General features: G+C 65.7%; 41 protein-coding genes (1 of these 41 running past the window's edge). 27 read left to right on the forward strand and 14 right to left on the reverse strand.

All coding sequences use genetic code 11. From position 1 onward, the window contains the following. On the reverse strand, positions 1 to 165 hold the 5' portion of the coding sequence (secB, locus tag VGN46_RS07450) for a protein-export chaperone SecB (protein ID WP_331642272.1). Its footprint begins 327 nt before the window's first position; only the first 165 of its 492 coding nucleotides appear in the window; it begins with the start codon at positions 163 to 165; the stop codon falls past the left edge of the window. A gap of 311 nt (positions 166 to 476) precedes the next feature. Between secB and rpmB the strand changes: the two genes are divergently transcribed. Together rpmB and rpmG are read left to right on the forward strand one after the other, a co-directional pair. Further along, positions 477 to 713, forward strand: a complete 237-nt coding sequence (gene rpmB / locus VGN46_RS07455) for a 50S ribosomal protein L28 (RefSeq protein ID WP_216156715.1) — start codon at positions 477 to 479, stop codon at positions 711 to 713. Between the two features lie 11 nt (positions 714 to 724). Beyond that, complete coding sequence (gene rpmG / locus VGN46_RS07460) at positions 725 to 889, forward strand: 50S ribosomal protein L33 (protein ID WP_331642276.1); 165 nt, start codon at positions 725 to 727, stop codon at positions 887 to 889. A gap of 206 nt (positions 890 to 1,095) precedes the next feature. Here rpmG and VGN46_RS07465 read toward each other — a convergent pair whose 3' ends face one another. Beyond that, positions 1,096 to 2,289: a DesA family fatty acid desaturase gene (locus VGN46_RS07465; RefSeq protein ID WP_331642278.1), complete on the reverse strand. Its 1,194-nt coding sequence runs from the start codon at positions 2,287 to 2,289 to the stop codon at positions 1,096 to 1,098. Between the two features lie 236 nt (positions 2,290 to 2,525). On the opposite strand from VGN46_RS07465, the gene VGN46_RS07470 reads away from it, so the two are divergent. The 6 genes from VGN46_RS07470 (at position 2,526) to VGN46_RS07495 (ending at position 8,020) form a co-directional block, all read left to right on the forward strand. Further along, positions 2,526 to 3,257 carry an ABC transporter ATP-binding protein gene (locus VGN46_RS07470; protein ID WP_331642280.1) on the forward strand — a complete coding sequence of 244 codons (732 nt, stop codon included), beginning with the start codon at positions 2,526 to 2,528 and terminating at the stop codon, positions 3,255 to 3,257. After that, on the forward strand, positions 3,254 to 4,009 hold the full coding sequence (locus VGN46_RS07475) for an ABC transporter permease (RefSeq protein ID WP_331642282.1): 756 nt from the start codon (positions 3,254 to 3,256) through the stop codon (positions 4,007 to 4,009). The genes VGN46_RS07470 and VGN46_RS07475 overlap by 4 nt, the downstream gene beginning before the upstream one ends. Then, a complete protein-coding gene (locus VGN46_RS07480) occupies positions 4,009 to 5,355 on the forward strand; it encodes a GldG family protein (protein WP_331642284.1) in 1,347 nt (448 codons plus the stop codon). The genes VGN46_RS07475 and VGN46_RS07480 overlap by 1 nt, the downstream gene beginning before the upstream one ends. Positions 5,356 to 5,357: 2 nt before the next feature. After that, positions 5,358 to 5,828: a hypothetical protein gene (locus VGN46_RS07485; RefSeq protein ID WP_331642286.1), complete on the forward strand. Its 471-nt coding sequence runs from the start codon at positions 5,358 to 5,360 to the stop codon at positions 5,826 to 5,828. A 63-nt stretch (positions 5,829 to 5,891) separates the two neighbouring features. Then, positions 5,892 to 6,704 (forward strand): bifunctional DNA-formamidopyrimidine glycosylase/DNA-(apurinic or apyrimidinic site) lyase, encoded by an 813-nt coding sequence (gene mutM, locus VGN46_RS07490; RefSeq protein WP_331642287.1) that lies wholly within the window; start codon positions 5,892 to 5,894, stop codon positions 6,702 to 6,704. A gap of 89 nt (positions 6,705 to 6,793) precedes the next feature. Further along, positions 6,794 to 8,020 carry a hypothetical protein gene (locus VGN46_RS07495; protein WP_331642289.1) on the forward strand — a complete coding sequence of 409 codons (1,227 nt, stop codon included), beginning with the start codon at positions 6,794 to 6,796 and terminating at the stop codon, positions 8,018 to 8,020. An 83-nt stretch (positions 8,021 to 8,103) separates the two neighbouring features. On the opposite strand, the gene VGN46_RS07500 is transcribed toward VGN46_RS07495, so the two are convergent. Next, positions 8,104 to 8,877: a hypothetical protein gene (locus tag VGN46_RS07500; RefSeq protein ID WP_331642291.1), complete on the reverse strand. Its 774-nt coding sequence runs from the start codon at positions 8,875 to 8,877 to the stop codon at positions 8,104 to 8,106. Further along, positions 8,874 to 9,527, reverse strand: a complete 654-nt coding sequence (locus VGN46_RS07505; protein ID WP_331642293.1) for a thymidine kinase — start codon at positions 9,525 to 9,527, stop codon at positions 8,874 to 8,876. The genes VGN46_RS07500 and VGN46_RS07505 overlap by 4 nt, the downstream gene beginning before the upstream one ends. A gap of 133 nt (positions 9,528 to 9,660) precedes the next feature. Between VGN46_RS07505 and VGN46_RS07510 the strand changes: the two genes are divergently transcribed. Beyond that, positions 9,661 to 11,655, forward strand: a complete 1,995-nt coding sequence (locus VGN46_RS07510) for a UvrD-helicase domain-containing protein (RefSeq protein WP_331642295.1) — start codon at positions 9,661 to 9,663, stop codon at positions 11,653 to 11,655. 101 nt (positions 11,656 to 11,756) lie between these two features. Here the strand turns inward: VGN46_RS07510 and VGN46_RS07515 are convergent, their stop codons facing one another. Beyond that, a complete protein-coding gene (locus tag VGN46_RS07515) occupies positions 11,757 to 12,776 on the reverse strand; it encodes a hypothetical protein (RefSeq protein ID WP_331642297.1) in 1,020 nt (339 codons plus the stop codon). A 51-nt stretch (positions 12,777 to 12,827) separates the two neighbouring features. After that, positions 12,828 to 13,844, reverse strand: a complete 1,017-nt coding sequence (locus tag VGN46_RS07520) for a hypothetical protein (RefSeq protein ID WP_331642299.1) — start codon at positions 13,842 to 13,844, stop codon at positions 12,828 to 12,830. 143 nt (positions 13,845 to 13,987) lie between these two features. Here VGN46_RS07520 and VGN46_RS07525 point away from each other — a divergent pair, with 143 nt between their 5' ends. From VGN46_RS07525 to VGN46_RS07565, 9 genes are all read left to right on the forward strand, one after another. Beyond that, entirely contained in the window at positions 13,988 to 14,905 is a 918-nt protein-coding gene (locus tag VGN46_RS07525) for a 5'-nucleotidase, lipoprotein e(P4) family (RefSeq protein WP_331642300.1), read from the forward strand. Between the two features lie 242 nt (positions 14,906 to 15,147). Then, a complete protein-coding gene (locus VGN46_RS07530) occupies positions 15,148 to 16,116 on the forward strand; it encodes a hypothetical protein (RefSeq protein WP_331642302.1) in 969 nt (322 codons plus the stop codon). A 17-nt stretch (positions 16,117 to 16,133) separates the two neighbouring features. Beyond that, positions 16,134 to 18,743, forward strand: coding sequence for a glycerol-3-phosphate 1-O-acyltransferase PlsB (gene plsB, locus VGN46_RS07535; protein ID WP_331642304.1), 2,610 nt, complete (start codon positions 16,134 to 16,136; stop codon positions 18,741 to 18,743). 109 nt (positions 18,744 to 18,852) lie between these two features. Beyond that, positions 18,853 to 22,086: a dermonecrotic toxin domain-containing protein gene (locus VGN46_RS07540; protein ID WP_331642306.1), complete on the forward strand. Its 3,234-nt coding sequence runs from the start codon at positions 18,853 to 18,855 to the stop codon at positions 22,084 to 22,086. A gap of 50 nt (positions 22,087 to 22,136) precedes the next feature. Then, positions 22,137 to 22,886: a bifunctional demethylmenaquinone methyltransferase/2-methoxy-6-polyprenyl-1,4-benzoquinol methylase UbiE gene (gene ubiE / locus VGN46_RS07545; protein WP_331642308.1), complete on the forward strand. Its 750-nt coding sequence runs from the start codon at positions 22,137 to 22,139 to the stop codon at positions 22,884 to 22,886. Between the two features lie 115 nt (positions 22,887 to 23,001). Further along, a complete protein-coding gene (locus VGN46_RS07550; protein WP_331642310.1) occupies positions 23,002 to 25,857 on the forward strand; it encodes a hypothetical protein in 2,856 nt (951 codons plus the stop codon). A 62-nt stretch (positions 25,858 to 25,919) separates the two neighbouring features. Further along, positions 25,920 to 29,411 (forward strand): hypothetical protein, encoded by a 3,492-nt coding sequence (locus tag VGN46_RS07555; protein ID WP_331642312.1) that lies wholly within the window; start codon positions 25,920 to 25,922, stop codon positions 29,409 to 29,411. Positions 29,412 to 29,486: 75 nt separating this feature from the next. Further along, positions 29,487 to 31,334 (forward strand): M1 family metallopeptidase, encoded by a 1,848-nt coding sequence (locus tag VGN46_RS07560; protein ID WP_331642314.1) that lies wholly within the window; start codon positions 29,487 to 29,489, stop codon positions 31,332 to 31,334. Position 31,335: 1 nt separating this feature from the next. Next, positions 31,336 to 32,337: an alpha/beta fold hydrolase gene (locus VGN46_RS07565; protein ID WP_331642316.1), complete on the forward strand. Its 1,002-nt coding sequence runs from the start codon at positions 31,336 to 31,338 to the stop codon at positions 32,335 to 32,337. Between the two features lie 76 nt (positions 32,338 to 32,413). Here the strand turns inward: VGN46_RS07565 and VGN46_RS07570 are convergent, their stop codons facing one another. The 4 genes from VGN46_RS07570 to ttcA all read right to left on the reverse strand — a co-directional run bounded on the left by VGN46_RS07570 (position 32,414) and on the right by ttcA (position 36,330). Then, positions 32,414 to 33,181, reverse strand: a complete 768-nt coding sequence (locus VGN46_RS07570) for a M48 family metallopeptidase (RefSeq protein WP_331642318.1) — start codon at positions 33,179 to 33,181, stop codon at positions 32,414 to 32,416. A 72-nt stretch (positions 33,182 to 33,253) separates the two neighbouring features. Continuing rightward, complete coding sequence (locus tag VGN46_RS07575) at positions 33,254 to 34,162, reverse strand: recombination-associated protein RdgC (RefSeq protein ID WP_331642320.1); 909 nt, start codon at positions 34,160 to 34,162, stop codon at positions 33,254 to 33,256. 76 nt (positions 34,163 to 34,238) lie between these two features. Further along, positions 34,239 to 35,426, reverse strand: coding sequence for an amino acid aminotransferase (locus VGN46_RS07580; protein ID WP_331642322.1), 1,188 nt, complete (start codon positions 35,424 to 35,426; stop codon positions 34,239 to 34,241). A 34-nt stretch (positions 35,427 to 35,460) separates the two neighbouring features. Then, positions 35,461 to 36,330, reverse strand: a complete 870-nt coding sequence (gene ttcA, locus VGN46_RS07585) for a tRNA 2-thiocytidine(32) synthetase TtcA (RefSeq protein WP_331642324.1) — start codon at positions 36,328 to 36,330, stop codon at positions 35,461 to 35,463. A gap of 101 nt (positions 36,331 to 36,431) precedes the next feature. On the opposite strand from ttcA, the gene VGN46_RS07590 reads away from it, so the two are divergent. After that, on the forward strand, positions 36,432 to 36,638 hold the full coding sequence (locus tag VGN46_RS07590) for a YdcH family protein (protein WP_331642326.1): 207 nt from the start codon (positions 36,432 to 36,434) through the stop codon (positions 36,636 to 36,638). Between the two features lie 11 nt (positions 36,639 to 36,649). Then, positions 36,650 to 37,234: a GNAT family protein gene (locus tag VGN46_RS07595; protein ID WP_331642328.1), complete on the forward strand. Its 585-nt coding sequence runs from the start codon at positions 36,650 to 36,652 to the stop codon at positions 37,232 to 37,234. A gap of 78 nt (positions 37,235 to 37,312) precedes the next feature. Here the strand turns inward: VGN46_RS07595 and VGN46_RS07600 are convergent, their stop codons facing one another. Genes VGN46_RS07600 through VGN46_RS07615 form a run of 4 tightly spaced genes read right to left on the reverse strand, consistent with a single transcriptional unit; the run spans position 37,313 to position 41,152 of the window. Next, positions 37,313 to 38,323 carry an HlyD family secretion protein gene (locus tag VGN46_RS07600; protein ID WP_331642330.1) on the reverse strand — a complete coding sequence of 337 codons (1,011 nt, stop codon included), beginning with the start codon at positions 38,321 to 38,323 and terminating at the stop codon, positions 37,313 to 37,315. Between the two features lie 11 nt (positions 38,324 to 38,334). Further along, positions 38,335 to 38,532 (reverse strand): DUF1656 domain-containing protein, encoded by a 198-nt coding sequence (locus VGN46_RS07605; protein WP_331642332.1) that lies wholly within the window; start codon positions 38,530 to 38,532, stop codon positions 38,335 to 38,337. Further along, positions 38,522 to 40,648 (reverse strand): FUSC family protein, encoded by a 2,127-nt coding sequence (locus VGN46_RS07610; protein ID WP_331642334.1) that lies wholly within the window; start codon positions 40,646 to 40,648, stop codon positions 38,522 to 38,524. Before VGN46_RS07610 ends, VGN46_RS07605 begins: the two co-directional genes overlap by 11 nt. A 12-nt stretch (positions 40,649 to 40,660) precedes the next feature. Continuing rightward, entirely contained in the window at positions 40,661 to 41,152 is a 492-nt protein-coding gene (locus VGN46_RS07615) for a MarR family winged helix-turn-helix transcriptional regulator (protein ID WP_331642336.1), read from the reverse strand. 115 nt (positions 41,153 to 41,267) lie between these two features. Here VGN46_RS07615 and VGN46_RS07620 point away from each other — a divergent pair, with 115 nt between their 5' ends. From VGN46_RS07620 to VGN46_RS07650, 7 genes are all read left to right on the forward strand, one after another. Then, positions 41,268 to 41,630: a metalloregulator ArsR/SmtB family transcription factor gene (locus tag VGN46_RS07620; RefSeq protein WP_331642338.1), complete on the forward strand. Its 363-nt coding sequence runs from the start codon at positions 41,268 to 41,270 to the stop codon at positions 41,628 to 41,630. Beyond that, positions 41,608 to 42,108, forward strand: coding sequence for an SRPBCC family protein (locus VGN46_RS07625; protein WP_331642340.1), 501 nt, complete (start codon positions 41,608 to 41,610; stop codon positions 42,106 to 42,108). The genes VGN46_RS07620 and VGN46_RS07625 overlap by 23 nt, the downstream gene beginning before the upstream one ends. 40 nt (positions 42,109 to 42,148) lie before the next feature. After that, on the forward strand, positions 42,149 to 43,033 hold the full coding sequence (locus tag VGN46_RS07630) for an alpha/beta hydrolase (protein WP_331642342.1): 885 nt from the start codon (positions 42,149 to 42,151) through the stop codon (positions 43,031 to 43,033). Positions 43,034 to 43,123: 90 nt separating this feature from the next. After that, positions 43,124 to 44,845, forward strand: a complete 1,722-nt coding sequence (locus tag VGN46_RS07635) for a hypothetical protein (RefSeq protein WP_331642344.1) — start codon at positions 43,124 to 43,126, stop codon at positions 44,843 to 44,845. Between the two features lie 80 nt (positions 44,846 to 44,925). Further along, positions 44,926 to 46,458 carry a DUF4118 domain-containing protein gene (locus VGN46_RS07640; RefSeq protein ID WP_331642346.1) on the forward strand — a complete coding sequence of 511 codons (1,533 nt, stop codon included), beginning with the start codon at positions 44,926 to 44,928 and terminating at the stop codon, positions 46,456 to 46,458. Continuing rightward, positions 46,455 to 47,153, forward strand: a complete 699-nt coding sequence (locus VGN46_RS07645) for a response regulator (protein ID WP_331642348.1) — start codon at positions 46,455 to 46,457, stop codon at positions 47,151 to 47,153. The genes VGN46_RS07640 and VGN46_RS07645 overlap by 4 nt, the downstream gene beginning before the upstream one ends. 96 nt (positions 47,154 to 47,249) lie before the next feature. Beyond that, the gene (locus VGN46_RS07650; RefSeq protein ID WP_414675235.1) at positions 47,250 to 48,053 is read left to right on the forward strand and encodes a transporter; all 804 of its coding nucleotides are present in this window, start codon (positions 47,250 to 47,252) and stop codon (positions 48,051 to 48,053) included. Positions 48,054 to 48,142 lie beyond the last annotated feature (89 nt).

The following is a 48,142-nucleotide window of genomic DNA, read 5'->3' on the forward strand; positions in this document are numbered from 1 at the left end:
CTTGTGGCCCAGATTCAGCTGGACCTGCGGCTGGGCTTCGGTCTCACCCATCTCCTGGAAGATCTGCGGGGCGTTCGGGGCTTCGAAGGAAGCATCCTTCACGTAGATCTTCTGCAGCACGAGCTGGGGCTGGCCGGCCTGGCCGTTGGCGGTGATGTCTGCCATGGTCTGTTCCTCGAAAATGGGCGTCGTTGGGTAGGGCTTCACGCCAGCGGCGCGAAAGCCGGGATTGTTTCACACAACCCGGGTAAGCGCACATACGGCTTGCGTGAAGGGGTCGTGTTCTGGGAGAATGCCCGGCTCCCCTATACCAACCCGCATTGTCGGGCAGGTCCATCACGCGATGTGGGCCTCGAACTGGCGGGAATGTTCCAACTCCAGCCATCGCGTGGCGCTCCTGTATCCACGGGTCGCGCTGCTGGGCCGTTGCCTCCCTGGCCAAAGGGTGGTCAAACCGAATCTATCAGGAGGCCCACATGGCCCGTAGATGCCAAGTCACCAATAAGGGTGTGCAGACCGGTAACAACGTCTCGCATGCGAACAACAAGACCCGTCGCCGCTGGTTGCCGAACCTGCACGAGCGCCGCTTCTGGGTCGCCAGCGAGAACCGTTGGGTCAAGCTGCGCGTTTCTAACCACGCCCTGCGCACCATCGACAAGAACGGCATCGAAGCCGTGCTGGCCGACCTCCGTGCCCGTGGCGAGAAGATCTAAGGAGTCCGACAATGGCTGGCAAGCGCGACAAGATTCGCCTGATCTCCTCTGCGGGTACCGGGCACTTCTACACCACGGACAAGAACAAGAAGAACACGCCGGAAAAGATGGAGATCAAGAAGTACGATCCCGTCATCCGTAAGCACGTGATCTACAAGGAAGGCAAGATCAAGTAATTGATCTTAAGAAAAACCCGCCGAAAGGCGGGTTTTTTTTCGCCCATCGAAATTGCCCCTGTAGGAGCGCGCTTGCGCGCGATAAGCCGACGGAGCGGTAATGGAGGGATCCTTTCGCGAGCACCCATCGCGCGCAAGCGCGCTCCTACGAGAGCACAAAAAAGCCCGCCGGATGGCGGGCTTTTTTTGTCGCCGTCGTGGAGGAGTTAAGCGCCGACGGCGGAGTAACCCTTCAACCGCTGTGCGAACTGCTGCAGCGAACGAATGCCGCTTTCCTCGGCTTCGTGGATCCACTGCTGGAGCGCGCTGAGCGCCTTGTCGGCACCGCGCTCTTCCATCAGCGCGACCAGGCGGGCGCGGAAGTCACACACGGTCTGCAGCGCCGGGCGGTTGGCCAGGGCGGCATGCATGCGCTCGCGCGCATCGTTATCAAGCCAGCGGCCACCATCGGCCAGGGCGCGACGCAGGCGACGCGGCACGGCCTTCATGCGATCGCCCGCCTGCTCCACTTCTTCGCGCATCGTCGGGAGGATGACGTTGCGGTAGTAGTCGGTGGTCGCCTGGAAGCGCAGGGTCAGCACGCCCTTGAGCGTCTCGGCGTCCGGCAGGTGCACGTTCGGGCGGATGTTCAGCGTCGGAGCGACGCGAAGCACCTTGGCGAGGCGGAACGTGCGTAGTGTGCAGATCGCCGCCCAGCCGATATCGAACTCCCACTTGCGCAGGGCGAATTTCGCCGAGCTCGGGAAGGCGTGGTGGTTGTTGTGCAGCTCTTCACCGCCGATCCAGAAGCCCCACGGCGAGATGTTCGTGGCCGTGTCGCTGCTCTCGAAGTTGCGGTAGCCCCACCAGTGGCCGATGCCATTGACGAAGCCGGCAGCCCAGAACGGGATCCACAGCATCTGCACCGCCCACAGAGCCATGCCGATCACGCCGAACAGCGAGAAATCGATGACCGCCATGAGCACGGGGCCCCAGTACGGGTGCTTGCCGAACAGGTGGCGCTCGAACCAGTCATCCGGCGTGCCGCGGCCGTACTTCTCCATGTCGGCCTTGTTGTAGCTGGCCTCACGGTAGAGCGACACACCATCGAGGAAGACCTTCTTGATACCGAAGATCTGCGGGCTATGCGGATCCTCTTCCGTCTCGACCTTGGCGTGGTGCTTGCGGTGGATAGCCACCCATTCCTTCACGACCATGCCCGTCGTGAGCCAGCCCCAGAAGCGGAAGAAGCCGTTGAGCGTCCAGTGGAAATCGACGCCGCGGTGGGTAGCGCTACGGTGGTAGTACAGCGTCACCGTAAAGATGGTGAGCTGGGTGACCACGAGCATATAGACCACGATCTCGCCCCACGAAGCGCGGGTGAGGCCATTGGCCAGGAAGTCGAGCACCGTGTCGAACATCGAGTCGTTACCGCCAGGGCAGTGAAGGGAATGTACAGTTGTGCAGTCTATATGGGCGCTCCCGTACCCACCAGCACGGAACGCGGCAAATTGTGAAGCCCATGGTTGTGGGAAATGCCGGGGTTTCCGCACAATCGGCGGATGACCGTGACCCGCTCTGTTCAGCCATGTGAAGACCGCCGGGCGCGTTGCCCGCAGGTTCCTGCGCGTTGCGCGATGTTTGGTGATGTAGCCGCATGATCGAGACCGGTTTGCTGAATGTCGCCCGCGTTTCCCGGCGCCGGGCGGGGCGTGCCGCCGTGAGCGAGGTGAGCTTTTCGCTGAACCGTGGCGAAGTGCTTGGCCTGCTGGGCGTCAATGGCGCCGGTAAATCGACCACCTTGCAGATGCTGGCTGGGGCACTCAAGCCCGATGTCGGCACCATCCGCCTCGACGGGCACGACTTCGTGGCGCAGCCCGCGATCGCCCGCCAGCTGATTGGCTGGCTGCCCGAGAGCGCGCCGCTCTGGGCCGAGCTCACGGTGGAAGAGCACCTGCAGGCGTTCGCCGCACTGCGTGGCGCCTCGCGGGCCACGGCCCGGAAGGCGGCGGGCGCGATCATCGACCGCCTGCAGCTGGGCGACCTGCGGCGCCGGCTGGCCGGGGTCCTTTCGCAAGGCCAGCGGCAGCGGCTGGGCCTGGCCTGTGCGCTGGTCCACGAGCCCGCGCTGCTCATCCTCGATGAACCCGCCAACGCGCTGGACCCGGTCCAGGTCGGTGAACTGCGCAAGCTGATCCGCGAGCGCGCCACCGCGGGTAGCGCCGTGATCCTCTCCACCCATGTGCTCGCCGAGGTGGTCGCCGTGTGCGATCGCGTCGCTATCTTGCATGAGGGCAGGCTGCGCCATGACGCACCGCTGGCTGGCGTGGAAGGCGGCAAGGCGCTCGAAACCACGTTCTTCTCCATCGCCACGGGAGCGGCCGCATGAGCCTCGCCGCTGTCACCCGCCTGGAGCTCCGCCGCCTGGCCGTGCGCCCGCTTGCCTGGGCGCTCGCCGCACTGACCATCGCCTGGCTGGCCTGGACCTTTGTCCTCGGGCTCGGCCAGTTCCTGGGTATGCAGGTCAAACTGGCCGCGGTCGCCGATGCGCCAGGCTTCACCGATCTCGTCGCCATCCCGCTGCTGGCCGAACTGGTCAAGCTCTCCTTCCTCGTCGTGCCCCTGATGACCATGTCGTTGATCGCCGGCGAACGGCGCACTGGCACGCTCGCCCTGCTCGCCTCCACGGGCCTGCCGGCATGGCGCATCGTGATCGGCAAATACCTTGCCGTGCTGGCCTGGCTGGCCCTGTGGCTACTCGCCACCCTGGCCATGCCGCTGATCGTGGGCGCCAGCGGTAGCGCCGACTGGGGCAAGCTCGCCGCGGCGACACTGGGTACGGCCCTGGTGCTGGCGACGCTTGCGGCGATCGGCCTTGCCTGTTCCGCGGCAACGGCCTTCCCCGCCATTGCCGCGGCGATGGCACTGATCATCACCCTTGCGTTGTGGACGATCGACCGAGGCGCCCAGGCGGCCGGCATCAACGGCGGCTTCCTCGACTGGCTCACGATGGCGACGCACCTGCAGAACCTGCTGCGCGGACTGGTGACATCGGTCGACGTGCTCTGGTTCGTCCTCGTCATTGCGCTTTCGCTCACCCTCGCCATCCGCCGTCTCGGCACCGACCGGGAGCGCCAGTGATGCGTCGCCTTGATCGCTGGCTCGTCGTCATCGGGCTTTTTATCGCCACGGGATGCCTCGGCTTCCTGAGTTCGCGCCACGTCTGGACATCCGACTGGACTCGTGGAGCGCGCGCCAGCCTCGCGCCCGAAAGTGTCGCGGTGCTGTCCAGGCTGCCGGGCACGGTGGATGTCGTCGGCTACCTGTCGCCGACCGGTCCGCTACGCGAGCAGACCGCGGCCGTCATCGAACGCTACAGCCGGGAGAAGCACGACCTGAAGCTGTCGTTCGTCGATCCGGACCTCGACCCGGCGGCGTCACGCCAGCTCGGCATCAGTGGCAACGGTGCACTGCTTATCCGCTACAAGGGGCGCGAAGAGCGCGTCGAGAGCCCGATCAACGAGCGCAACCTGTCGAATGCGCTCGAACGGCTCGCCCGCGGTGGTGAGCGCATCGTGGCCTTCGTGACCGGCGACGGTGAACGGCAGGCCGACGGCGTAGCCAACGCCGACCTCGGCACCTTCATGCAACAGATGGAGCGTCGCGGCATGCGTGCCGTGCCGCTGAACTTCGGCCAGACCCAGGGCGTGCCCGAACACACCGATCTGGTCGTTCTGGCGAGCCCCGCGGCGGCGCTGACGCCGCAGGCAGCCGGTGCGCTGGTGGATTACGTGCATGGCGGTGGCAACCTGCTGTGGCTTACCGAGCCGGGCAACGCGGACCTCGGCACCGGTGCATTGGCCGACGTGCTCGGCGTGCGCGTGCTACCGGGCGTCCTCGTCGATGGCCAGGGCAGCACGCTCAACGTGAAAGACCCGCGGATCATCGTCGCATCGGACTACCCGTTCCACGCGATCACCCGCGCGTTCCGCGACACGACCCTGTTCCCGCAGACCTCCGCGCTCGCGCAGGTCTCCGACCATGATTGGGCCGTGGTGCCGTTCTTGCGTTCGAGCGACCGCAGCTGGACCGCGTTCGGTGGCATCGACAACGACAAGCCATCGACGATCGCCTTCCACCCCGAAACCGGGGAGCTGAAGGGGCCACTTGATTTCGGCTTCGCCCTGAACCGGCTTTCACCCAGCCCGGACAAGAGCGAGCAGCGCGCAATCATCATCGGCGACGGCGATTTCCTGTCAAACACCTACGTCGGCAACGGCGGCAACCGTGCCCTTGGCGAACGCATCTTCAACTGGCTGCTCGGCGACGACGTGCTCGTGGACCTGCCCGCGCGCGGTGCACCCGACCGGGTCATTACAGTGTCGCAGGATGGCCTGAACGCGCTGACGTTTGGCTTCCTTGTCGCCCTGCCCGTGCTGTTGATCGCCTGCGGTGGGTTCATCGCCTGGCGCCGAAGGAGACGCTGAGCATGCGTGCGCGAATCCTCGGCATCGTGATCTTGCTGACGCTCATCGGTGCCGTGGCGTGGCAGCTGCATTCCGATGACGCCGACGTGCTCGCGCACACACTGACGTCGCTGGATCCGGCAGCGGTGCAGCGCATCGACATCACCATGAAGGGCTTGCCCGCCCAGAACTTCGAACGCGAGGGTGACCATTGGAGCGGCGCCGACCAGGGGCGTCCCACCGATCTCACGGAGCTGGCCACCACACCGGTCGCCGAGTGGAAGCCGGCTAGCGACTTCGTGGCGGCAAACATCGGCCTCGCCCCGCCGCTCGCCGTCCTGACCCTCGACGGCACCCGTATCGAATACGGCGACCTCGCCGCCCTGGGCCGCCAGCGCTACGCCCGCATCGGCGACCGCATCGCGCTCATCCCCGCCCAGGCCATGCCCCGCCCGCCCCGCACCCAGGCCCTGCCAACCAAGCCCATGCTTTGACGCGGTCGAGGGCCCTGTAGGAGCGCGCTTGCGCGCGATCCCGCCAAACCCCACATTCAACGCATGCCCGAATTACCCGAAGTCGAAACCACCCGCCGCGGCATCGCCCCGCACATCGAGGGGCGCCGTGTCACGGGCGTGATCCTGCGCCGCCCGGACCTGCGCTGGCCGATCCCGCCCGAGGTATCGTCGCTGCTGCCCGGCCAGGTCGTGGAGAGCGTCGACCGCCGGGCGAAATACCTGTTGCTGGAAACCAGCGCGGGCACCGCGCTGCTGCACCTGGGCATGTCGGGCATGTTGCGGGTGCTTCCGGCCGACACGCCAATCGCGAAGCACGACCACGTCGATATCGCGTTCGATACCGGCAAGGTCCTGCGCTTCACCGATCCGCGGCGCTTCGGCGCCCTGCTCTGGCAGAACCCCGGCGAGACCCACGAGCTGCTCGAAGGTATCGGCCCGGAACCGCTGACGGACGCGTTCGACGGCGAGCGCTTGTTCGAGCTTTCACGCGGCCGCAATGCCGCGGTAAAGACCTTCATCATGGATAACGCCGTGGTCGTCGGCGTGGGAAACATCTACGCCAGCGAAGCCTTGTTCGCCGCGGGCATCGACCCACGGCGCGCGGCAGGGAAGGTCTCGTACGAACGCTATGTCCGCCTCGCCGCGGAGATCAAGCGGATCCTTGCGTATGCGATCACCCGCGGCGGCACGACGCTGCGTGACTTCCTGGCGCCCGATGGCGCGCCCGGATATTTCTTCCAGGAGCTTTTCGTGTATGGCCGCGCCGGCGAGCCATGCAAGGTGTGCGGGACGCCTGTTCGCGTCGTCACGCTCGGGCAGCGCGCGTCGTTCTGGTGCTCGTCTTGCCAGAGGTGAATTCCTACATCGATGTCGTCCTTCCCCCGATAGCGGGAAGCGCGCCTGTCTCCGTAGGCTAGCCCCTCCCCACCCACGCAAGGATGCGTATGAAGAAGCTCATGCTGGCGGCCCTCGCCGCCGTTACCGCGCCCGCGATACACGCCCAGATCGCCCAGGACCGGCCATTCAACGAGTACACCTGGCTGACGGCCCATAACGCCTTCGCGAACACGCTGGTTCCGAGCCAGACGCTCTCCCTCGGCGCGCAACTCCAGCGAGGCGTACGCGGCCTGATGCTGGATATCCACGAGAGCAACGGACGCGTGCGCCTGTGCCATGGCGGCTGCCTTGGCACCGAGCCAACGCTCGCCGATGCGCTGAACAACCACGTCCTGCCCTTTATGCAGCAGGTGCCGCAGGCCATCGTCACACTACACCTCGAGGACTACACGAGCCGCGCCGCGCTGGCCGCTGAGCTGACGTTGGCGCCAGGAGCCGCATCGCTGTCGTTTACGCCGGAACAGTGGACGCTTGAGCGCTGGCCCACACCGCGCGAGATGGCAGACGCGGGCCAGCGACTGGTCATCTTCACGCAGCGACGAGAGAACGCGGGCGCCCTGTTAACCGCGGGAGGACCGACCCACGTCCTCCATGACCGCGCCTATACCTCGGAGAACCACTGGGAGCTCGGCCGGACCATCTTCGAGCACGATGCCTCTTGCACCAGTCGCTGGGATACACCCGGTCTTTCAAACGGATCCACTTGGGGCCCGCGCGAGTGGCCGCGCCTCTTCGTGATGAACCACTTCCACGGCGCACCGCTCGGTAATCACAGCGCGACAGACAACAGCTACGACGCTCTGCGCTCGCGCATTGACGACCATTGTCGCCCCGCGGCGGGCCGAAAGCCGAACTACGTGGCGGTTGATTTCGTGGAAGCCGGACAGGCGGCAAGCCTGGTCGCCGCGTTGAACGCCGGCGTGATCGAGTTCTTCGACGAACCCGCGGGCAAGGGTGAGCGCATCTGCGCCGTGGCAGCCGGTGCGCGGCGCACGGTGATGCTGGAGGAATATGCGGGCGACCGCTGCCCACCCGATCGCCTGCGCTCGGCGGTGGTGCGTGATGTAGCGGCCGGCACCCGCATCGAACTGGCCGAAGCGGCGACTCACGATTCGGCGCGAACCATCATCACGGTGAAGCACGACCTGGACGGTGAACGTGTGCTGGTGCACGACCTCCGCGCCGCGCAGGAGGATGAACACCTCAAGGTGAGTTCATCCGCCAGCGGTTTCGCGAAGGGCGTGCTGCAGGTAGCGTTCTCGGCCGCCCGCTAAACCTAGGAGCGCGCTTGCGAGCGATGGGGCTTATCGCGAGCACCCATCGCGCGCAAGCGCGCTCCTACAAGGGCAGTAGCCGCTCAGCGCGGCCAGCGCATCTCGGCGTGGGAGTTGTTGAAGCGGGGGTCGCTTTCGTCGCCGTGCAGTGCCACGGTGAGATCGACGGGGAGGCCCGCCACTTCGACGGCCTGGCCGTCCTGGAATCGCGCGCCGAGCGCGCCAAGATCGACGAGGCTTTCCGCCAGCGCGCCCACGCGATCGATCTCGTTATCCGGCACGCTGGTGAAGCTGAAGTCGGGCCGGCCAAACTTGCGCATGCCACGCGTACGGATCCACGACCGGCCCTTCGTTTCTTCCGGGCTGCAGAGGATAAGCACGTGGTGACGGGTCGGTGCGCCGCCCTGGATCAGGTAGTGGTCGCGCCAGGCCTCGGCGCTGAACAGGGAAAGGATCTGTGGGTCGACGACGACCTTGCCACCGACGTCGGTCAGCGCGGCGACCACGCCAAGGGTATCGCGCAGGTAGCCGAGGTCGTCGCGATCCGGGAAGCGGCCGCGGATCACCATGACGTGCGGGGCATCCTTCGCGACCTTGAACGCCTCGGGGTTGTCCTCGGCCAGGAGTTCACCCAGCGCGCCGGCGAGCGGGTAACCCTCCCATCGCGCCAGCACGCTGTTCTGCATGCGCTGCATCTCGATGCCTTCGGGCAACCCCGGGCTGCCGTATTTCATGGCGGGGATGGCGACGTCTTCGGCGAAACCGCCGAACACGAAAAACAGCAGCACGCCCTGCTCATCGCTGGGCTGCCAGTAAGGGCGCGGCCATTCGGCGGCAGTGTTCGTCGTCTCGGTCACGCGTCGTGTCCTTCATCAGGTTCGCTTTCGCCAAGCGGCAGCACCGGCGGCTGCAGCTCGATACGGCCTTCGCCCGCGGTGATGCTCTTGAATTCCGCGCGGCTCACGGAGACATAGCGGTCGTTGCCGCCGATCTCAACCTGGGGCCCCTGGGTGACGGCCCGGCCGTGTTCATCGACGCGGACCACCATGGTGGCTTTCTTGCCCGAGTGGCAGATGGTCTTGATCTCATCCAGGTTGTCGGCCCAGGCCAGCAGGTAGCGGCTACCCTCGAACAGCTCGCCGCGAAAATCGGTACGCAGGCCGTAGGCCAGCACCGGGATGCCCAGGCGGTCGACCACGTCGGTGAGCTGCCAGACCTGGTTCTTCGTCAGGAACTGGGCCTCGTCCACCAGTACGCAGTTCAGCGGGCCGCGCTGGGCGATGTCCTTCTCCACGATGGCGAAGATGTCCTCCTCGCCCGCGAAGCGCATGGCGCGGGCCTGCAGGCCGATCCGCGAGGCCACGATGCCCTCCCCGTAGCGGTTATCCAGCGCCGGGGTGAGGATCAGCGTCCGCATACCGCGCTCATGGTAGTTATGCGCGCTCTGCAGCAGGGTCGTGGTCTTGCCGGCGTTCATCGCCGAATAATAGAAATACAGCTTGGCCATGCGCTTTCCTGGTCTCGACCGGGCATTTTAGCGAATCTGGCCGGGCCGGGGGCCGGGTACACGGCCGGGCGTGCCCGCGACGGTCCTGCTACCATCGCCCCCTCGTTCGCCCGCCCTATCCCGGCCGATCCCGATGCTGAATCCGCAACAACACGCGGCTGTCGAGTACTGCGACGGCCCCCTCCTTGTGCTCGCTGGCGCCGGCTCCGGCAAGACCCGCGTCATCACGGAGAAAATTTCCCACCTCATCTCCCGGCGCCATCTGGCGGCGGAGAAGATCGCCGCGATCACCTTCACCAACAAGGCGGCGAAGGAAATGCGTGAGCGCGTGGGCAAGCTGATCTCGGATGAGTCGGCGCGCGCGCTCACCGTGTGCACCTTCCACGCGCTGGGCCTTAAGTTCCTGCAGATCGAGCATGCGCGCGCCAAACTGCGCCGCGGCTTCTCGGTACTGGATGCCGACGACAGCGCAAACATGATCAAGGAGCTCTCGCCCAAGGGCGTGAAGCCCGAAGTGATCCAGGGCATCCGCAATCTGGTGGGCAAAGCGAAAAACACCGGCCTCACGCCGGATGAGGCTATGGCTGCCGCGCGCACCGCGCGCGAGATGGAGGCCGCGACCATCTACGACCTGTACCAGCAGCGCCTCGCCGCATTCAATGCGGTGGATTTCGATGACCTCATCCGCCTGCCGCTCAGCATCCTGGAAAGCGACGATGAAGCGCGCGCGATCTGGCAGGAGCGCCTGCGCTACCTGCTGGTCGACGAATACCAGGACACCAACGACGCGCAGTACCGCCTGCTGAAAGCGATCGCCGGGCCCAAGGCGCGTTTTACTTGCGTGGGCGATGACGACCAGAGCATCTACGCGTGGCGTGGCGCGAACCCCGAGAACATCGACCAGCTCGGCCGCGACTACCCGCAGTTGCAGGTGATCAAGCTGGAGCAGAACTACCGCTGCGCCAAGCGGATCCTGCGAGCGGCGAACAAGCTCATCGCGAATAACCCGCACGTGCACGAGAAGCGACTCTGGAGCGACCACATCGAAGGGCCGCCCATCCGCGTGATCGAGTGCAAGGACAACGACCACGAGGCGGAGAAGATCGCCGCGATCGCCTCGAGCCTGCACGAGCGCTACAAGGACAAGGGCTGCCGCTGGGATGATTTCTGCATCCTGTACCGCGGCAACTTCCAGGCGCGGCCGATCGAAAAGGCCTTGCGCCTGGCGCGTGTGCCTTATCACCTGAGCGGTGCGCTTTCATTCCTCGATCGCGCGGAAGTGAAGGACATCCTGAGCTATTTGCGTCTGCTCACGAACCCGACCGATGACGCGGCCTTCCTGCGCATCGTCAACACGCCGAAGCGCGAGATCGGTTCTACGTCGCTAGAGAAGCTCGGCGAGATGGCGCAGACACGTAACGCCTCGCTACTCGATGCCGCGCGCAGCGATAGCGCGCTGAAGAACATCGCGCCGCGCCCTGCCTCGGCGCTGGCCGGCTTCGCCCGGCTCATGGATGAACTCCGCAGCCACGCCGTGCACGAAAGCGCGGCCGACCTGGTCACCACGGTCATCGAGAAAACCGGCTATGCCGCGCATGTGGCGGCAAGCACGACGGATGAAGTGCTACGCGAACGGCGCATGGGCAACCTGCGCGAGCTTATCGACTGGTTCCGCGCGATGGGCCGCGATGGCGGCCGCACGGGCGATATAGCCCAGCAGCTCGCCCTGCTCAGTCATGCCGACCGCGATGATCCGGGCAACGCGCTGCGCATGATGACCTTGCACTCCGCCAAGGGACTTGAGTTCCGTTTTGTCTTCATCGTCGGTTGCGAGGACGGCACCTTGCCGCACGAAGGCGCGATCGATGAGGGACGCCTGGATGAAGAACGCCGTTTGATGTACGTGGGTATTACACGGGCGAAGGAAATGCTGACGCTGTCGTTCTCGGCACGCACACGCAAATATGGCGAAGTGCTCAACAACGATCCGAGCCGTTTCCTTGATGAACTGCCCGACGCGGACTTGCATTGGGACGGCCAGGACCCGGAAGCCGACGCGGAAGTGAAGAAAGAAACCGCCGAATCGCACATGGCCCGGATCAAGGCAATGCTAGCCGGCAACGGCTAAAAACCGTGTAGGAGCGCGCTTGCGCGCGATCATTGCTTGCCGCAAGCCCCATCGCGCGCAAGCGCGCTCCTACACGGTTCAAGCGGGCCGTAGGCCCACGATCAGATGAGGTTCTCGGCCTCGAGTTCGCTTTTCAGGTAGGCGTAGTAGATCGGCCCGGCCACCAGGCCACCGATACCAAACGCAGCCTCGAACACCAGCATCGCCACCAACAATTCCCACGTACGCGCGCGGATCTGTCCGCCGACGATGCGCGCGTTGAGGAAATACTCGAGCTTGTGCACCACGATCAGGAAGCCGAGCGCCGCCACGCCGACCCAGAGGCCAGCGGACAACGCGGCGATCGTCACCAGCGTATTCGAGATGAGGTTGCCGACCACCGGCAACAGGCCGACCACGAAGGTCACGATCACCAGGGTCTTGGCGAGCGGTATATGCACGCCAAGAATCGGCATGACGATGAGCAGGAAAATCGCGGCTAGCGTGGTATTGATCGCGGAAATCTTAAGCTGCGCAAAGATGATGTTATGGAAGGCCTCGGCCAGGCGCGTGGCACGCACCGAGAGCTCGAAGGACAATGGTCGCGACGGCCGCCCGCCACTGCCGTGCGAAACGGCGACGATCGCACCGAGCACGAGGCCAATCAGGATATGCGCAAAGACGCGCGCCGCCGTCGTGCCCATCAGGCGCAGGTCGCCAGAGTGCTCGTGGGCCCAGCCCACGCCCTGTGAACGGAAATCGGCGAAGCTATCCGGGAGGTTGGAGGTGATCCACGCCGGGAGTTGCTCGTGCGCCTTGTCGAGCAAGGGCAGGAGCTTCTCGTCCCACAACTGCTGGGGGTCGCCGAGGTCATGGCGATAGAAGCTGAGGCCGGAGACGACGAGCAGCACGATGACACCGACGACCACGACGGTGACGACACCCACGGCGATCAATCGCGCCCGCTCGCCAGGAATGGCGCGGCGGATCAGCGGCGTCATGGCTTCCACCACCTCGTACACCAGCAGCCCGGCCAGCAGGGCCGAGATCAGGTGAAGCATGAGGACCCCCCACAGCGCGAGCGCGGCGAGGCCATACGTGGCCAGGCGGATGGCGCGGGAATCCCCGGGAACGCGAACCATGCTGAAACTCCTTGGTGACGTGGCGGGATTCCAGCAGCCGGGCGATGAACGCTAGATCAAGCGCTCGGCTTCCAGTTCAGCCTTGATGTAGGCGTAGAAGATGGGGGCCGCCACCAGGCCAGGCAAGCCGAACGCCGCTTCGAACACCAGCATGGCGACCAGCAGCTCCCACGCGCGGGCCCGGATCTGGCCGCCGACGATGCGCGCATTAAGAAAGTACTCGAGCTTGTGGATCAGGATGAGGAAGGCCAGTGCGCCAAGGCCCACGTAAAGCCCGACCGACAGGCCGACGATCGTAATGGCTGTATTCGAAAGCAGGTTACCGATGACCGGCAACAGGCCAACGATGAAGGTGATGACGATCAGCGTCTTGGTCAGCGGGAGGTGCTGGCCGAACAGGGGCAGGACTACGACGAGGAAGATGGCCGTGAACGCGGTGTTGACCAGCGAGATCTTGATCTGCGCGAACACGATGTTGTGGAAGGCGTCGGCAAGCCGGGCGCAACGCAGGCCAAGCTCTGAGGCGAACGGGCCGATCTGGTGCGTGGGCCGGGCGCGGCTCAGGGCGACGAACGCACCGAGGATCAGCCCCAGCAGGATATGCACCAGGACGCGCGCTGCTTCCTTGCCAGCGAGCTGCAAGCCCACCGCATGCGTACGCACCCAGTCCAGGGCCGAGATACGCAGCGCATCCACGCTATCCGGCAACATCCCTACGATCGTCGGCGGCAGCTGCTGGCGGGCGCGCTCGACCATCGGCATGAGCTTGTTCTGCCACAGGTCGGCCGGGTTGCCGATCTCGGTGCGGAAGAAGCTGATGGCACCCAGGATCAACAGGGTGAGCAGGCCGACGACGACGACACCTACGAGGGCCACCGCCAGGATACGCGCACGCTCACCCGACAGCCGGCGGCCCATGAGCGGTGCGACGGAGACCACGACCTCGTACACCAGCAGCCCGGCGAGCAGTGCGGGAAGCAGGCGGAGGAACATCACCAGCAACAGGGCGACACCCGCGAGGATGTAACTGGCGATGCGCACGGCGCGGGTGCGGGTTTCGGCGTCCATGGCAGGCTCGTCGTGGATGAGGGCGCAGTCTGTCAGGACACAGGGTGCGTGCGCCATAGGTGTGCCCCCGTCGTCACCCTGTCGTAAACTGCCGCCACAATCGCCGGCCCTCGGGCATTGGCGCCCGACTTTCAGGGGATCCCATGATGAAGTTCGCCCCGGCCGCGCTTGCGGCCGCTCTCGTCCTCGCCGGTTGCGCATCGGCACCGCATGCACCGTCCGCCGCCACGCCCACGCCGGAAGCCGCTGCGGCCGCCACGCCAGCGCCTGCCGCGAAAGGCCCGGCCGCCGACGACAATCTGAACGCCGTGCTGTGGTCGCAGACGTCGAACGAGCACGACTTCATCTACATCCAGGCGTATCGGAACGCGCAGGAGAAACTCCTCAAGGCAAAGGCCGACCCGAACTGGGATGCGCTCGCCAAGGACGACCGTGCCGCGCATCCTTCGCTCAAGGGCCTGAAGCCTGCCGTGGTGCTCGACGTAGATGAAACCGCGCTGGACAACTCGCCTTACCAGGCGCGCCTGATCCGCTCCGGCGGCGAGTACAACGAAGCCGAATGGGCCGCCTGGTGCCAGGAAGAAAAGGCGAAGCCGATGGCCGGCGCCGTCGCTTTCACCCAGTTCGCTGCAGCCCACGGGATCGAGGTGCTTTACATCTCGAACCGTGCGAAGGACCTTAACGACGCGACGCTGGATAACCTGCGCAAGGCCGGCTTCCCGGTGGCGGGCAAGGCGTCCTTCCTCGGCCTCGGTACGTTCGTCGAAGGCTGTGAGCAGGCCGGCACCGAGAAGGGTTGCCGCCGCCAGTTGATCGCCGGCAAGTACCGCGTGCTCATGCAGTTCGGCGACCAGATTGGCGATTTCGCCAACGTGTACGGCAATACCGCCGAGGGCCGAGCCAAGGCCATGGCGCCCTACACGGCCTGGATCGGCGAGCGCTGGTTCGTGCTGCCGAACGCGACTTACGGCAGCTGGGAACCCGCGCTGTTCGATAACGACTACACTCTGCCTCGCGAAGAGCGGCGCCAGAAAAAGATCGATGCGCTGCGAATCAACTAAATCAATCACTTAGGCATAGTTTCCTGACGTATTGCTTTAGCAATGTCAGGCAACTATCATGTGCCTCGCCGAAACCTGCGGTGCGGAAAGCAAAGCAGGCAAGGCCATTTCCCTTACCGGCTTCGGGCCGGATAACCCCGTGAGACGGTTCGTCTTCGGGGTTTTTCTTTATCCGGCGCCACTTGCCGCCCGGCCGCGCCCCTCGTAACCTCGCCATCCCCCGACGTATGGACGACGTAGCCATGAAGCGCTTTCACCCCACGGCCTGGGTGCTGGTGTTGGTACTGGCGCTGCTCGCCGGCTGCAACAGGCACAAGGAAGCCCCCGGCACGCCCGGCGGCGGTTCGCCCGAAGACGCGATGCGCGATTCGCTGGAACTGATCCGCGAAGGCAAGTTCGGCATGTTCTGGCAGCACGCGCTGCCCCCGGCAGATTTCGCCGCCCTCAAGGCGGACTGGCCGCGCCGCAATGTCGCGGCCGAGCCGGTCAACGACGACGACCGCGCAAAGTTCGAGAACGGCGTGAAGCGGCTGACCGAGCCCGATGCCGAGAAAAAGCTTTATGCCGACCTGCGCCCGACCCTGCTTCGCTTCGACAAGGAGTACAAGGACCAGATGCCGCTGCTCACCGGCGTGGCCCAGTCGATGGCGCTCACCGCCATCGACCAGACGAACGACCTTACGATCCCGCAGAAGCGGCAGTTGCGCGAAGCGGTGAACGTTATCGCGCCGTGGGCGCAAACCGTCGGCTGGGGCGACCAGGGCAAGGCGAAGCAATCCATCGCGATCCTCGTGGACACGGCGCGCAAGGCGCGGCTCACCACGCCGGAAGCACTGCATACCATGGACTTCGACCAGTCCATGGCCGCTTATTCCACGATGTGGCTAGGCTTCAAGAACCTGTTCAACGTGTACGGGCTCTCGCTGGACAAGAGTTTCGACTCGGTAAGCATCGATACGCTGGAGAACACTGGCGGTACGGCACACGTCAAGATCACCTACACGATCCTCGACAAGCCGATCCAGACCGATGCCACGCTCGTCCTCCTCGACGGACGCTGGTACGACAGCGACCTGCTCCAGAGCGTCCGCAACCAGCACGTGAAGCTGAACCCGCCCCCGCCTCCGCCTGCCAGCGCCCCGGCACCCGCGGCGAGCGCGGCACCGCCCCACGACCCGTCCGCCCCCGTGGCGGCCGCGAAGACCCGCTAAGGCCGTACAATCCCACGATGTCCGAATTACCGATGAGTGCGGATCCGCACGTCCGCGTCGCCCGCTCCCCCTGGTGGTTCAAGCTGCTGGGGCGCGTCCTCGAGCCGTGGGTTCGCATCAAGCGTGACCCAGCGGAGCCCGCGGGGCTGCTGAAGAGCGGTGCCGCCGTGTGCTACGCCATCGAGCGCGACGGCACCTCGGATGCCCTGATCCTGGAGCGAGCCTGCCGCGAGGCTGGGTTGCCCAGCCCCATGCAGTTGCTGGACCTCCCCGGCCGTCGACGCCGCTCGGTGTTCTCGCTGAGCCGTCAGCGTGGCTGGCTGTTTGGCCGCACGGACACCCATGGGCCGAAGGAGCCGATCGGCCAGCTCATCCGCGCGATCGAGGAAGATCCGGCGCGCGATATCCAGGTCATTCCCGTATCGATCTACGTAGGCCGCGCGCCCAACCGCGAGAGCGGCTGGTTCAGCGTGCTCTTCGCGGAAAACTGGCTGGTTGTCGGCCGCTTCCGCCGCATGCTCGCGCTGTTGTTGAATGGCCGCGACACCGTGGTGCATTTTTCAGAGCCGGTGTCGCTGCGCAATGTGTTGTCGGAATCGCAGGGCCTGACCAACGAGCGCCTGACCCGCAAGATCGCCCGCGTGCTGCGCACGCATTTCCGCCGGATCCGCGCGGCGGTGATCGGGCCCGACCTGTCGCACCGCCGTACGGTGGTCGACTCGGTACTGACCGCGCAGCCGGTACGTGACGCGATCGCCGCAACGGCCAGCAAGGAAAACATCAGCCACGCGAAGGCTGAGCGCCGCGCGCGCGATTTCGCGCTCGAGATTTCCGCCGACTATTCGCATCCGGTGGTGCGCTCCACCTCGTTCCTGCTATCCAACTTCTGGAACAAGCTCTACGACGGCATCGCGATGCACCACTTCGACAAGGCGCGCGCCGCGGCGCCTGGCCATGAAGTGGTCTACGTACCCTGCCACCGCAGCCATACCGATTACCTCCTGCTCTCGTACCAGCTGCATCATTCAGGCGTGGTGCCGCCGCACATCGCGGCCGGCGTGAACCTCAACCTGCCCGTCGTCGGCCCGATCCTTCGCCGTGGCGGCGCCTTCTTCCTGCGCCGCAGCTTCAAGGGCAATGCGCTGTATTCCGTGGTGTTCAACGAATACCTGGCGCAGCTGGTCGATCGCGGCGTACCGCTGGAGTACTTCATCGAAGGCGGCCGCTCGCGCACGGGTCGCCTGCTCGCGCCGCGTGCCGGCATGCTGGTGATGACCGTGCGCGCGTTCCTCCGCGCGCCGCGCCGCCCGGTGCTGTTCCAGCCCGTGTACATCGGCTACGAGAAGCTGATGGAAGGCAAGTCGTATGTCGGCGAGCTCTCCGGCAAGCCGAAGGAAAAGGAATCGCTGCTCGGCCTCATCCGCGGCCTGAAGGTCCTTCGCCAGCGCTACGGCCACGTCACGCTCAATTTCGGCGAACCGATCCAGCTGACGCCGATGCTGGATGGCGTGGCACCCGACTGGCGCGAGACCACCGCCGATCCGGACAACAAGCCGGACTGGCTCAACAGCGTGGTGGATGACCTCGCCGAAAAGATCCAGATCAACATCAACCGCGCCGCGGACGTGAACCCGATCAACCTGCTCGCGCTGGCGCTGCTGGCCACGCCAAAGCACGCCATGGCGGAGAACGACCTGCTGGCGCAGCTCGAGCTCACCAAAGCCCTGTTCCAGGAGCTGCCATACTCCGATCGCGTCACGATCACCGCGATGAACCCGCAGGGCATCATCGCGTATGGCGAGCAGATGGGCTGGATCCGCCGCGTCCGGCACCCGCTCGGCGACGTGCTGGTCACCGAGGGCGAACAGGCCGTCCTGCTTTCCTACTTCCGCAACAACGTGCTGCACCTCAATGCCGCCGCGGCATGGGTGGCGGCGTGCTTCCTCAACAACCGGCGGATGTCGCGCTCGTCGGTGGCCCGGCTTGGCCGGATCATCTACCCGTTCATCCAGGGCGAGCTGTTCCTGCCGTGGGATGACGAAGGCTTTGCGAAGCAGGTGCAGGACACGATCGATTTCTTCGTCCGCCGCGGGATCCTCGAAGCCTCGTCCGAAGGGCGCGTGCTCGAGCGCGGGCCGGGCCAGGACGATGGCGCATACCAGCTGCGCGTCATCGCACGCAGCATGCTGCAGGCGTTCGAACGCTATTACATCGCCATCGCCGCGCTGGTGAAGAACGGCCCGCACACCATGTCGGCGGGGGAACTCGAAACCGCCTGCACCCTCACTGCGCAGCGTCTTGGCATGCTCAACGAGCTTTCCGCGCCCGAGTTCTTCGACAAGGCGCTGTTCCGCGGTTTCATCCAGAAGCTGCGCGCGGCCCGCGTCGTGTGGACCGATGAGAATGGCAAGCTCGATTTCAGCGATGCGCTGGAAGACATGGTGCGCGATGCGCGCGTCATCCTTGCACGTGAAGTGCGCCACTCCATCCTGAAGATCACGCCAGGTGGGGACAACGATCGCGACCTCGATGCGCGCCCGCCCAGTGACCCCGGCGAAACCACGGCGGAGTCACTGCATGATCGCCACGTCGCGAACGAGCACGAACGTCACCATGGTCAGCACTGACGTCCGATAGAGGGTTTCGCCTACACGGCGTAGGCGTCTTGCCGGGCAGACCGGTGCGTTAGCCCTACCTAACCTTTGCGAACCACCACGCAAAGGAACGTCAATGGACATGACGCCACCGCAGGCACCGCCTGCGCAGAACCAACCCGCCCACCAGGCCGCCGCCGCCGCGTTCGACGATCTCGTCGCGGCGCACGCGGCACTTACCGCCGATATCGCCAGCCTCCCCACCATGCCGGAGGAACCCGCTGACACCCAGGGCCTGCTGGGGGCCCTCGACGGATTCTGGTCCCCAGATCGCCGGCGGGCGGCTGTTGAGCAGGTACGCCGTGTGGCTTCAAGCCTCGCCATCCTGCGCGAGGCCGACGAGACACTGGACGGCGAGGCGGTCGGCATGATCCGTTCGCTCGTATCACACCGCGGAGACACACCAGCGCCCGGCATCGCCGCGCGCTGCCCTACGTTTGCCGGCAGGTCGCTCGCTGGGAGCATGATTGTTTCGCGCGCGGGCGGCGACGGCACGGCGCTGCTTTTCACCGCCGATGGCGGCTGGGAGCGCTACGCAAGCGTCGATGCGCTCCACGACGCGCTTGGCCAACGCCTCCGTCAGCAACTGGCGGATCACGGCGAACTTCCCGGCCTCGCGGGGCGTGCGCTGGCCGCCGGGGCGTTGCCGTCGGTGGCGTCCGCGCCCTGCGTCGGTAACGCATTTTCAGCCTATGTCGACACGGCCATTGCCGTGAAACGCGAAAAGGTGACGGAGGCCCTGGTGGGCTGGTCATTGACCGCCAGCGATCCGCTCCGCGACAGCTTGCTTGGTGATGCCATCACCGCCGAACTCACGCGGCCCGTCGTCGACGTGGAGGCCTTGCTGGCTCAGCGTCATGCGCGCCTGGTCGACTCGGTGAACGAGGCTCGCCTGGCGCAAGTCCCAGCCGAGGTCGCCAACGGATGGCGCGATGCCGCCGCTCACTACGCAGAGTTGCAGGCGGCACACGAGGCGACGGATGCGGACATTGAAACGCTCACGAGCTTCGCTTTGCAGGAGACAGCGACGCGACTGGCCGCCATCGGCGTCACGGCATCGCCCAGGGATATCTTCGTCAAGGCGGACTACTGGCGGGATCCGGCGGTCCGCGCGCAATCGCTTACAGCCCTGTTCGAGGGCACCAGCCCGGCGCGTATCGGCCTTCTCGATCTCGTCTACCAGAACATTGCTTCGTTCGACCCCGTCCAGCTGAGCGCTGTCGACGCATCGGGCCAGCCGCTACCCGCATTGACGGACGCAGCCATCCGCTCGCTCGTCCGCGATATGGATTTCGCCACGCGTTACCGCGACTACCTGGACGCCGCCTACCGCGGCGGAGAAGCGGCCGGGCAGCGCCGCATGGCCAGCACCGCGCTACTCCTTGCGCGCATGCGCATGCAGGCGGCCGAGGCGCGTCTCTCTTACTACCTGCCCGGCGAACCACGCTCGTTCCGGCCCGACCATGCCGAGCGCGGATTCCGCTGGGTCGACGCCGTGCTGGGTAGCCCCTCGCCGACGGGACGCGCACGCGTGGACCGGCATGAGATCGTGGCCCGGCAGGTGACCTACCGGGGCACGCCGCTAAAGGGTGTGCTGGAAATCGGCGTGCGCCAGACCGAGGCCGTCCCGAGCGTGGTGCTCTATACACCCGACGCACCCGATGGCGTGGTGTTTCGCGAGTTCGACGACCGCGCCGATGCCGCGCGACGCTTCTTCCATCACCCGGCGTTCCGCGAATACCTGCTCGATCGCTTGCCTAACGAATACGCCACCCCCCAGCCGAACGGCGCCAGCCGGGAATTTGCCGGTGACCATCTCGCGCATTGGGTGCTGGGTGCGCCAGGCAATGCCGCCTATACGAAGACGGCAGCGCCCTTCGCGCAACGCATCGTCGAGGGGGATATCCTCGATGCGATGTACGACGCCGGCGTACAGCAGGCGCTGCGCAACGTGGCGCATTTCAGCCGCAGCGCCGAAGAAGCGAGTTGGGTGTGGCTGACCGACTGGCCGCGACGCCTGCTGTTCGACAACCTGGTTGCCAATGCCGTGAAAGGTATCGTCAACGCGCCAGTGCATGCCGCACAGGCCTCCTGGCGGCTGTACGACAGTCTGAAGGAGGGTGACCATGCCCGTGCCTTCGTCGATTTCACCGACTTCTACGTCGCGTCGCTCGGGATCATCGCGCCTCAAGCCATCGTGCCGTCGGCACGTGCGCTGGTTGCCGCCCGCTACCGCCAGGGCGGCAAGCTGGTCGGCGGCCCTCCCGTGACCCAGGCCGCCGTGGCGTTCGAGTCCCGGTTCGAAGCCGTCCGGCTGCCCACGGGGGCGTCCGCGGGTGCCGATGGCATCGTGACCCTGGGCGCGCGGCGTTACATCGAACAGAGCGGAAAAACGTATGGCGTGCGCTATGACAGCGATTTTGCTACGTGGCGGCTCGAGCGCCAGGGCGCGCCGCACGCATGGGGTCCGGCGATTCGCCGCACCGAGGCGGGCACCTGGGCGTTCAACGAGGTGGGGCTCCGGGGTGGGACCGGTCGCGGCGCCGGGCGCGTGCCCGGTCCGCCCGACCGGGCGAGCGGGCGCCCGTTCAACCGGTATATGGAGGAACTGGAGCATGCCTTCCCCAACCCCACGGAGCGGGAATTGGTCGCCGGCGTGATGGAGGCCGAAGCGCGCAGCCAGGCGACACCCGGCCTGATTACCGCAGCGCAACGGCTGCGCTGGTCGGAGGCGACCCAGCGCGCCGCCTCTGCCCAGGCGCTCAGCAGCCAGGAGCGCATCATTCTTGCGGAGGGCCGTCCCATGGATCTCAGCCCACGGCCGCCAGTCCCGCCAGTCCCGCCTATCGCCGGCCCCAGCGCCCCCGCGCTGGCTGAGCCGTTCCGGCGGATCGAACACGCCAGGGCTCCCGAGCAGATGTGGTATTACGGCGAATTGCCCTTCCGCGACAGCCGTTTGCACCGCGCGCGCACCAACCGCGGCTACAACCCGGATTGGGCTCACCTGCATGGCGAATGGCTGGGTGGCGGCCTCTACGGCGTGCGCGTTACCAATGTGCCACCGACCTCATCCATCGCCGATATACGGCGCGCCGTAGGAAACCGCGCCCTGGCTCGCCATACGACTTTCGCGGTGCGGCTACGCCCACGCGAATTCCTCGAGCGTGAGGCCGCGCACCCAGCCGGCGCCACGGTGGAATACATCGGCATCGATAGTCCCAACGGCACCAAGTATTTCATGCGCCCCACCAGCGAGGCATTCATCCGCCTCGGCGCCGACGATATGCAGATCATCCCGCTTGGCCGGGAGCCCTGACGGCGCCAGCATGCTCGCCGATGGGCTGGAACCCCGGTACCATCGGCAGCATGGCTACCGATAAAACCACCCATTTCGGGTTTCGCGACGTCCCCCTGGCCGACAAGCAAAAGCTTGTCGGCCAGGTGTTCACCTCCGTCGCGCGAAATTACGACCTCATGAACGACCTCATGTCGTTCGGTATCCACCGGCTTTGGAAGCGCCACTTCGTGGCCGTCAGCGGCGTTCGCCGTGGCGATCGGGTGCTCGATCTGGCTGGCGGCACGGGCGATATCGCCGCTCTGCTGAAGCCTGTCGTCGGTGATGAAGGCGAAGTGGTCGTCGGCGACATCAACGCGGCGATGCTGGGCGTCGGCCGCGACAGGCTGACCGATCGCGGCCTGGTGGCCGGCCTGCGCTGGGCGCAGATGAATGCCGAGGCGCTGCCGTTCCCGGATGCCAGCTTCGATGCCGTCACCATCGCTTTCGGCCTGCGCAACGTGACCGACAAGGACAAGGCGCTGGCCGACATGCAGCGCATCCTCAAGCCCGGCGGTCGCGTCCTCGTGCTCGAGTTTTCGAAAGTGCAGAGCCCGCTGCTGTCGAAGCTGTACGACGTGCATTCGTTCAAGGTGCTGCCGCACCTCGGCCGGCTGTTCGCCAACGACAGCGATAGCTACCAGTACCTCGCCGAGTCCATTCGCAAGCACCCGGACCAGGAGACGCTGAAGGGCATGATGCTTGCCGCCGGATTCGGCCATGTCGAAGTCCGTAACCTGAGCAACGGGATCGTCGCGATCCATCGCGGCTACAAGCTGTAGGGTTCGACCTACACCGCTTTGCAGGGAACCTTTCGGCATTGATGGCACCCGCCCGGCATAGCGGGAGGGGCTCTCAACGTAGGCTAGCCGGGATATCCACCATCCCGAGGCCGCCATGGAACTGCAGCCGCCGCAGGCACCGCCTGCCGCCGTTCAATCCACCATCCAGAATCCTTCCGACATCCATGCCCGCATGGAGGCGACGCGCGCGTGGATCGATGATGCGCTCGCACGGGAACCGATCGTTCCCGACGCGATGGACGGGACCACGCGCACGACGTTCCTCGCCGAACTGGACGCAGCCTGGGACGACACCGGCATCGGCGCGCTCGCTGGCCGCTTCGCGAGCGTCATGCACGATGATGCACTCCTCCGCCAACACGACGGCACGCTGTCTGCAGCAGAGCAACAACGCATTGCCGCGTTCACCGCCTCGCGCGGCCATATCATCCCCCCTGGCGTGGAGCCACGCGAGCTCCTGTTCTCGGGTGAGCTCTATGCAGGTGCGCTGGCCCTCGCCGGTGCGTCCCCCGATGCGCCGGCGGTGCTGTTCATGCCCGACCGCGGCTGGCAGGCGTTCACTTCACTGGATGCCCTGCACCTGGAACTGGAGCGACGTACGCGCCATGAACTGGTAGCACGCGACACCTTGCCGGGCCTGCGTGTGGCTGTGGTCGACCGCATGGTGCGCGAGGATCACTTCGTCACCTCGCGCGCGGCTCCTGCGGATGTCATCGGCGCCATGGCCCGGGCGGTTGTCGCCACGCGCCGCACCCAGGTGATCGACGCCTGGGACACGATCACCCTGGGCGATAGCCCGGCAGGCGCGGCCGACGCGGTGCGCACGGCGCTCAACCTGCACCGCCATCTCGATATCGACGCCATCCGCATCGATCGCCTTCAGCGCAGTCTGCTCGCCCGGCATGCTGCGCGGCTTGCTTCGGTCCCCGCCGACGCGCGCGAGGAGTGGCAGCTCGAGGTTGACGCACTCCGGCGCGAATACGATCAGGCGACCGATGCCCTGGAAGCGAGCGGAACGGCTGCGCTTCCCACGCCACCGGGCGATGCGGCGTCTGCCGAGGCGATCCGTGCCTATCGCCTTGCGCTTGCCGGCGCGTTCGCGCCGGATGGTGCGGGTCGCATCCGCCAGCATGTTGCTTCGCGCATGCTCCGCGCCCGCGTAGCGGTTGCAGCGGCCGACGCACGGCTGGGCTATTACCTGCCTGCGCAGGCGCCGGGCTACATCGCCGATCGTGAGGAACGCGGCCACGCGTGGCTGCGCGCTGTGGTCGATAGCCCAGCGGCTGCGACGCGGCGAAAGGTCCAGGGCCATGACATCGTTGTTCACCAGTTCACCTACCGCGGCGCCGTGGTCGGCGATCTCTTCATCGTGAGTGCTCGTCGTCGGGAAAGCGTGCCACGCGTGATCCTCTACACGCCGGACGCACCCGATGGCCGCAGCGTGCGTGAGTTCGAGGATGCCGGGCAGGCGGCGCGTGCCGTGCTGTACAACCCGCTGTTCGAATCCTGGCTGCTCGAGCGCCTTCCCGCGTCGCACGCCAGGCTCGATGCGAATGGCGTTCGCCACTTCGATATCCCCGAGGAGGTACGACGCAGCCACTGGGTGCTCGCGCAGCAGAGCACGGGTACGCAAACCGTTACCGCCGAGGTATTTGGCGAACGCGAAGTGACCGGCAACGTGTTCGAGGCGCTGCATGCCGCGTCGGTGTCACGCATGTCGCTGGACATGACCGACCTGGAATCCGCGCTTCGCGCCGCGGGGCCGGTCGCACCGCTGCCGTTCGCCAGCGCGCTGGGCGATGTCGCCAACGGCACGTGGATGATCCGCCAGTTCTTCGCGAACGCTGGCAGCGGCATGCGTGCCCTGTGGCGTACCGAGGAAGCCTTGCGTGCCGGCGACTACCGCCAGGCCTTCGTGGATGCGACCGAGGCCTATGTCGCGCTGCTGGGCGTGGTTCCCGCCCTCCATGTGGCGGCACGCCCTGCCGCGTACGTACGCTACGCCGTCCCCGGCGGCATCCGCACCCCCCTTGCCGGGGTGGCGCGCCTGGATCGGCGGTATGCGGCACCGGGCATCGACCTTGAGCGCAGTCGCCCCGATGCGCAGGGCATCCACACGATTGGCGGCCGGCGTTACATCGCCGGCACGGGAGCAGCCTACGAAGTGCGCTTCGACGACGCCCACGCTACCTGGCGTCTAACCCGGGCCGGCGTGGCGGATGCGCACTACACGGGGCCTGCGATCGCGTGGTCGCGCGCCGGCTGGCACCTGCGTACCGACCTCGGCCTTCGCGGCGGCCGCCGTGGTCCCGACGTTTATCCACCCGAACATCGCATCCGCACGGTCAGCGAGGCCGACTATGCGGATCTGACGGCGAACCAGAGCGGTGAATTCGTGCGCGTGCTGCGCCAACGGCTGGGCGGCACGATGGGAGACGATCTCCATGCCGACGTGTTCATCGCCGCGGGCGCCCCGGTGTCAGTAGGGCCGCGCTTCTGGCATGCGTGGCGCAGCGCGCTGGAGGCCGGACGGCGCGCACCGCTCGTTCCGCCCACCCTGCCGGCGCCGCCGGTGGCAGCGCGTCCGCCATGGCGGGAGCTGCGACCTGAAGCCTGGCCGGAAACCATCTGGTATCAGCCGCCGGCCTATGCACTGCCGCTGGATCACCCCAGTGTCTATCTGCCCATCGAGCGGGTGGCCGGAACCGGTCTGTCGGGTGTGGTCGCACTGGGCCAGCCGCCCACCGTCCCAAGCGGCGGCACGGCCACGCCGTGGCTGCGGATCAACCTGCACCAGGTACGGGCGACGGCTGCCGCACCGGGCCGGCCGCCGCTGCGACTTTTCATCAATGAGAGCGGTGCCCAGCCATCTTATCTCGTTCGTGGCAACGCAGATGCGCAAGGCACGTTCCTCGTGCTCCGGCCAGGGCAGTTCCTGGCCGGCCCCTGACGGGCCGATGTCCCGCATCGCGATACGTCTTCCCAGTCCACCTCCACCACAAGGCAACGCATATGGATATGCTCCCCCCTTCACCTGCTCCCGCGGCCGCACACGGCATGACCACGGAAGCCGCTACGGCCTCGGCCGCATTGCAAAGGCTCAGCGCCGCACACACCGCGCTGGTAACTCTGGATGACGCCGCGCCCGGACTTCCCGATCCCGCGCCCCCGACCTTCGATGCCTTTCTTTCCGCCCATGAGGCCTGGCGCTCAAGCGCGCAGGCGCAGTTGGCGCCTGTCGTTGCTGAGATCCTGCGGGGCGAGGCAGGCCTGCGCAGCGAGGACGGCACGCTCGCGCCGACCGCAACGCGTCTCGCGGGGCGTGTCGCCGATGCCCTGGTGGGCAACGTCCACCAGGGCTTAGCGCTGCAAGAAGTGTGGGTTGGGCCACATGTGGTCGCCGGCGCCGTGGCCGCGACGGCCGCAGATACGCCGGGCCTTCACCTGCTGTTCCTGCCGGGCCAGGGCTGGGAGGCACTGGCTTCGGCGGACCAGGTCCTGGATGCCGTGCGTCGCTACGTCTCCGGATGCCAGCAGCCCGGCTCAGTCGCGGGCCTGCACGCCGACGCTTGCGCCGACGCCTTCGACGGTGCGGAGGTGTCCCTTCGCTCGGCCGGCAGCGATACCGCGCAGTCGTTGGCAACGCACATCCTCGATGTCCACGTGGCGCGGATCCGCCAGGCCTGGGACGATTACCAGCTCGATCGCGACCTCCCTGGTGCCGAGGCGACATTCAACGACAGGGTGCTCGGTCATGCACGCCTCGCCAGTGTCCTGGATGTGCCCGCGCTGCTGCGGGCCCGCGAGGTGCGCCTGCTCACCCTGGCCACCGACGAGCGGCTGGCGCGCGTGCCGGCTACGGTTTCCAGTGCGTGGCGCGCCGCCACGGTGTCGTATGCCCGCCTGGCCGCCGACACGGCCGCACTTCGAACCGCCTGGGGGATCGAGCCACCGATGGCCATGGATGACTTCACCTCACACGAGCTCGACCAGCGGCTGGCAGCGCTCGGGATCGGCGAGGCATCGGCCGCGCTGTCGGTCGACGTTACCCATGACCCCGCGAAGGGTTCGTACGAGCACCTGGCGCAGCTGTTCGTCGGCCCAAACACGATTCGCCAGGCACTGCACGCGCTCGCGTGGCGTGGCCTTACCGCCATGGATGCCGTGCACTTGCGCACCCTGCGTCACGATGGGCAGGCCATGGCAGTACCGCTCACCCAAGCCGGCCTCATGGGCATGGTGCACGACGCCCGGGTGGCATCGCGCTACCGCAAGCACCTTGAATCGCAGCTACGCACGGGGCCGGCCGGGCGCCTCGCAAAGCTCACCGCGGTCGAACTGGCGGCGGCGCGGATGCGTGCCGATGCGGCGCAGGCAAGGTTGTCGTACTACCTGGCGGATGAACCCCGCTCGTTCATGGAGGATCATGCGGAACGCGGCTTCCGCTGGGTCGAGGCCGTTCTCGATCACCGCACGCCGGCAGACCGAAAAGCCATTGACGGCCACGAGATCGTCACCCGCCAGCTCACCTACAAGGGCATCCCGGTAAACGACATCGTCGTCATCGGCGTACGTGATGCGCGCAGCGTGCCGCGCATCGTCGTCTACACGCCGGATGCGCCGGATGGTGTGGCGTTCCGCGAATTCGGCGATCGCCAGGCGATGGCCCGCGCGTTCCTGTACGCGCCTGCCTTCCGCGAGTACTTGCTCGACCGGCTCCCCGCGGCGTTCGCTACATGGGAGCCCAACAGTGCAACCCGGCGCTTCACGGGCGACCGCCTCGCGCATTGGGTGCTCGGCAGCCCCGCCAATGCCGCCTACACCCTCACCGAAGAGCCGCTCGACGAGCGCGAGGTGGCGGCCGATTTCATCGATGCCGGGTATGAAGCCATGGTGGACCAGCGAATGCACGATACACGCCATGTCGAATCCGAAGCGCAGGCGCACTGGACCTTCAGCCCCATCGGCACGCATCCGGTCACCGGGCTGGTGGCGGACCTGGCGTTATCGACGCTCTCCGCCCCCGCGCGGCTGCGCCATGCGCTGGATCGCTTTTATGACGGGGTCCGGTCGGGCGATGCCACGGGTGCGTACCTGGCGTTTACCGATGCCTGGGTGAGCGGGCTCGAGCTTGCAGGGCCGCTCTGGGCGGCGGGGAGCGGACGGGCGCCCCTGCTGCGGCATACACGCGGCGCGGCGCCGCAACCCGCGCATACCCGCCTGGCCCTGCGCGGTCCGCGCTTCGAACCCCGATATGCGGCGCGTCGACTCGCGGCGAACGAGGTCCCCGATAGCGAGGGATTCCATGTCGTACACGGCCGGCGCCATGTAAGCCAGGATGGGCGCCTGTATCCCGTACGGTTTGATGACTACAACCATGTGTGGCGCCTCGAACGACCGGAAGGCTCGCTCGATGCCGCCTTCACCGGGCCCGCCGTGCAGCGTATCGGGGGCGAATGGACGTACGCGCGCAGGGTCGGGCTGCCTGGCGGTGCCGGGCGCGGCCTGCGCGAGCGGCTACGCCGCGTGCTCCGCCTGGAGGACCGACAGGCGGGCGCCGTGGCACCGGAGGCGCCCGCTCCGGCGGATGCGGCAGCCATCCGGCGGCCATCATTGCCGGAGCTGCTCGAGCCACACCGCGAGCAGGTCGAGGCCATCCTGCGCGACAACCCGGCAGCAACCTTCCGGTATCGGGTGGGAAGCAATGAATCGATGCACCTGCGCGCCGACATGCCATCGCGCAGCGCGATGGTGTTTGACGACGGTATCGCCTCCGACCTCGCCAGCCTGGATGCGGCCCAGCGGCGCCAGTTCCTCCACGAGCTCGAGGCTCGCGTCCCCGACCCCGCCGAGCGCAGCCGGCTACTGGCGCGCCGGGGGTGGGCGGATGGCGGACGGCGGGTTGGCTCCCCGGGCCAGCGGCGGTGGCGCGGCGATGATGGCCAGGATCCGTCGATCGGGTCGAGCTCGGATCCCGCCCCACGCCCGGCTGACGATCCCCTGACGCCGCGCCAGGCCTCGCTGTGGGACGAAGCCGTTGCCGCGGCAAGGCAGTTGGCCACCGCCGATGCCGGCATCGACGGCGTGGGCGCCGCTACCGCGGTCCTGCCGAACGAGTGGCCACGGCGCTTCTGGATCTATACGCCCGATGCACCGCCCCGCGCATTCGGCGCCAGCGGCAGCAGCGAATGGCTGGTCCGGGGCTATGCGCGCCACTTTTACGACCACGGCGAGTTCAGGGTGACTGCCCTGCCACCCGGCACCCCATCGGCCCAACTGGATGATGTGCTGGGTATCACGGCTGCGCAGCGCGGACATGGCGACCCCACGGGCCACTGGGTCGAAGTGGACCGCAACTACATGCGCCAGGCCTATTGGCGCGAGCAGCACCGCATGGAGCGACGTCTGCTGGCCTCCGGCGAATACGCTTACACCCTGCGGACCAACCGTCGCGACCTACACCTGCCGGAAGCCTTCACCCGCGCCTCGAGCACACTTCCCTAGCCGCCTGCCCGCCCCGGGCCCAGCCCCCAGCCTGCCAGTGGCATACTGGGGGCTTCCCTCCCACGGAAATGATCCATGCGCCTGCTTCCCTTCGCGGCCCTCACGGTGGCCTTCCCGGTAGTGGCCTTCGCCGCCGATCCCCATTCCTACGCCCAGCCGGACGTGGTCAAGGTCACCCACCTCGATCTCGACCTCAAGGTGGATTTCGCCAAACGCGAACTGGCCGGCGATGCGACGCTGAAGCTCGACTGGAAGGCCGGCAAGGGCGATCTGGTCCTCGACACGCGCGACCTGAAGATCGCCAGCGTCAATGCCGTGGACGCCAGCGGCAAGGCGACGCCGCTCAAGTTCGCGCTGGCACCACGCGACAAGGAACTGGGTGCGAAGCTGACGATCCAGGCGCCGGCGCATCCGGCACAGGTCCGCATCGCCTACACGACCGTACCCGAGGCCTCGGGCCTGCAGTGGCTCCCGCCTGAGCAGACCGCGGACAAGAGGCAGCCCTTCATGTTCTCGCAGTCGGAATCCATCCATGCGCGTTCATGGGTGCCGTTGCAGGATTCGCCGGCCGTCCGCTTCACCTACGATGCGCATGTCACCGCACCCAAGGATGTCCGCGTCGTCATGAGCGCCATCAACGATGCGAAGCATCCGCTCGATGGCAATTTCACTTTCGACCAGCCGCACCCGATCCCGTCGTACCTGCTGGCGATCGCCGCTGGCGATATCGCCGTGAAGGAAACCGGCCCACGCAGCGCCGTGTACGCCGAACCCAGCGTCGTCAACAAGGCCGCGCATGAGTTCGAAGACACCGAGAAGCTCATCGCCACCACCGAGAAACTGTACGGCCCGTACGCGTGGGGCCGTTACGACCTGCTCGTGCTGCCGCCCTCGTTCCCGTTCGGCGGCATGGAAAACCCGAACATGACCTTCGCCACGCCCACCGTTCTGGTCGGCGACAAGAGCCTCGTCTCGCTCGTGTCGCACGAACTGGCCCACTCGTGGTCGGGCAACCTCGTGACCAGCGCCGCGTGGCGCGACATCTGGCTCAACGAAGGCTTCACCACCTACGTGCAGGGCCGCATCACCGAGGCCGTGTACGGCAAGTCGCAGGCGGACGAAGAAGCGCTTCTTTCCGCACGCGAACTCGAGAAGACCATCGGCGCGATGGAGCCGAACACGCAGAAGCTCACGCCGGATCCGCGCGGCGTCGGCGCCGACGATTCGCTGTCCTCCGTCGCGTACGACAAGGGCTCGTGGTTCCTGCGCACGCTGGAGCAGCGCTTCGGCCGCGATACGTTCGATGCGTACCTCAAGGGCTACTTCGCCCACTTCGCGTTCCAGAGCATCGATACCGACACGATGTTCGCCTACATGAAGGCCAACCTGCTCGATAAGTACCCGGGCAAGATGAGCGAGGCCGAGGCACGAGAGTGGATCTGGCAGCCGGGTATCCCGAAGGATGCGCCGCTGCCCACGTCGGCGCGCTTCGACAACATCGACAAGGAACGCGCGAACTTCCTCGCCGGCAAGCTCGACGCAGCGAAGCTGGATGCGAAGACCTGGAATACCCAGGAATGGATGTACTTCCTTGATCGCATGCCGGACGTGCCGCCGCTCGACAAGATGAAGGCCATCGATGCGGCATGGCACCTCACCGGCACGCCCAACGCGGAAATCGGCATGCGCTGGTACGCCCACGCCATCGCCGCCGGCGATAAGGACGTGTGGACCGCCGCCGCGGAACACATGACCCGCATCGGCCGCCTGTACCTCACCACGCCGGTGTATCGCGCGTTCGCCCGCACGCCCGAGGGCCTCGCGTTCGCGAAGGAAACCTATGCCAAGGCAAAGTCCGGCTACCACCCGATGACCCAGCAGGCCGTGGAGAACATCCTCGCCGGCAAGTCGAAGAAGAAGTGAGATGGCGAAGACTCCTGCTCCCCTGGATACCACCTCCACGCGCCCGCTCTGGCAGCGCCTGCTGCTGCGCAGGCTGAAGTTCCTGGTGGTCGTCGCCCTGGTACTCGGTGCCAGCGCCGGCCTGGTCTACCTGTTCGCGCCGCAACTGCTGGTCAAGGCAGATGCGGCACGCATGGCGATGCAGGCCCACGTTGAGAAGAAGAGCGTGGTCGCTGGCGATACCACGTGGTCGTACTACGAAGGCGGCCAGGGCCCGACGATCGTGCTTCTGCACGGCTTCGCAGCCAACAAGGAAGTCTGGCTCGAGATGGCCAAGGGCCTCACCGACCATTTCCACGTCGTGATCCCTGACCTCCCGGGCTGGGGCGAGTCGTCGCGCATGGCTGGCGGTGACTACGGCATCCCGGCCCAGGCCGCGCGGCTCGATGCGTTCGCCAATGCGACGGGCCAGCCGCGCTTTCTGCTCGTGGGCCAGTCGATGGGCGGTGCGATCGCCGGCGTTTATGCGGCCGATCACCCGGATCGGGTCGCCGCGCTCACCCTGATGAGTTCGGCCGGCCTGACCTTCAAGGAAAACGACTTCGTCCGCGATGTGAAGGCCGGCAAGGACCCGTTCCTGTTCAACGACCGCGAAGGCCTCGAGGCGCTCCTCGCGCGGATCTTCACCAAGCCGCCACACCTGCCGGGCCGTATCGAGGATGCACTGGTTCGTCGCAACGTGAAGGATCGTGCGTTCATTGAAAGCACGTTCGAGGAACTGAAGAAGCCCGAGCAGGCTTACGTGCTGGATCCGCTTCTTGGCAAGCTGCCGATGCCGGTACTCGGCATCTGGTGCCACGATGACAAGATCATCGACGTGTCGGCGCTGGATACCCTGCGCAACGGCCTGAAGAACACCCCATCCATCGGCGCGACCGTGCTCAACGGCTGCAACCACATGCCGATGCTGGAGAAGCCCGACGAGACCGCGCGGATCATCACCGGATTCGCGCTGGCGCATTGAACGCATCGCGCGCAAGCGCGCTCCTACAAAAAAGCATCCCCCTTGTAGGAGCGCGCTTGCGCGCGATCAACGCGCCTCAGTCAGCCACGTCAGCGATCAACCGATCCAGCTGCGCCTTCAACGCACTGCCATGCGCACGCAGCCACGTACGCTGCTCCCGATGCTCCGGCAAGATGCTCTCCACCCAGTTCCAGAACCGCGGCGAGTGATTGCGCACCTTCAGGTGGCAGAGCTCGTGCACGAGCACGTAGCGCAATGCTGCAGGCGGGGCGAGCGCCAGTGCAAGATCGAGGTTGATGCGGTCACGCGTATCCAGGCTGCCCCATAAGCTCTTCAACGGACGGATGCGCAACGCCGTAGGTGCAGCGTTGATCTGCGGGATATAGCCCGGCAGCCAGCGCGACACATCGCGGCGAATCTGCGCCTCGAAGAACGTTGCGAGCAAGCCACGCGCCACCAGCAATTCGCGATGATGTGGCCCCGGGATGACCAGGGTGATACCGCTCTCGTCATGCTGCACGCGCGGATACGGACCCTCGGCCCAATCGAGGCGTACCTCCTCACCGCGGAATGGCAAGGTGGTCGGCACGCCCACGCGTAGCGCCGGCAACGGATCGGCATCCATGTGAAATTCGCCGAGCTTCTGTTCCAGCCAGTCGGCATGGTGGCGCAGGAACGCGGTCATCTGCGCCACATGCGTACCGTTGGGATAGGTCAGGCGCGCGCCCTTGGGCGTCACCGTGAGGCGAAGCCGGCGCGCACGCGGATGCGCCGACTTCAGCACGCGGATCGTGCCCCCGGTCGGGGTGGAGAGTTCCAGCCATTCGCCTTGTTCTGATGCCATGTCGCCAGTCCCGAACCGATCCCGACAAACATCCCATCCCGACGTATCAACCACTGCGACCGGCCCGGCGGATCACTCCGGGCGCGGCAGCTTGAACCACTCTTCCAGCTTGCCCAGCAGGCGCTCGTACTCAAGCGCCATCAGGGCGAAGGTGGCGTCCATTTCGGCGGCCGCGTTCTCGTGGCTATCGGCCTGCTCGTCCAGCACCACGTCCGTGAACTTGATTTTACGCAGGATCAGGTCCTCGCCAAGCACGAAAGAAATGCGGTCATCGAAGACCAAACCAAGCTGGAACACCTGTTTTCCCGTGCGCAGGTGCTCACGAATCTCATCGGTGTCGAGATTCTGCCTACGGCAACGGGCAATCGCGCCCGAAGCCGTGGCCGGATCGCGCAGCTCGCACTCGTCGCCCAGCGCCAGGCCACCCGGCAGCTCGCCCGTGGCCACCCAATGGGTCATGAGGAGCCGCGGCGACTCCTCCGGTGCCAGGGGCACGGCGGGGAAGCTGCCCAGGGCCTCGCGGACCTGGCTCAGGGTGTTCTCCGCGGACTTGCGACTGGAGGTGTCCAGGACGAACCAGCCGTTCTTCTTGTCGGCGTAGGCCTTCATGCGCGAGCTGCGCACGAAGGCGCGCGGCACGAGCTCGTTCAGCACATCGTCCTTGATCTTCTTGCGCTCGCGCCCGCCGACCTTGCGGCCTTCTTCCTCGGCGATCTTCTGCACACGGTTGGCCACCTCGTCGTTGATGACGGAGGACGGCAGGAGCTTATCTTCGCTGCCCACGGTGACCATGGTGTTGCGGGCCACGTTATGGGTAAGGCCTTCCTCGTTGCGGCCAAGCGGCGACACGAAACCACGCGCGTTCAGCTCCATCGGGCCGACGGGGCGAAGGCGATGTTCCGGCAGGGCTTCGTCCAGGCGATCGAGGTCGGTGGCAACGGATTCGGAAAAACGAAACAGCGTCAGGTTGCGAAAGAACATGTATCAGTATTTCTCATGCAAAGGGTTGGCCGTGGCGGGCGCAGCGCGCCCGCTGGCGATAAGGTGTGGCGGTGGTTCAGACCACCTTCGCGATCGCCTCGGCGACGCGGTCGATATTCTTGTCGTTCAGCGCGGCGACGCAGATACGGCCTGTACCCACAGCATAAATGCCGAATTCATCGCGCAGGCGGTCGACCTGCGCGCCGCTCAGGCCGGAGTAGGAGAACATGCCGCGCTGCTGTTGAATGAAACCGAAATCACCCGCCTTGGCCAAGCGTTCAACCAGGCCACGGCGCATGGTACGGATGCGCTCGCGCATCTCGCCCAGTTCGGTTTCCCACGTCGCGCGCAGGTCGTCGTGATTGAGTACGGCGGAAACGATCGCGGCGCCGTGCGTCGGCGGGTTCGAATAATTGGTGCGGATAATGCGCTTCAGCTGCGACTGCACGCGCACCGCCTCGTCATGCGACCCGGTGACGATCGACAGCGCACCGACGCGCTCGCCGTATAGCGAGAAGGACTTCGAGAACGAGCTAGCGACGAAGAATGGAAGATCCGTCTGCGCGAACAGGCGGACCGCGATGGCGTCCGCCTCGATGCCATCGCCGAAGCCCTGGTACGCGATATCCAGGAACGGCACGAGACCCTGCGAGCGCACCACCTCGATCACCCGCTTCCACTCGGCTTCGCCGAGGTCCACGCCGGTCGGGTTATGGCAGCAGGCGTGCAGCACGACCACCGAGCCCTTCGGCAGCTTCGCCAGACCCGCCAGCATGCCATCGACATTCACATCGTGCGTGGCGGCGTCGTAATACGGATAGTCGACCACGCTAAAACCCGCGGATTCGAACAGCGCGCGGTGATTCTCCCAGCTCGGGTTGCTGATGGCGACCGGCACATCCGGATTCAGCCGCTTGAGGAAATCAGCGCCGACCTTGAGCGCACCCGTACCGCCGAGCGCCTGCGCCGTGACAACGCGGCGATCCGCCAACAACGGGGATGCGGCACCGAACAACAGCTTCTGCACCGCGCTGTCATAAAGCGCGATGCCATCGATCGGCAGGTAACCGCGCGGAAGCTGTGCTTCGACGCGGGCCTTCTCCGCTTCGCGCACGGCGCGCAGCAGGGGAACATGGCCGTTCGCATCGTAATACACGCCGACGCCGAGGTTCACCTTGTCCGCACGGGTGTCGGCGCCAAAGGCTTCGTTAAGGCCAAGGATCGGATCGCGTGGTGCAAGTTCGACGGCGGAGAACAGGGTCATGATCGAAAGGCCTGGAAGCGGTGAAAGGAAAGTGTCAGTCGTTGTCGGCGGCGTCACTGCCGCCGAGCCATGCATGCGTGTCGGCGCGCGCCCCGCCTTCGCGTGCGCCGAGGCTCGCGAAATCGAACAGGTTACGGTCCATCAACTGGGAGGGCGCGATATTGCCCATCGCGCGGAACATGGTTTCACTGCGACCCGGGTGGCTCTTCTCCCAGTCCTCGAGCATGCGCTTCACCACCTTGCGCTGCATGTTCTCCTGCGAGCCGCAGAGGTTGCAGGGAATGATGGGGAAGGCCTTCGCCTCGGCGTAGGTCGCGATATCGTCCTCGCGGCAGTACGCCAGCGGGCGGATGACGACGTGCTTGCCATCATCGGACTGCAGCTTCGGCGGCATCGCCTTCAGGCTGCCCTGGTAGAACATATTCAGGAAGAAGGTGCCGAGGATATCGTCACGGTGGTGGCCGAGCGCGATCTTGGTCACGCCATTGTCGGCGGCCCACTGGTACAGGGCGCCGCGGCGCATGCGCGAGCACAGGCTGCACATCGTCTTGCCCTGCGGGATCACGCGGGTGACGACGCTGTAGGTGTCCTGCTCGATGATGTGGAACGGGATACCGCGTTCGCTGAGGTATTCCGGGAGGATGTGTTCCGGGAAATCGGGCTGTTTCTGGTCGAGGTTCACGGCGACGATCTCGAACCGCACCGGTGCCTTGGCCTGCAGCGAGAGCAGGATATCCAGCATGGTGTAGGAGTCCTTGCCGCCGGAGAGGCAGACCATGACCTTGTCGCCGTCCTCGATCATCGCGTAATCGGCGATCGCCTGGCCGACCTGGCGGCGCAGGCGCTTGGCCAGTTTGCCGGCTTCGTAGCTGTGCTTGCGGGTGGCGTCAGGGCTGGCGGACATGTCACAGGTGCTTCAGGGGGACGAGCCTCCTAGTGTAACTGCTGCGGCGCGACACGCCCGGGGTTAGACTTGCGGCTTCCCCCAAGCCGCCGGCCGCCGCCATGCAGGTTCAGGATCCGACCCAGCTTTCCCACCTCCTTGCGGAGCTCAAGGTCGAGCACCGGGACCTCGACGACGCCATTGAGCACCTGGCCCAGGCCATCAGCCGGGATGAGCTCCAGCTCACCCGCCTCAAAAAGCGCAAATTGCAGTTGAAGGACGCCATCGCGCGTATCGAGAGCCGTCTCATCCCCGATCTGGACGCCTGAAGGAGCCCCGCATGGCCGATCGCCTGGAAAATGCCTGGGTCACGCTGGAACCCATGACCCTCGACCACGTGCCCGCACTGGAACAGGCCGCCGCCGATGGCAACCTGTGGGACCTCTGGTTCACCACCGTCCCCCGCCCCGGCGGCATGGCCGAGTACGTAGAGAAGGCCCTGCGCGGCCAGCTCGAGGGCCGGATGACCCCGTATGTCGTCCGTGAGAAGGCCAGTGGCGACATCGCCGGTACCACCCGTTACTACGACATCACCCCGGACCCCTACCGGATGGCCATCGGTTACACCTGGTACGCCAGGCGCTGGCAACGCAGCCATCTGAACTCGGCATGCAAGCATTTGCTGCTTGATAACGCCTTCCAGAACCTCGGCGTAGTCGCCGTCGAGTTCCATACCGACGCCTACAACCAGGATTCCCAACGCGCCATCGAGCGGATCGGGGCGAAGCGCGAAGGCGTCCTGCGTGCGCACAAGCGCCGCGAAGATGGCACGCTGCGCGACACGGTCTGCTACAGCATCCTCGCCACCGAATGGGCCGATGTGGACAAGTGGCTACAGCTACGCCTGAAACGCCTCACCGCCTGACCTGTAGGAACGCGCTTGCGCGCGATGGGTGCTTGCCGCGAGCACCCATCGCGCGCAAGCGCGCTCCTACAACAGCGTTTAGCGTGCGGCGATTTGTGAGGGGTGTACTACCAGCGTCGCGGTCATACCAGCCGCGAGCACCGTGCCCTGTGGCAAATGGCTCGCATCGATTCTCACCCGCACTGGCACCCGCTGGGCAAGGCGCACCCAGTTGAAGGTGGGGTTCACGTCGGCCAGCATGTCACTGCCGGTCGGGTTGTCGGCGTCGGTGATGCCGCGGGCGATGCTCTCGACCTTGCCTTGCAGGCGCACGCCGCCGCTCATCAGACGGATATCCACAGGGTCGCCGATGCGCAGGCCCGGCAGCTTGGTCTCTTCGAAGTAGCCGTAGATCCAGTACGAGTGGCTATCGATCAGCGCGAGCCGCGCGGCGCCGGCGCTGGCGTAATCGCCCACGCGGACATCCAGGTTCGTGATATAGCCATCCACCGGCGCGCGCACCTCGGTGCGATCCAGATTGAGCTGGGCAGAGGCCACCTCGACCGCCGCCTGGGCCACGGCGGCGAGTGCCTGCTCCTGCGCCGCCGAAGCCTGCTTCGTGCTCGCCTGCGCGGCCTGCCAGCCAGCCTTCGCGGCGTTTGCCGCGGCCAGGGCGTTCGCCTTGTCTTCCGCCGAGATCACGTTGTTGATCAGCTTCTGGCGACGATCGGACTGCGCGGCATACATCTCAAAGTTTGAACGACTCTGCTGTGCGCTCGCTGCCGCGGCGTTGATGCTGGCACCCGATGCGCGTGCCGCCGCTTCCGCTGCGTGCAGGTTGGCGTTCGCCTGGTTGAGCGCATTGACGTAACGCGCCTTGTCGACAACGAAGAGCAGGTCGCCCTTCTTCACCGTCTGGTTGTCGATGACACGCACGTCCGTGACCAGGCCCGCCACATCAGGCGCGATGCGAACGATCTCGGCACGCACACGGCCATCGCGCGTCCACGGCGAATACATGTAGTGCTTCCACAATGCATGGCCGACGAACGCCGCGACGACGATGACGGCGGCGGTAATGGCGAAGCGGAGGATCGTGGTGAGTTTCATGACGGTATGACTCAGATAAGGAACAGCGCGAACGCGCCGAAGACACAGACGAACACGCCCAGCCGGAACAATGGCGGGTGCCACACGAAACGGTAGAAGCCGACCCGGCCTGCCAGCGTGTCGAGCAGCCACAGGGCCAGCAAGGCCAGGACGAAGAGGATGAGCAGCCCCGGCACCAGGGCGTCGCCGAGGGCGATCTCACGGGGCATGGACGATCTCCTTGGCTAGAGGGGCAGAGGGCATGTACGCCGCGACGACGGATTCGCCATCGAGTAGCGCCATGCGGATGAGGTGCAGGTGTTCGAGCAGGTGGACTTGCCCGGTGTGCTCGCCAACGCTGGCGATCGCGGTGGCGACGGCGTCGCGCGCGAGCAGATAGCCCGCCGGGTCGGGCTTCTCATAGAAGCGCGCCAGCGTGCGCAGCGCTTCCTGCAAATAGGGCAGCAGGGTCGATGGCACGTCGCGGCGCGCCATGTCGTGGCGAAGCTCGATGAGCGCGCGGCCGGTTTCGTGCACCGCCAGCGCCCAGGCGATCAAGGCACGCGAATCCGCACTGCCCGGTTGGGTCTGCGCGACGACCTGGTTCACCAGGTCATGATTCACGCTTTCAAAGCGATGACGCAGACCCGGCAACGGCGCTTCCGCCGCCAGCGCCACCTGCCCGCGCAGACGCGCCAGCTGGCGGCGGCGTAGCCACGCGCTACCGATGGCCGGCGGAATCACGACGAACGACACGGCGGCGGCGCCGAGCCCCACCACCTGCGCGATGGCATCGTTGATGAAGTGCGCCGGGTCGTAGGTCTGCAGGTTCTTCAGCGCAAGGATGTAAGCCAGACCCATCGCCCAGCCCAGCCCGAAGAAGGCCAGCTTGCGGCTCATCATCATGACGAGGCCAACCGCCAGGAACGGCGCGATGCCGGCGACCAGCAACGGGTAGCCATCCACCTGGGTGAGCACGAAGAATTCGCAGATGAAGCCCATCACCATGCCGAAAAGATAGCCGAGCATGACGATCCAGGTGACCCGGGTCGGATTGGGCGTGGTAGCAAACAGGCCCGCAAAGACCGTGGCAAGCAACATGGCGCTTGAACCCATGGGCCAGGCACTTCCGATCCAGAACACGCCGAGCGCGAGCATGGTCAGGGTCGTACGGAACGTGGCAAGGCCCGCGCCAAGCCAGTCGTTGCCGCGATCGAAACGCACACGTTCCGCCGGGCCGCCGATGACCCGTGGTGTCTGTAAGGAAGCAGCCGTCTCCACGTAGCCGTACAGTTCTTCGACAAAGCGCATCAGCAGCGAAGCGCCTGTGTCGTAGTCACGCAGGTCGTGGATGTCGCTTAGCGTGGCGCGCAGTTCGGTTACGCGAGTACGCATCGTCGTGCGCGCGTCCGCCAGGCGCGGCAGCAGTACGCGGGCCGCCATGCCCGCTTCAATCGGCACGTGCAAGGCCTCGCCAATCGGCGCGTAGAGGCGGATCAGCACGCTGGCCGCGAGGTCACGCTTTGCGCGCTTCAGCCGGTTCACCAAATGATGCAGCGACTGGAAGCTCGTCGACGCCGCCATGAAGCGCTGGTTGAACAGACGCAGGTGATTGCTGCGAACGCGCGCTTCCGCATCTTCGAAGATCACCGAGCTGCGCAGGTCCTCCAGCGTCACCGCGTCACGAACGAATCGCAGGTGTGCGTTTTCCATGGCCTCACGCGGGATCGAGCCTTCCGTCGCACCCCGGACGAAACCGATGAAGTGCGCGAACTGCTCGCGCGCCGAGCGTCGCAGCACATCGCGCATGCGGCTGGGGAACACGACGTCGTTGACGACGCCGCTCACGAGGAGGCCTAGCAGTACTTCGGAAAGGCGCGCCACGGCGGAATCAAATACGCCGGGCGGGTTATCGATCACCGGAATCGCGACGATGGCGGCGGTGTACCCACCCAGCACGAAGGCATAGGACTTGAAGTTGCGATAAAGCGTCGCGCCACCCGCGCAAACGCCGATCCACAGCGATAATGCGACAAGGAACAGATCGCGCTGCTGCGGGAACGAAGCCACGATCCCCACCGCCGCAGTCGCCCCCGCCACCGTGCCAATGCCGCGGTAGAAGCTCTTCGCCAGCACCATGCCCGATTGCCGGTTCGCCACAATGATCGTGGTCAACATCGCGGTGGAGGGTGCGGGCAGGCCGAAGCGCATGGCCAGCCAGCCCGCGGTGAAGAACGCAATGAGCGTCTTCACCACGAACAGCCAGATCGCGGCCTCTTCGCGCAGTGTTTCGCCCACGACCTGGCGTGTGCTCGGTGCGCTGGCAGTGACGTTCACGGCAGACATGGCAGCGGTGCCTTAGCCCCCGAACCCGGCCAGCATTTTCTTGAGCAGGCCTTCGAGCACCCGCTGCTCAGAGGGCGTGAGATTGCGTGTCTGGCGATGCAGGAGTTTGACGATGTCCGGGAGAAAGTTCTCGATCAGCACCATGCCGGCGTCCGTGAGCGTGAGCTCGACCTTGCGGCGGTCGTCTTCGCTGGCAGCCCGGGTGATCAGGCCCATGTCGCACAGACGGGTGGTCAGCCGGGTCACATTGGCCAGCTTCTCGCCTGCGGCATCGGCCAGCTGCGAGGGGTTCATCGCGTTACCGGCTGCCCCGTACAGCATCATCAGGATGTTGTATTCGGGGTGGTTCAGGCCATACGGCTTCATCACGCCGTTGGCCTCGTCGTGCACCTCCTTGTAGAGGTGCTTCACCAGGCGAACCAGCACCGCCGGATCCCGTGGGAAGGCGGGGTACTTCTGGATCGTGTTGTTGATTCGCGCTTCGGTGGGGGCGAAATCACTCATGGGAGGAACCTGTGACGTGGTTACACCATAAGTATATAGTTCATTTCTGTATTATCAATATGCAGACTTTCTCTGCCGGTTGCAAAGCGTTCAGTGCCGGCCTACAGTGAACCATATGGTTCAGTGTTCAGCTCATCTTGATGCAACGTTCGCGGCGCTCTCCGATGTCACCCGGCGCGGCGTGCTGGAGCAACTCGGGGATTCGCACGCCTCGATTTCCGATCTTGCCCAGCGATTCCACATGTCCCTCACGGGCATGAAGAAGCACGTGAGCGTCCTGGAGCAGGCGGGGCTCGTGACCACGGAAAAGGTCGGTCGTGTCCGAACCTGCAAGCTCGGACCGCGCCAGCTGGAAGAAGAGGCCGCCTGGATCGAATCACACCGCCAGCTTTGGAGCGCACGCTTCGATGCGCTGGACCAACTTGTCGAGCAGATGAAACGCGAGGAGAAGGTAGATGTCCGTACAAAGCGAAAATAGCGCCGTCGCCACGAACCCCACCGCCGTCGAACGCAAATCCGACCGCGAGCTCCTCGTGACCCGAACGTTCGATGCCCCGCTGCACATCGTTTTCGAAGCGTGGAGCACGCCTGAGTTATTCAAGAGCTGGTGGGTTCCGAAATCGGTAGGCATGTCGCTGGTCTCGTGCGACATGGATATCCGCACGGGGGGGTCGTATCGCCTCCAGTTCCGCCACCCTTCCTTCGAACAACCGATGACGTTCTTCGGCACGTACCAGGAAGTCACGCCGAACAAGCGCATGGTATGGACGAATGAAGAAAGCGACGACGGCGCCGTGACGACAGTGACGTTTGAAGCACACGGCGACAAAACGCGGGTCACCCTGCACGAGCTTTACCCCACCACGGCCGCCCTTGAAGAAGCCCTGGCCGGCTCGGCGGAAGGCTTGCCCGAGCAGTTCGCACAACTGGATGCATTGCTGGCACGCAGGTCGTAATCACACCACGGTTACCCGCTTGTGGAAGGATGACGAAACGATGCTTAGACGCGACTTCCTGAAGACAGCCACGGTAACCGCCGTGCTGGCCGCCGCCCTGCCTGTACAAGCCAGGAAGGCTCCCGCCATTTCGAACGAGCACTTTGCCGACGTCAACGGCCAGCACCTCTTTTACAGCGTGCATGGCGTCGGCAAGCCGCTCATTCTCTTGCACGGCGGCATCGACCCCAACAGCTTCGGGACCAATCGGGACGAACTGGCCAGGCGCCGGCAGGTGATCGCCGTCCATCTCCAGGCGCACGGACGAACGCCAGACACCGACAGGCCACTGCGCAGCGAAACGATGGGCGACGACATCGCGGCGCTGATCGGCTACCTCAAGCTCGGCAAGGTCGACATCATGGGCTATTCGCTAGGCTCCGCCGTCGCGCTGCAGACCGCCATCCGCCATCCGGACGTTGTCGACCGACTTATCCTCGTATCCGCGACGATGAAACAGGACGGCTTTTATCCGGAGGCAGTGGCGGCCTTCAAACAGATGGAGACCAACGCCCCCACGGTCGGCCCCGCCGTCAAGGCATCGCCGCTAGGCAAGGCCTATCCCGATGTCGATTGGACCAACCTCTTCAGGAAGGTCGGCGACATGACCAAACGCCCCTACGACTGGAGCGCCGACGTCGCCCGCCTCAAAATGCGCACACTGCTGGTCTTCGCCGACGCTGACGCCATCCGACCCGAGCACATGGTCGAGTTCTGGAAAGCGTTAGGCGGCGGCCAACGTGATGCCGGGCTCGATGGCTCCCTGCGACCCGCCAACGAGCTCGCCATCCTGCCTGGCACCACCCACTACACGCTCGCCGTCGATCCGATGCTGCCAGAGATAGTCGGACGTTTCCTTGGGGCTGCATCGAAGGTCGCAGGTTAGGGACCGGCGAAGCCGGGCCGGGGACACCTCATTGCGCGATTACCTACCTACTAGTAGGCTGATTACCCCCACTCTCCCGGTAACACCCACATGAGCGTATTCCGCGCTGCATCTTCCGGCCTTCGTCTGGCCGGCATGGCTTGCCTGGCTGCCCTGCCGACAACAGGCGTGTGCGCCCCGCCAGCTGCCGCAAGTCCCACCGCAACGCTCGATATCACCCTCGGCATGATGCAGGCGACCCATGGTGCCGGCACCGGCGTCACCGTTAGTTACACGTACCAACCTGCTCAGCCCGTTACGACACCCGTCACCCTCTTGCTCGACACACTCGAACCCGGGCTGGAGCGAAGCACCGATCGCATCGCTGACCTGCGCGTCACCGACGACCGTGGTGAGCTCCCCGTCGCCGCCCCCGTCACGCGTAAGGACGGCCCGCGCACCTTTGAAAGCTGGACGACGACGCGCCCGGCATCGGGTGCGGTGCACGTGTCTTACCGGATGCCGGTGGCACGCGGTGCAGTGGCGAAGCGCGGGCCGCAGGTCGATCTGCAGGCCGCAGGTAGCGGTGTGTCGGGTGGCTACATCGGTATTTTTGTATTGCCCGATACCAAAGCGAACTTCACGTCCCATGTGCACTGGAAGCTCCCACCGGGCGACATGGCTGTCACGTCCTATGGCGTGGGCGACTACAGCGGGACGTTCAGTGCGGACCAACTCACCGGAACGCTATTCCTCGCCGGTCCAGTCAAGACCTACCGCCCTCTTGGGCAGGCGAAGGACGCGGGGCTCGAGGTCTACGGTCTGGGCGTCGCGGAATCGCAACTGGAGGCGGCCGGTGGCTGGGCTGCTGCGGCTTACGCTGCCGAACTAAAAGCGTTCAAGCTCAAGGGTCGCCCCTATCGATTCATGATCCGCTCCTTCGCTGGCGGCTCCAACCCCAGCGGGCGCGCGGCCGAACACTCGTTCATGCTCTACGTGCCGCCCGGTGCCAATCCGGGCACGAACGACCTGCACTATGTGGTGGCCCACGAGATGGTGCATAGCCTGGCGCGCTACCTTGAGAAGGAGGATGTGGGCGGTGACTGGTACACGGAAGGCCTGGCCAACTACGTCGCACTTACCGTCCCTGACGCCGCCGGCCTGTACACCCCTGCCGAATACCTGGAACTCGTCCGGAAGGAGAGCGCCGGTTACTACACGAACGCGAAGCGCGCGTTACCGAACAGCGCCCTGCCCGCGGTGGTCTGGTCCGGCCGGAACGCCTGGCTGCTTCCGTACAACCGCGGCACGCTGTATCTCGCTGACCTGGATGCGAAGCTGAAGAAGCACGGATTGGGCGTACGTGTCCTCGACCTCGCTAACGAAATGAGTGCGCGCATAAATGCTGGCGAACCTTCGGACCAGCACACCTGGCTGGATATGCTCTCCCAGCGTGCAGGTCCATGGGCGATCAAGGACTGGAACGACATGATGGACGGGAAGATCATTTTCCCGACGGCGGGCGCATTTGGTTCGTGCCTGCACGCCAGCAAGGACGATGTACGCATCTTCGACCTTGGCTTTACCTCGCCCGTGCGACTGCAGGCGGGAGCGACGATCAGCGGGGTCGCGAAAGGATCGGCCGCTGAAAAGGCCGGCCTGCGTGACGGCGACGTCCTTGTGGAAAGCGTCGACACCAACCCAGCCGCACAAAGCCTCGACGCACCGATCGTGCTCCACGTCCAACGGGCAGACAAGTCGCTGACGGTGACCTATGCGCCGCAAGGTGGTTCGCAACCGGGCCTGGCGTGGAACTCCTCCTGCGTGCGATGACCCGGAGCGAAATGCAGAAGATATGTGACTGGTTCTGCCGAAAGGCGATCTCATCGGCGCGATGAGCCGGAAGTTCCAGCATGCACAGAGTGTCCGCCCGTACCACCGGGCGGCTATCATGCCGGATGATGGCCGCCCGCTTCCCCTCTGTTTCGCCACCTGCGTCGCGTGCCCGGACGGTCGTATTCGTGGTTGCCGGCTGCGTCATCACCACGCTCGTCGCCTCGCAGCTGTTGCGCGTGTTCGACCTGTCGAACGTGGTGATGGTGTTCCTGCTTAATGTCGTGCTCGCCGCATTGCGTTGGGGCCGCGGCGCCGGTGCGCTCTCCGCGCTGCTTAGCGTGGCCGGCCTGGACTTTTTCTTCGTGCCGCCGGTGTGGTCGTTCCACGTGTCGGACACGCAGTACCTCTTCACGTTCGCGCTGATGCTGGTGGTGGCCCTGGTCACCGGCCAGCTCGCCGCGCGCTTGCGTGAGAAGGCGGTGACGGCCATAGCCGGCGAGCGCAGGGCAAGCGCGCTGGCGGCGGTCGCGACGGACCTTTCGGCGGCCGTGCGGATCGAAGACATCGCCCAGGTGTGTGATACCCGTATCGGGCCCCTGTTCGGCGGCACGGCCAGCTTGTTGCTGCCCGACGCGGACGAGCACATGACCCCGGGGTCGACGGACGCGGATGCCAGTGTCGCCCAGTGGGTCCTGGAGGAAGGCAAACCGGCGGGGCGGCATACCGATACGCTGACAGCACACAACGCAACCTACCTCCCGCTCACGACGCCGTTGCGAACGCGTGGCGTACTGATGCTTCGCAGTACCAGGCTCGGCCCGCTCGATGCCGAGCAGGCCGACCTGCTGCGAGCGTGCCAATCGCTGGTGGCCCTGGCCATCGAGCGCGTGCACTTCGTCGACGTCGCGCACGAGAGTCAGTTGCACATGGAAGGCGAAAAGCTGCGTAACGCCCTGCTCGCGGCGGTATCGCACGACCTGCGCACGCCGCTGGCGGCGATTCGCGGCATGGCCGGGGTCATGGGCGATGGTGAGCTTCCGCAGGCCATCGCGGCTCAAGCCGATAGCATGCAACGCCAGATCGCCAACCTGCTCGATGCCGCGCGATTGCAGGATGGCGGCACCCGCTTGCGACGCGAATGGCACGCACTGGATGAGCTGATTGGCGCCGCGTTAGCGGGTTCCGCGCTTGGCACGCGGCATGTCATCGTGGAGCTTGCGCATGACATGCCCCTGGTCGAAGTCGATGCGCTCATGTTCGATCGCGTACTGGCCAACCTGCTGGATAACGCCGCCAAATACACACCTTCCGACGCGACGCTTTGGATCCGCAGCTTCCGCGAGCGGCAAAGTGTCCGCATGGTCGTCGAGGATAATGGCCCCGGCTTCCCGCAAGGCGTGAATGCGAGCGCGCTGTTCGCGGCCTTCGCGCGCGGTGAACGCGAATCGGCGGTTCCAGGCGTTGGCCTGGGCCTGTCGTTGGCGCGGCGGATCATGGAAGCCCACGGCGGCAGTATCACCGCGTCTCGCCGGACGCCTTCCGGCGCCACGTTCTCTCTTACCTTGCCACTGGGCGATCCGCCCACGATCGATCTGGAAGACCTGCCATGAACCGGCCCCGCATCCTGGTGGTGGAAGACGAATCCGATATCCGCCGCTTCCTGCGACTGGCGCTGGAGCGCGAGGGCATGCAGGTATTCGAGGCAGAGGATGCCCTCCGTGCGCGCATCGAGGCGGCAAGCCGCCAGCCCGACCTGATCGTGCTCGATCTGGGCCTGCCCGATGACGACGGTAAAGCCGTGATCCGCGATGTGCGTGGCTGGTCGTCATGCCCGATCATCGTGCTCTCCGCACGCGACAGCGAGGCGGAAAAGGTCGCGGCGCTGGAGGCGGGTGCCGACGATTACCTCGCGAAGCCCTTCGGCGTGCCCGAACTCGTCGCTCGGGTGCGTGCGCAGCTGCGCCGGGCAAGCCTGGCGGGTGACAAGGGCACCGCGAGTGCCCGTGTGGTGTTCGGTGCGATCGAAGTGAACCTCGCCACGCATGAGGTCAGCAAGGCCGGCGAGGCAGTACACCTGACCCCGATCGAGTTCCGCCTGCTGGCCGCACTCGTGCGCGCCCAGGGAAAGGTACTCACGCACAAGCAGCTGCTTCTGGAAGTGTGGGGGCCAGGCTACGCGACGCGCCCACATTACGTTCGCGTCTATATGGCGAACCTGCGCCAGAAGCTCGAAGACGAACCCGCCCGACCGACGCACCTGATGACCGAACTGCAGGTGGGTTATCGGCTCGCCGGCCTGGCCTGACGCGGTCTTGATACCGCCTTGATAGGCGTCGCACGAACACAGCGCCGCCCATAGACGTCGGTGCCTAACATGGGTGGTCATCCTTGATCCACAGGCATGACCATGACGTTCCGTTCCATCCTTCTGTCGGCCACTTTCCTGGCCGCCGTTTCTTCGTTCACCGCCCACGCCGATGACGCACCGCCCATCTGCACCGACCGCCCCACCAAGGCGAACGCCACGTGCACTGTGCCTGAAGGCGCGTGGCAGCTTGAAACCGATATGGGTAATGCCACGCACGATGCGCATCCCGGCAGCAGCTCGGATACCCTCTACTACATCAATCCCTACCTGAAATACGGTATCGGCACGCATACCGATATCGAAGTGAACTGGGCGCCGGCACTGCGGGTGAGGACGAAGGTCGATGGCGAACGCCACACGGTGCACGGTAGTAGTGATACCTATATCCGCGTAAAGACGGCGTTGTACAGCGGCGATACGTTTAGCGCGTCGATCATCCCGTTCGTAAAGGCACCGACTGCCTCGCACAACCTCGGTAATGATAAATGGGAGGGTGGCATAGCCGTACCCATGAGCGCCGCCGTAGGTGCGGGCTTCACACTGACGATCGGTCCGGAGCTCGACGCACTGGCTGACGCCGACGGCCATGGCCGCCACCTCGCCGTGACGAACCTCGTCAACGTGTCGCACGCGTTGACAAGCAAGCTCACGGTGGCCATCGAGTACTGGCGCCAGGACAACCACGACCCTCTGGGTCGCGTGAAGCAGGAGTCCGGTGACATCGCCTTCAGCTACCTGGTCAGCCCGACGCTCCAGCTCGATGTCGGTGCCAACCTTGGCGTGAACAACGCGACGCCGGACCGGCAAGTTTATGCAGGCATGTCGTATCGCTGGTGAATCCCGCAACACAGCTGACTCTCCCCCTGTAGGAGCGCGCTTGCGCGCGATGGGGTATGCGGCGAGCACCCATCGCGCGCAAGCGCGCT

This window comes from Luteibacter sp., assembly GCF_036500425.1.
Taxonomy (GTDB): domain Bacteria; phylum Pseudomonadota; class Gammaproteobacteria; order Xanthomonadales; family Rhodanobacteraceae; genus Luteibacter.

Coding starts and splice junctions, on each gene's coding strand:
- rpmB (WP_216156715.1), top strand. CDS start 477: ATGGCCCGTAGATGCCAAGTCACCAATAAGGGTGTGCAGACCGGTAAC.
- rpmG (WP_331642276.1), top strand. CDS start 725: ATGGCTGGCAAGCGCGACAAGATTCGCCTGATCTCCTCTGCGGGTACC.
- VGN46_RS07465 (WP_331642278.1), bottom strand. CDS start 2,289: ATGTTCGACACGGTGCTCGACTTCCTGGCCAATGGCCTCACCCGCGCT.
- VGN46_RS07470 (WP_331642280.1), top strand. CDS start 2,526: ATGATCGAGACCGGTTTGCTGAATGTCGCCCGCGTTTCCCGGCGCCGG.
- VGN46_RS07475 (WP_331642282.1), top strand. CDS start 3,254: ATGAGCCTCGCCGCTGTCACCCGCCTGGAGCTCCGCCGCCTGGCCGTG.
- VGN46_RS07480 (WP_331642284.1), top strand. CDS start 4,009: ATGCGTCGCCTTGATCGCTGGCTCGTCGTCATCGGGCTTTTTATCGCC.
- VGN46_RS07485 (WP_331642286.1), top strand. CDS start 5,358: ATGCGTGCGCGAATCCTCGGCATCGTGATCTTGCTGACGCTCATCGGT.
- mutM (WP_331642287.1), top strand. CDS start 5,892: ATGCCCGAATTACCCGAAGTCGAAACCACCCGCCGCGGCATCGCCCCG.
- VGN46_RS07495 (WP_331642289.1), top strand. CDS start 6,794: ATGAAGAAGCTCATGCTGGCGGCCCTCGCCGCCGTTACCGCGCCCGCG.
- VGN46_RS07505 (WP_331642293.1), bottom strand. CDS start 9,527: ATGGCCAAGCTGTATTTCTATTATTCGGCGATGAACGCCGGCAAGACC.
- VGN46_RS07510 (WP_331642295.1), top strand. CDS start 9,661: ATGCTGAATCCGCAACAACACGCGGCTGTCGAGTACTGCGACGGCCCC.
- VGN46_RS07515 (WP_331642297.1), bottom strand. CDS start 12,776: ATGGTTCGCGTTCCCGGGGATTCCCGCGCCATCCGCCTGGCCACGTAT.
- VGN46_RS07520 (WP_331642299.1), bottom strand. CDS start 13,844: ATGGACGCCGAAACCCGCACCCGCGCCGTGCGCATCGCCAGTTACATC.
- VGN46_RS07525 (WP_331642300.1), top strand. CDS start 13,988: ATGATGAAGTTCGCCCCGGCCGCGCTTGCGGCCGCTCTCGTCCTCGCC.
- VGN46_RS07530 (WP_331642302.1), top strand. CDS start 15,148: ATGAAGCGCTTTCACCCCACGGCCTGGGTGCTGGTGTTGGTACTGGCG.
- plsB (WP_331642304.1), top strand. CDS start 16,134: ATGTCCGAATTACCGATGAGTGCGGATCCGCACGTCCGCGTCGCCCGC.
- VGN46_RS07540 (WP_331642306.1), top strand. CDS start 18,853: ATGACGCCACCGCAGGCACCGCCTGCGCAGAACCAACCCGCCCACCAG.
- ubiE (WP_331642308.1), top strand. CDS start 22,137: ATGGCTACCGATAAAACCACCCATTTCGGGTTTCGCGACGTCCCCCTG.
- VGN46_RS07550 (WP_331642310.1), top strand. CDS start 23,002: ATGGAACTGCAGCCGCCGCAGGCACCGCCTGCCGCCGTTCAATCCACC.
- VGN46_RS07555 (WP_331642312.1), top strand. CDS start 25,920: ATGGATATGCTCCCCCCTTCACCTGCTCCCGCGGCCGCACACGGCATG.
- VGN46_RS07560 (WP_331642314.1), top strand. CDS start 29,487: ATGCGCCTGCTTCCCTTCGCGGCCCTCACGGTGGCCTTCCCGGTAGTG.
- VGN46_RS07565 (WP_331642316.1), top strand. CDS start 31,336: ATGGCGAAGACTCCTGCTCCCCTGGATACCACCTCCACGCGCCCGCTC.
- VGN46_RS07570 (WP_331642318.1), bottom strand. CDS start 33,181: ATGGCATCAGAACAAGGCGAATGGCTGGAACTCTCCACCCCGACCGGG.
- VGN46_RS07575 (WP_331642320.1), bottom strand. CDS start 34,162: ATGTTCTTTCGCAACCTGACGCTGTTTCGTTTTTCCGAATCCGTTGCC.
- VGN46_RS07580 (WP_331642322.1), bottom strand. CDS start 35,426: ATGACCCTGTTCTCCGCCGTCGAACTTGCACCACGCGATCCGATCCTT.
- ttcA (WP_331642324.1), bottom strand. CDS start 36,330: ATGTCCGCCAGCCCTGACGCCACCCGCAAGCACAGCTACGAAGCCGGC.
- VGN46_RS07590 (WP_331642326.1), top strand. CDS start 36,432: ATGCAGGTTCAGGATCCGACCCAGCTTTCCCACCTCCTTGCGGAGCTC.
- VGN46_RS07595 (WP_331642328.1), top strand. CDS start 36,650: ATGGCCGATCGCCTGGAAAATGCCTGGGTCACGCTGGAACCCATGACC.
- VGN46_RS07600 (WP_331642330.1), bottom strand. CDS start 38,323: ATGAAACTCACCACGATCCTCCGCTTCGCCATTACCGCCGCCGTCATC.
- VGN46_RS07605 (WP_331642332.1), bottom strand. CDS start 38,532: ATGCCCCGTGAGATCGCCCTCGGCGACGCCCTGGTGCCGGGGCTGCTC.
- VGN46_RS07610 (WP_331642334.1), bottom strand. CDS start 40,648: ATGTCTGCCGTGAACGTCACTGCCAGCGCACCGAGCACACGCCAGGTC.
- VGN46_RS07615 (WP_331642336.1), bottom strand. CDS start 41,152: ATGAGTGATTTCGCCCCCACCGAAGCGCGAATCAACAACACGATCCAG.
- VGN46_RS07620 (WP_331642338.1), top strand. CDS start 41,268: ATGGTTCAGTGTTCAGCTCATCTTGATGCAACGTTCGCGGCGCTCTCC.
- VGN46_RS07625 (WP_331642340.1), top strand. CDS start 41,608: ATGTCCGTACAAAGCGAAAATAGCGCCGTCGCCACGAACCCCACCGCC.
- VGN46_RS07630 (WP_331642342.1), top strand. CDS start 42,149: ATGCTTAGACGCGACTTCCTGAAGACAGCCACGGTAACCGCCGTGCTG.
- VGN46_RS07635 (WP_331642344.1), top strand. CDS start 43,124: ATGAGCGTATTCCGCGCTGCATCTTCCGGCCTTCGTCTGGCCGGCATG.
- VGN46_RS07640 (WP_331642346.1), top strand. CDS start 44,926: ATGCACAGAGTGTCCGCCCGTACCACCGGGCGGCTATCATGCCGGATG.
- VGN46_RS07645 (WP_331642348.1), top strand. CDS start 46,455: ATGAACCGGCCCCGCATCCTGGTGGTGGAAGACGAATCCGATATCCGC.
- VGN46_RS07650 (WP_414675235.1), top strand. CDS start 47,250: ATGACCATGACGTTCCGTTCCATCCTTCTGTCGGCCACTTTCCTGGCC.